We start from the raw sequence: 57671 nt of genomic DNA on the forward strand, positions 1-57671 counted from the left end.
GTTTACTTTGGTCGTCCAGAATCAGGTACTTTAGAATCTGAATTCTCGGGTAACTTGACTGAAGTATGTCCAACAGGTGTATTCACTGATAAGACTCATTCAGAGCGTTATAACCGTAAATGGGATATGCAGTATGCACCAAGCGTGTGTCAAGGCTGTTCTTCTGGTTGTAACATTTCTCCGGGTGAGCGTTATGGTGAAATCCGTCGCGTAGAAAACCGTTTTAATGGTTCGGTTAACCAGTACTTCCTTTGTGATAAAGGTCGTTTTGGCACAGGTTATGTAAACCGTGCAGACCGTCCACGTCAGCCTCAGTTCCGTAACGGTGAAACTGTTGCAACTGTTTCTGTTGATCAAGCTTTAGATCAAACGATTGCAAAGCTTCAAGGCAAAAAAGTCTTGGGTATTGGTTCTCCACGCGCAAGTTTGGAATCGAACTACGCATTACGTGAGCTTGTAGGTCAGGCAAATTACTCAACTGGTGTTGCTCAAAAAGAACAAAAACTTGTTGAACTTGCTGCGTCTATCATGCAAACCGAGGGTATTTATAACCCGAACATGCGTGAAATCGAAAGCTACGATGCTGTTCTGATTTTAGGTGAAGACCTGACTCAAACTGCTCCACGTATGGCATTGTCTGTTCGCCAAGCTGCGAAAAACAAAGCTCGCGAAATGGCTGCGAAAACACGTACTCCAGATTGGTTGGCTGAACCTGTACAACGTATTGGTCAAGAAGCAAAATCTCCGATCTATATCTTGGCTGCAACTCAAACTCGTCTTGCCGACGTTGCAACTGGTGAAGTTGTTGCTTCTCCAAATGATATTGCACGTTTAGGCTTTGCCGTAGCAGCAGCAGTGAAAGGTGATGTATTAATTGGTCTAGATGACGATGCAAAAGCATTCGCTCAAACCATTGCTGACACTTTAAAAACAGCAAACAAACCATTAATCATTGCGGGCACAAGTTTGCAAGATGCTTCTATTATGGAAGCTGCGGCTGAGTTGACTCAGAACTTAGGTTCTAAAGCTGGTTTAAGCCTTGTGGTTCCTGAAGTGAACTCTATGGGCTTGGCATTGTTTGGTGGCTTAAGCCTTGAACAAGCATTTGCTCAAGACTACGACACACTTGTTATTGTTGAAAATGACTTGTTCCGTCGTTTACCTGCTGCTCAAGTAAAAGCTGCACTAGATAAAGCTGAAACAGTAATCGTGCTTGATCACAGTGAAACAGAAACTGTGAAACAGGCTGATATCGTTCTTTCAGCAGCAAGCTTTGCAGAAGGTGACGGTACTGTTGTAAGCCAAGAAGGTCGTGCACAGCGCTTCTATCAAGTTTACGATCCAAGTTACTACAAGCCTGAATATGCAATTAAAGAATCATGGCGTTGGTTACATGCCATTGAAACTGGCATTAAAGGTAAGGCTGTAGATTGGACATTGCTTGATGATGTGATTGAAAGCATCGTGAAAAATGTACCAGTACTTGAAGCAATTCAAGATGTGGCACCTGATGCAGGTTACCGTGTACATGGTTTGAAAATTGCACGTGAACCACGTCGTTATTCAGGTCGTACAGCAATGCGTGCGCCGTTATCAGTTCATGAACCGAAACAGCCTACCGATCCAGATTCAGCATTAACATTCTCAATGGAAGGTTATGTTGGTCCACAAAAAGCATCATCATTAGTACCGTTTGCATGGGCTCCGGGCTGGAACTCTCCACAATCTTGGAACAAATACCAAGATGAAGTAGGTGGTCACTTAAAAGGCGGTGATTCAGGTGTTCGTTTATTCGATCGCTTGGTAAAACGCCCTGCGCGTAGCTATGTTGCTCCAGTGGCTGTAGTTGCAAACCCTGAAAGTTTCCGCTTAGTACCAATGCATCATATTTTTGGTTCTGGTGAATTCACTATTAAAACACCTGCAATGGAAACTCGTATTCCAGAAGCTATGTTTGCAGTGGGCGAACAAGATGCAACTCGTTTGAATCTTCAAGAAGGTCAACGCATTACAGTAAAAGCAGGCGAAACCAGTGTGAGCTTGCCTGTACAAGTAATTGAATATTTACCTACAGGTTATATTGGTTACCCAGTTGGTTTAGCACCAATGGTGTCACTAGCTGAGCCTGTTTCAGTGGCTTTAGGAGTGTAATTCATGAATCAAGAAATTATACGTCAAACGCCACTTTGGGCTGAGAACTGGCCAATCGCCTACGCTGTAGTTCAAGCAGTTGTGATTTTGCTTGTTGTTGTTTTAGTTGCAGCGTTGATGTCTTTCATTGAACGTCGTTTACTTGCTTGGTGGCAAGACCGTTATGGTCCGAACCGTGTTGGTCCTGGTGGTATGTTCCAGATCGTTGCCGACATGCTTAAGATCATGTTCAAAGAAGACTGGACACCAAAATTTGCTGACAAACTTACATTCCGTTTAGCACCAGCTGTTGCAATGGCAACAGCGGTTCTTTCATTCATGGTAATCCCGGTGAGTCCTTCACTGGGTGTTGCCGACATGAGTATCGGTTTGTTGTTCTTCATGGCAATGGCTGGTATTGCAGTCTATGCAGTATTGTTTGGTGGCTGGGCTTCAAATAACAAATACTCATTGCTTGGTGGTTTACGTTCAGCTGCTCAAACCATTTCTTATGAAGTGTTCTTAGGTATCTCATTGATGGGTGTGGTTGCAATTGCAGGCTCATTTAACCTTCGTGAAATTGTTGAAGCACAACGCGATGTTTGGTTCGTTATTCCACAATTCTTAGGTTTCTTGATTTTTGTGGTTGCTGGTGTTGCGGTAACTCACCGTCATCCATTTGACCAACCAGAAGCAGAACAAGAATTGGCTGAAGGTTACCATGTTGAATATGGTGGTATGAAATGGGGTATGTTCTTCGTTGCTGAATATGTCAACGTGGTACTTATTTCTGCATTGATCGTAACTTTATTCTTCGGTGGTTGGTTAGCACCATTCAATTTAGAAATTCCATTTGTTCCGCCAGTATTCTGGTTTGTGATTAAAACAGCATTCTTTGTAATGATGTTTGTTTTGGCTCGTGGTTCTTTAATGCGTCCACGTTATGACCAAGTCATGAACTTTGGTTGGAAAATTTGTTTGCCATTGGCGTTGGTCAACTTGTTAGTGACTGGTGCTGTGATTCTGATGAATCAGGCCTAGGACAGCAGGGAGTACAAAATGTATAAATTTCTAGCTGGATTCGGATCGATTGTACGTTCGTTGTTTATGGTATTTAGCCATGTAACGCGTAAACGTGACACGATTTTATATCCAGAAGTACCGGCTGAACAGATTGTGCCGCCACGCTTTCGTGGTCGTATTGTGTTAACGCGTGACCCAGATGGGGAAGAGCGTTGTGTGGCATGTAACCTATGTGCGGTTGCGTGTCCAGTTGGCTGTATCTCACTACAAAAAGCAGAAACAGAAGATGGACGTTGGTATCCGGAATTTTTCCGTATCAACTTTTCACGTTGTATTTTCTGCGGTATGTGTGAAGAAGCTTGTCCAACAACTGCAATTCAGCTCACACCAGACTTCGAGTTAGGCGAATACGTACGTCAAGACCTTGTTTATGAGAAAGAAAACTTACTCATTTCAGGTCCGGGAAAATACCCAGACTACAACTTCTACCGTGTAACGGGTATGGCGATTAACGGTAAAGAGAAAGGTCAAGCACAAAAAGAAAGTGCACCAATCGATGTACGGAGTCTATTACCATGATGTGGCCGTTTTATTTGATGGCACTCGTGGCCATCGTTTCTACGGTTCGTGTAGTGACTAACACGAACCCTGTACACGCTTTACTTAGTCTAATTGTTTCATTGCTTGCTGTTGCTGGTATTTTCATGATCGTGGGGGCGCCTTTTGCAGGTGCTCTTGAAATCATCGTCTATGCCGGAGCAATTATGGTTCTGTTCGTATTCGTTGTGATGATGCTTAACTTAGGTCAACACACCGTTGAACAAGAACGTAAATGGCTTTCTTCAGATGCTTGGGCATATCCAGCACTCATGAGTTTCTTGCTCGGCTTGCTTTTAGTTTGGATGCTTGGTGGTGAATACACTACTATTTCAGCACCGCTTGGGGCACAAGTGATTGGACCAAAAGTCGTTGGTCAAGCACTCTTTACTCACTATTTATTATTGGTTGAAGTTGCCGCGATGTTATTGCTAGCAGCCCTTGTTGCAGCATACCACTTAGGTAAACGTGAACCAGGTGCAGAAGAGGAAAAAGAATAATGGGCCAGATTCCTTTAGAACATGGTTTGATTGTTGCAACCATCCTTTTTGCACTCGGTTTTTACGGTGTAATGGTGCGACGCAACCTATTATTTATGTTAATGAGCCTTGAGGTCATGATGAATGCTGCTGCATTGGCATTTGTTCTTGCGGGTAGCGTATGGGCACAACCAGATGGACAAGTGATGTTCATTCTGATTTTGACCCTTGCAGCAGCAGAGGCATGTATCGGTCTTGCGATTGTCCTTCAGTTCTATCATCGCTTCCATCATTTGGATGTGGATGCTGCTAGTGAGATGCGCGGATGAGTTATTTATATCTAACAGTATTATTTCCGCTAATCGGTTTCATTTTGTTGGCGGCGGGACGAGACAAACTCTCTGAAAATGTTGCAGCAATTATTGGTGTAGGTTCTGTAGGTTTATCTGCATTATTTGCATTGATTGCTGGAATGGCATTTACCACAAGTGGTCAGCAAGTTTTTGTTCAAAATCTGTGGACATGGTTCAATGTTGGTGGTTTTGCACCGGGCATTAGCTTACATTTAGATGGCTTATCTTTACTCATGATGGGCATGGTGACAGGTGTTGGTTTCTTAATCCATATCTTTGCATCATGGTACATGCGCGGTGAAGAAGGTTATGCGCGTTTCTTCTCTTATTTCAACCTGTTTGTTGCCAGCATGCTTGTGCTTGTATTGGGCGACAACTTAGCGTTGTTATTCTTAGGTTGGGAAGGCGTAGGTCTTTGCTCTTATTTGCTTATCGGTTTCTATTATGCAAACCCTGCAAATGGTTGGGCTGCGATCAAAGCATTTACAGTTACCCGCGTAGGTGACGTATTCTTACTTATCGCTTTATTCTTGCTTTACCAACAATTTGGTACGCTGAATACTCAGTACATTGTTGAACACGCAGCAGAAGTAATGACGAAGAGTTCGTCTCTTACGATCTGGACTGCATTAATGTTGTTCTTGGGTGCTGCTGGTAAATCTGCACAAATTCCATTGCAAACATGGTTGGCAGATGCAATGGCAGGTCCAACACCTGTTTCTGCATTAATCCACGCTGCAACAATGGTAACGGCTGGTGTGTACTTATGTTGCCGTCTATTCAGCGTATTTGAACTTGCTCCTGAAGTGATGCAATTCATTTCGGTAACTGGCGCGGTAACTTTGTTAGTTGCAGGTTTTGCTGCGCTCGTACAAACAGACATCAAACGTATCTTGGCTTACTCAACAATGAGTCAGTTGGGTTATATGTTTATGGCTGTAGGTGCGGAAGCTTATCAAGCTGGCTTGTTCCACATGTTGGCTCACGCATTCTTTAAGGCATTATTATTCTTGTCTTCTGGTGCGGTGATTCTGGCTTACCACCACGAGCAAAACATCTTCAAAATGGGTGGCTTGTTCAAACGTAACAAATTCCTGTTTGCTTGTTTCGCGATTGGTGGCGGTGCATTAGCAGCGATTCCATTCTTGACCATTGGCTTCTTCTCTAAAGATGCGATTCTTGGTGAAGTTTGGGTACAAGGTCAATCAGTTGCTCTATATCACACTTTATATTGGGTGGGTGTAGCAGGTGCATTCCTGACTTCAATCTATACATTCCGTTTAATCTGGGTTGTATTCTTTGGTCAAGAAAACACGCCTTACCATGAAATTAAAGGTGCAACTTACTGGGCTCCATTGGGCATTTTAGCTGTACTGTCTACTTTTGTGGGTGCCGTATTAAAAGCGCCTGTAGCTGGTATTCTTAATACTGCAAAAATTCCTGAATTCCATGTGGCTGAACAATTTGTTGAAGGCATGCATGGGGCAGAGCATTTAGCTGTAGGAATTGCGCTAGTTGGTCTAGTTGTTGGTATAGCATTATTTACATTTGCTTATGGTGCAGTGAAATCATTTGCTCAAACAAGTTTGGGTTCAGGTTTGGCACATATTTGCCGTACCGCTTTTGGTTTTGATGCATTGTATGACATCGTTTTTGTTAAACCTTATTTATTCTTCGCCAAAATCTTTGGCCGTGACCCGATTGACAGTTTGTGGTTAGTTCTTCCTGCACTTGTTAAAGGCGGAAACAGTTTTACAAGCTCACGTCAAACCGGTTCATTGCGTGAATACGCATCAAGTATGTCACTCGGTGTAGTGGTGTTATTGATGATCTTGATCGTTATTCAGGTAGTGGGGAAATAAAATGGAAAACAATTTAATTTTACCCGCGCTGATCCTTGTTCCGTTCATTGCTGGTTTTATTTGTTGGTTAGTCGATAAGCTCGACAAAACCTTGCCACGCTGGATTGCCTTAATTGGTATGCTCATTACTTTGGGCTTAGGTCTTGCACTTTGGCAAAATGGAACTTATAGCTATGAGATGGGTTCAAAAATCCCAACTTGGTCTGCTGAGTTCTATTTACCGTGGATTCAATCACTCGGTATCGGCATTCACTTAGCTGTGGATGGCTTATCGTTACTCATGGTGTTATTAACAGCGTTACTTGGTGTACTTGCTGTTGGTTGTTCATGGGGCGAAATTCAAAAGAACGTTGGTTTCTTCCACTTAAACCTTTTATGGAGTTTAGGTGGCGTTATCGGTGTATTCTTAGCGATTGACCTGTTCCTGTTCTTCTTCTTCTGGGAGATGATGCTTGTACCAATCTACTTCCTGATTGCGTTATGGGGTCATAAAGGTTCAAACGGTCGTTCACGTGTTTACGCAGCTACTAAGTTCTTCCTTTACACGCAAATCGCTGGTTTAGTGATGTTAATCGGTATTCTTGGTCTTGTAGTTTATGGCTACATGATGACCGGAATGATCGGTTTCGATTACAACTATTTATTAGCTGTAGCTAACCACTTACCGCCTGGCTTAGCGTACGGTTTCATGATCTGTTTCTTCATCGGTTTTGCGGTGAAGTTACCAGTCTTCCCATTACACGGTTGGTTACCAGATGCGCATGCTCAAGCACCTACAGCAGGTTCTGTAGACTTAGCGGGTATCTTGATTAAAACAGCTGCGTATGGCTTGCTTCGTTTTGTTATTCCATTCTTCCCGACAGCTTCTGCTCAGTTTGCAGACATTGCGATTATTTTCGGTTTGATTGGTATTTTCTACGGCGCATGGTGTGCTTACCAGCAAACTGACATGAAACGTTTACTTGCGTATACGTCGATTTCACACATGGGCTTTATTTTACTTGCGATCTACGCAGGTAACATTTTGACCTTCCAAGGTCTAATGATCATGATGTTGGCACATGGTTTGTCATCAGCTGCATTGTTCATTATGTCTGGTCAAATCTATGAACGTTTACATACACGTGATTTGCGTTTAATGGGTGGTCTTCGTGGCCAGCTTCAGTACTTGCCATTTTTCTTGATGTTCTTCGTTGCTGCTCTTGTTGGTGTGCCAGGTTTAGGTAACTTTATTGGTGAATTCCTGATTTTGATGGGTTCATTTAATAAATATCCTGTATTCACGATTCTTGCTTCTATCAGCCTTGTATTCGCAGGCTTATACGGCTTGATTTTGATTCACCGCGCTTTGTTTGGTGAACCAAATCCTGAACAAAAGCAACACTACACTAGTCCACTAAAAGACTTATCTGCTCGTGAAGTTGGTATTTTGATGATTTGTGCGATTGGTCTCGTTTGGCTTGGTATCTATCCACAAACATTCTTGGATGTATCTCATTCAAGCATGCAGTGGTTCGTCAATAGTTATGTGCCAGTTCAAGAAGTCGTTGACACTGTTCAGCAAACAGCTACTCAACTTGACCATGTGGAGATCCAATAATCATGAACTTCACAGTATCATTCGCTACGCTTATGCCTTTAGCTCCGGTGATGATTGTTGCTTTAACAACAATCGTCGTCATGCTGTTAATTTCAATTAAGCGTAATCATAATTTAATCGCAACAGCTTCTGTTGTTGGTTTAAACCTCGCTGCACTTTATATTTTATTTGCAGTATTTGGCGGTAAGTTTGTACCGGCAAATGTGATGGGCATGTTTATGGTTGATCCATTTACTATGTTCTATCAATTTATGATTTTGATTGCAGCGTTGGCTTGTTGTACTTTGTCTCACGCTTACATCGAAACCTATAAAGATAACCGCGAAGAACTCTATCTTTTGTTACTTGCTTCGGTAGCAGGTGCAATGTTGATGGTTGCAAGTTCTCACTATGCATCGTTCTTCATTAGCCTTGAGTTAATGTCGATCCCTGTATACGGCTTACTTGCTTATACTTATCAACGCAGTAGTTCACTTGAAGCTGGTATTAAATATCTTGTACTTTCAGCGACAGCTTCTGCAATGTTGTTGATGGGTATGGCATATATCTATGCATATACTGGTTCACTTTCATTCTATGATTCTGTACAGGCTTTATTTGGCGCAATTAAACAGCCAATGGTGTTATTAGGTTTAGCACTCATTATCTTTGCTGTTGCGTTTAAATTATCGCTTGCGCCGTTCCATAAATGGACACCAGATGTATATGCAGGTGCACCAGCGCCAATGGCAACTTTCTTAGCGACTGCTGCTAAAGTTGCAACCATTGGTTTGTTCGTGCGCTATATGCTTGCTTCAGGCGCAATTATGGTGGATTCGTTAGTCACTATTTTGACAATCATTGCAGTATTGTCGATTTTAGTTGGTAACTTACTCGCTGTTCGTCAAGTTAACTTAAAACGTATTCTCGGTTATTCATCTATTGCTCATTTTGGTTATTTGTTAATTGCTTTAATTAGCATGACTTATGCGAGCTTGGGTAGTGTAACTGTATATGTGGTGTCTTACGTATTAACAACTATCGGTGCTTTTGGTGCTGTAGCGTTAATGTCTAGCCCATATAACAACGTAGATGAAGCACAAAGTCTTGCAGACTACCGTGGTTTGTTCTGGCGTCGTCCAGTACTTACAGCAACTTTAACAGTCATGATGTTATCTTTGGCTGGTATTCCATTAACAGCAGGCTTCATTGGTAAGTTCTTGGTTGTAATGGCTGCTGTAACAACTCAGCACTGGTTCTTGGCTGCAATGATTATTGTGGGTAGTGGTATTGGTTTGTACTATTACTTACGTGTGATGGTTGTAATGTATATGACACCACCAGAAACTCCTCGTATTGATGCAGATGCTCATTGGGGACAAAAAGTAGGTGGTTTAATGGTATTAGCTGCTGCTGCATTAGTTATTATTTTGGGTGTATATCCAGATCCAATGATTAATTTAGCATTAAAAGCAGAAATTTTATCTCCATTACATTTCATGCTTTCACAACAACACTAATTCTAGTGTACAAAAAAGCCTCCAAATCTGGAGGCTTTTTTTTATTGAGCATTAAAAAAAGATTATAATAAATACGTTTTTATATTTTTAGGTAACATCTGTGGCCATTCAAGAAATTCGTCACCCACTTATTCGTCATAAATTAGGTTTGTTGCGTCGTTCTGACATCAGTACTAAGAATTTCCGTGAGCTTGCTCAGGAAGTGACTATGTTGTTGACGTATGAAGCAACAAAAGATTTACCAGTGGTGGATTGTGAAATTGCTGGATGGGCTGGAACTGTTACTACACAGCGTATTGCTGGTAAAAAAATAACGATTGTACCGATTTTACGTGCAGGAATTGGTATGCTGGATGGTGTACTTAATCTGATTCCAAGTGCAAAAGTAAGTGTTTTAGGTCTTGAACGTAATGAAGAAACACTAGAAGTTCGCACTTATTATAAAAAACTAGTTCCAGATGTCGCTAATCGTCTTGCAATGATTATCGACCCAATGTTGGCAACAGGTAATTCATTAGTTGCTGCGATTGATGTATTAAAGGCGAGTGGCTGTAAAGATATACGTGTTATGGTATTAGTTGCTGCTCCAGAAGGTGTTGCTAAAGTTGAAGCAGCTCATCCAGATGTACAGATTTATACAGCATCTATTGATAATGGCTTAAATGAACAAGGCTATATTGTTCCTGGTCTAGGTGATGCGGGCGATAAAATTTTTGGTAGTGTCCAAAAAGACTAATTTTTGAAATAACGATAAAAGAGACTTAATCAAACCGTAAAGTTTTGAGTGCGGATTGAAAGTCTCTTTTTAATTTTCTGCTGTAACGACAGTATTGAAAAAGTAAGGTAAAGATCATGAAGCAAGAATTTTATACCGGAAAAGTTAAACAATATGATCCTGATAAAGGATTTGGTTTTATTTCGACTACTGAAGGAGATATTTTCTTTCATATTTCTGATTTCCCTGCATCCGAAGGTGAGCCAAAAAGAAATGAAAAAGTGAGATTTCTTGCGGCAGATAATCAGGGGAAATTTAAGGCTATCAAGATCGAGCGTATCGATCCTAATCCAGCTAAAACAAAAAAGAATAAAATCGCTGATCATAATAAAGCGATTACGTCAGAGTTGTTATCACATTTTCGACGTTAATAGAGACTCTCAATCTTCAAACCTAGCTTAGTGTTGAGTTTAGCTATGACGGATAGAGATGATTATTGATAACGTTTCGAACAAGTAAGTAATACAAAATTAAGGGAGGCATTGGCTTCCCTTAATTGTCTTAACCCATAAATAATAAAATGAAAAATGGTGAGCCATGTGAGAATGACTCAAGATGGCACTAGAAGATCAGGTCTTAAACTTGATCTTCACAGAATTGTAAGAATGCCTTGAGGCCAGGACCTTGGTATTTTTGACGATGTACCAACATGTAAAGTGGGCGAGTGAGTTGCCAGAAAGGTGTTTCTAAAATCACTAATTGCTCTTTTTCAATTAAAGGTTCAATAGCGAGTTTAGAGATACAAGACATTCCTAAGCCACCAGCAACAATTTTCAAGATTGCTTCATTGTGACCTAGGGTTAGGCGAATATTGGCATCTGGCAGATCTTGCAAAATAGCATTATCAAATACTTCACGAGTTCCCGAACCTTCCTCACGTAAAATCCATTCAACTTGATAAAAATCATTTGCTGTTAAAGGTCGATTTAAACGTGCTAGAGGGTGATTAGGGGAGCAACATACTGCAAGCTCATCATCTCGCCAGTGAATACATTGAAGTTGAGGCAGATGACATGAGCCCTCAATTAATGCCAAATCAAGCTGAAACTGATTGACTGCTTCAATCATTTGGCGTGTGTTGCCCACTTGTAATTGCAGGTGTGCTTTGGGGTGATACTGTAAAAAGTTCGCCATTAAATCTGGCATAAGGTAATCACTGATCGTTAGAGTTGCCCCAATACGTAAATCAATGCTTTGTAACTCACCTTTTGCAGCTTGCTCAAAAGCTTCACAGCGACCTAATATTTCTAGCGCTTGAGGCAATAAAAACCGACCAAGATCATTGAGTTGTAGTCGTTTACCTAAACGATCAAATAGAGGGGCACCAAGACCATCCTCTAAATCGGCTAAAGCCATACTTGCTGCACTTTGCGTCAGTCTGACCGCATCACTGGCTTTGGTGACAGTTCCTTCTTGAGCGACTGCTACAAAAACAGCCAACTGGCGTAATGTCATGCGCATGTTTAAAAAGCCTTAACGTTTAAAAGTATTCATTATTTCGGCTGTCATGCTAACATGAGCGCACTATTTCATGCCACGTTGAAATCATGTCAATTGAAAAATTTAGCGTAGAAAAAGTTTTATCTGTACACCGCTGGACGCCAACTCTTTTTAGTTTCACCATGACTCGCCCTGCACATTTTAAATTTACGGCTGGGCAATTTGCGCGTATTGGACTGAAAGTTGGAGAAGAACTTGTTGTTCGTGCCTATTCGGTGGTGTCTTCTCCATTTGATGAAACGCTAGAATTTTTCTCGATTGTAGTGCCTGATGGTGCATTTACTTCAAATCTTCAACATTTGAAGGTAGGTGATGAGCTTTACTTAGAAAAAATACCTTATGGTTATCTTACTTTAGCTCGCTATCAACAGCCTTTACCACATGATTTATGGTTATTGGCAACGGGTACGGGTTTAGCACCATTTTTGTCGATGCTACAAGACTTCGATACATGGTCTAAATATCAAAAGATTAATTTGGTCTACAGTGTCCGTACCGCAGCTGAATTGGCTTATGTCGATCGTATTCAAGAAATTGCTGAAACTTTTGGGGAAGGGCACATCGGTTTTAAATTTATTTCAATTATCACTCGTGACCCATCAGCACAGTTACATGATCGTTTGCCAGTTTTGATTGAGAATGGTGAATTAGAAAAAGTTGCTGGTATAGAACTGAGCCCTGCAACAAGCCATGTCATGCTTTGTGGAAACCCAGAAATGGTAGATGACACGAAAGATGCTTTAAAGCGGCGTGGTTTGACGATGAATCGTCGAGGTGAGGGAAATATTGCAGTAGAAAATTACTGGTAACAAACGACAATTAAAAGAACTTTAAAATTATTTTTATGGATATGTTTATTAATGGACAAACATATCCATAAATTCACGAATTTCGGAAATTGCACTGTCTACATCGCTTGAAAGCCAAGTTGGTTCAAAAAGGCCTGCATAATGTTCCAAACGATCTTGAGGAACAACTAAGCGAACAGGGCAGTCTTCTTCAAGTAAACGCCAAGGTAAAATTGGAACTTCATTGTCCAGAAAAATATTGATATTACGAATATCAACAATCATGGCGTTAATGCAGTCAGGAAATGGCATCACTGAAAACTCTTCAGTACGACGACGAAAATACTCCAGATCACCCCACTTGAGTTCATAACTTGGTTTATTAAATTCAATAATACCAATGAGATGTTCATCTCTAGTCTGGTGTATATAACATTGATGTGTGACGTCAGTGTCGAGATCAAGAGTTACGTTTTGCTGACGATACATCATAAAATAGAGCAGCTTTAAAACACGGGGGCTTATTATAGCCTATTTTATAAAAAGTAAGCGCTAAAACATATTGTATTACAAATGGGACATAGACGAAGTTTGTGAATAAAGAGAAATTATTTTTAATTGTCTAAATTAATGTGTGCAAATTTTATACTGTTTTTATTATTTTAAAAGTAGAGTTTTGCAACTACAGACACCTTCCAATAATGCTTTTTCACACAATGCAACAAAGCAAATTGCTATGATGAATATAAAGTTAATGATAATAGAAGAGGGGAAAGAAGATGCATGACTTTTCAAAACCACCTCATGTGACGAGTCCTGAAGAAACTGCGAAAAAAAGAAGACTGCCAGTTTATATTTTAATTATTGTTGGGCTTTTTCTTCTTGCACTTATTGTCTATATGGTTGCTGACCACAACCAGACTCCTAAACAAGAAGGAGCATTTCAAAATGAGACCACACCACATGTAATTAAGGGTAGTTCTGATTTGAATTTAAAGACCTACACAGGGTAATAAGAGAATCAGTTTAACTTTATATCAAGCCTTTAGGTGTAAACCTGAAGGCTTTTTTGCAACCTTTTGCATCAATTTGTTGTATTTGTGCAGAAGTGTGTTGATTAGAAAATATTCAAAACATAATGTGAGATAGACCGCATTCATCGTCATTTTTTACAACGAATGGTGTTTCCTAGAGATAACACTGAAAAGAACATAACAATTGAGGACATAACAATATGAATGAATTTTTTGATGGGCCTCGCGGCGCTCAATTTGATGCGATGTATTACTGGGATCAGTTTCATCCTATCCTAGCTGCAGTAGTGATCTTATTGGTTGGTTGGATAATTGCTTTATTAGTAGCAGCAGGTGTGAAAAAGCTTCTACAAAAAGTAAATACCAATGCCAAACTATCTTCAGCTACTGGCAGAGCGCCAAATATTGAAGGTCTGATCTCCAAGGTTGTATTCTGGTTTATTCTGATTTTAGCTGTTGTTGCGGCTCTAAATGTGCTCAACATTAGTGGCGTGAGTGGCCCATTCAGCAACATGGTAAATCAGGTACTGGTCTACATTCCAAATATTATTGCTGCTGTGGTGGTGGGTTTTATTGGTTGGATCGTTGCTCGACTGGTGCGGGCAGGGATTACCAATGTTTTATCCAGAACCCAACTCGATGATAAGTTAAGCAGTGAAGTGGGTGTAGGTGGAATTAGCCAGAACATTGGTGAAATTCTTTACTGGCTTGTATTGTTACTTTTCCTTCCGATTGTTTTGTCAATATTAGGACTTACAGGCTTACTCATTCCAGTTCAAAATATGGTAAATGACGCCGTAGCTTTCTTACCGAATATCTTTATTGCTGGCGTTATCGTTTTTGTTGGTTATATCTTGGCAAAAATTGTACGCGGTATTGTTGAAGGTCTAGTAAATAGTTTAGGTGTTCAGGCTCAAGCGGAAAAAATTGGTCTTTTTAAAAGCTCTAATGTAGGCAAATTCTTAGGTTCATTTGTTTTTGCCATCATCATTATTACTACATTAATTGTAGCTTTCGAAGCGTTAGGTATTGAGACAATTTCTCAACCTGCGACAGCAATGCTAAATGAAATCTTGCAAGCAATTCCAAACATTATTGCGGCTGGTTTAATTTTACTGGTTGCTTATATTGTTTCTCGTTTTGTTGGCCGCTTAGTAGCTGAACTCATTGCAGGTACAGGTGTTGATGAAATTCCTGCAAAATTAGATGTACAACGCTTCTTTGGTCAAACTAAAGTTTCTAATGCAGTTGGCTGGCTAATTGTATTCTTTACGATGCTGTTTGCAGTATCTGAAGCAGCGGACCGTCTTGGTTTCGATCAAATCAGTGGTCTCATTGCAATGTTTATCCATTTCGGTGCAAACATTCTATTGGGTGCTGTAATTTTAGTAATTGGTTTCTGGCTAGCGAATGTTGTAGCGAATGTGGTGCAACGTGGTGAATATAATAGTTCGCGTTGGTTAGCTAGTTTAGTTCGTGTTTTAATTATTGGTCTGGTACTTGCGCTTGGTTTAAGAGCGATGGGTATTGCAGATTCAATTGTTAACCTTGCATTTGGTTTGACTCTAGGCGCGGTTGCCGTGGCTTTCGCTCTTGCATTCGGTTTAGGTGGTCGCCAACCAGCAGAACGACTTTTAACTGATTTGCTTGATAAAGCGAAAAAAGAAGCGAATCAACCAAATCCTCTTTATCAACCGCCTTCTAGTCCGAGTAGTTCAGCTCCAGCTACAACTACGTCAACAACTCCATCTACACCAACAACGCCACCATCAACAGCTCCATCTGATGCAAAACCAGCAGATTCTGTACAGGTGAATCCAGCACAACCACCAGTGAATAAACCGTTTGGTTCTACAGGCGAAAATGATGAAATTTAAGGGAATTAAATTAAATTTCAGATGAACAGTACAAAAAATCTTTGATTTTTGTGATAAGTTCGACCACTCTATATTGAGTGGTCGTTCTTTTTTGGCCGTTATAAAAACAAATAAGTGAGGAAAATACGATGAAGAAACCAGGTCGTTTTTTAGCACCGATTGTCATTGCCGGAATTACGGTAGGGTTTTTAGCAAGTGCTTATAAATTTGTATTTAGTAAGTCGGAAAGCTCAAAACAGACTACTTCTCAGTCACAAGATTCATCGAACGCATCAAGTAGTTCGAAAAACTCAAATTAGCTTATACATATTGGGCAGCAGCATAGGCAGAAGACCATGCCCACTGGAAGTTGTAGCCCCCTAAATGTCCAGTGACATCGAGTACCTCGCCAACAAAAAACAGTCCTTTCTGCTTTTTACTCTCCATGGTCTTAGAAGATACTTCTGTTGTATCTATTCCGCCTAAAGTAACTTCAGCGGTACGATACCCTTCTGTGCCAGATGGTTTAACTGCAAAGCCATGTAGCTGCTCGGCAATATGATCTAGCTGTGCATCACTGATATTGCCAATCGCTGTTTCGCTCTGTTCTGACCATATGAGTTGTTGTAACTCTTGGATAATACTTTTTGCAGTAAACTCATTAAGAAGGGTACGTAATAAAACCTTCGGCTGTGCTTTCTTTTTATCTTTTAAATAGGTCGCTAAATCTTGGCTAGGGAAGAAGTCAATTTTAAAACTTTCTCCTGAGTTCCAATAGTTTGAAAGTTGCAAAGAACTTGGCCCACTCAAGCCACGGTGGGTAAATAATAACGCTTCAGTAAAGCTATTTTTTGAGTTGCTTAACGTCACATCCAAAGCATTACCACTTAAGCGTGTGGTCACTTCTTTAATGTGATCTGAAAAAGTAAATGGAACTAAACCTGCACGAGTTGAAAAAACTTGATGGCCAAATTTTTGTGCTAGTTCATAGCCAAAACCAGAACCACCTAATGTGGGAATCGATAAGCCACCAGTGGCAATCACTAAAGAATCACAGCTAAAACGACCTTGGTTCGTGTGTATAGAAAAACCGCCTTGTTCTAATGGATCGATCTGCCCAACTTCACAATGGGTTTGAATATCCACATTTTTGGTTTTATTACACTCACTCACAAGCATTTCTAAAATTTCTTTAGCGCCGTTTAGCGTAAATAATTGTCCGTGTTTACGTTCTTCATAGGCAATTTTGTAGTCACATACCAAACCGATAAAGTCCCAGTTGCTATAGCGTGACAGGGCAGAAATAACGAAGTGCGGATTATGAGAAATATAATTATCAGGTTCGACATACAGATTGGTAAAGTTACATTTACCGCCACCTGACATTAAAATCTTTTTACCAATTTTATTGGCTTTTTCTAAAATTAAAACCGAGCGCCCACGTTTAGCAGCATGTGCAGCCAACATGAGTCCAGAAGCACCTGCACCTAAGACAATGACATCAACATGGCTGTTAGACATAAGAGGTTCTCGATTAATCTTGAAAATTAAAAAGGGGCATATACTATCATGCTGAGCCTTAGTCATGCTAAAGACATTTATCACGGTAGTGAACAATGCGACCTAAAAGCTAGTAAGTTATTGATGTGATTTATTTCTTATATCTGCCTGTAAACCACCAGAATGAATTGCCAGAATGCGAGTTCCTTCAGGGAAGTAATTGTTTTTGATAAGGTCAAACAGACCGAACATCATTTTTCCCGTATAGATCGGTTCAAGGGGTACAGCGTATTGTTCTTCGAAATTTTCTATAAATGCTAGTAAATCAGATGAAGTTTTCGCATAACCACCGCAGCAATAAGCATCTGTCAGCGACCAATTCTGTTTTTTAGTCCACTGCTGAATCTCTTGTTGTAGAAAGTCGCCTTTTAATGCTGAAAACCCTAGAACCTTTTGATGTGGTGCGCTTCGTTCAATGAGTCCTGAAATCGTGCCTCCAGTTCCAACTGCACAACAAATGACATCATAGTTTTGTAAATCGCTTTGACTGAGAATTTCCTGACATCCTTGTACTGCTAGCTCATTAGAACCACCTTCAGGAATAATGAAAGTTTCAGGAAATTGATTGTGTAATTGTTGAAGGTAGTTTGCGTCATCCCTCAAGCGATATTCAGTGCGTGAGACAAAATGTAAATGCATTCCTAAACTTTGAGCTTTTGCCAAGGTTGGGTTAAGAGGCTGGATGGCTAATTCTTCACCACGAATAATGCCTACACTTTTAAAGCCAAAAAGATGAGCTGCATACGCAGTTGCAGCAATATGATTTGAATAAGCCCCACCAAAAGTCAAAACGCCTGATAACGCTTGTTGTTTTGCGGCAAGCAGATTGTATTTTAATTTGAAAAATTTATTACCCGAAATTTGGGGATGAATTAAATCTAGCCGCTTAATGTCGAGATGCAGGGGATTAGGTAGTCGAATATGTTGATAAGGAACTGATTGAGCAATGTGATCAAACATTAGAAATTGAGAAAATAATGATTGACCACATTGTAACTTTTTAAATAGAACTTTAAAAAGCTGTTTACGAATTTGTATCGACAGAAGTAACCACGGACATGCCAGGGCGTAAATGCTCCATTCCTTCTTGATTTGGATCAATAGTAATGCGTACGGCAATTCGTTGAACAACTTTGGTAAAGTTACCTGTTGCATTGTCAGGTTTTAACACACTGAACTCAGAACCCGCAGCAGGTGAGATCTGCTCAACATGTCCCGTAAATTTTTTGTGTTTCATCGCATCGACTGTAAACCATGCTTTCTGACCTATTCGCATATTGGCAATTTGGGTTTCTTTGAAATTGGCAATTACCCAAGTTTGCTGTGGAATTAAGTAAAGTAACTGAGAACCTGCTGCTACATATTGCCCAACACGAGGGTTAACTTCACCAAGTTGGCCGTCCATCGGAGCAACAATAACGCTATAGTCTTTGGTGGTTTGTGCTTGGTCTAACTGTGCTTTAGCACTTGAAACTTGTGCTTCTAAACCAGTTTTTGCAACTTGTGCTGTTTTAAGTGCTTCATTTGCAACTAATACATTAGCTTCTGCTTGCTTAAGTGCTGCAAGATTATTTTCAGCATCTGCTGCGGCTTTATCTTGCTCAGATTTAGAAGCTGCGCCACTATTTCCTAGCTGTTGATAGCGTCTAAGCTGGGCTAAAGAAAGTTCATATTGAGCTTTGGCTTGATCCACTTTGGCTTGTGCCGCCACAATATCAGCTTGTTTTTGGGCAATGGATTGCGTTTGATTGGCTAAGGTATTTTTAGCTTGCTCAACACCTGATGCTGCTTGTGTTACTTTTTGGTCATAAGTAGTCGCATCAATATGCATGAGCACTTGACCTTTTTTGACATGATCAAAGTCTTTAACGACTACATCTTTAACGTAACCATTAATTTGGGACGATAAAATCGTGGTTTTACCTTTGACATAACTATTGTCAGTTTGCTGAACACTCGTTGCAAACGGGCCGATTCTCCAAGCCCATAAAATCACTAAAATACCGACAATAAGAACACCTAACATCCATAACAGTGTTGAGCGTTTTGTCGGAATCAGTTTACTTGCAGGTGCAGGTGCAGGTGCAGGTGTTGGCTCGTTGGCAGGTGCCTGAGCAGGTGTTGGTTCCGGTTTGTTTTGATCATCTGGCATATATCAATCTCAATTTCTATTTCATCAAATACGAAAGCCATTAAGGACGGCTAATTCCTCTGCGTTGTAGATATTTACTACGTGCAATATTAAATCCACCCCATAAGAGTAGGGCGACGGCAAAAATACCGTTTAAAGCAATAACATCATTGTAGGCACGCACTTGGGCTTCACGAGTGACCACTTGATTAAGTGAGCGCATGGATTGAGCTGTTTGTAATGCTGGGTCAGTAGTGGTGATGGATGCACTGCGTTGATAGGTCGAGAGCCTTTGAGCGACTAGAGGATCTGCTTGTTCTAAATCTTTAATAATCTCGACTTGATAGTTTTGCGTGCGGTGTTGTTGATAGGTCGAGAAGAAAGAAGACCCAACAAGACCACCGAAAGTTTGGGTCGCAGAAAATAATACGATAAAGGTCACTACGTAAGATGGGCCTTTAGCAAGCGTTTGCGCAAAGCCAATCAGAAGCAGTGGGCCAATAAATAGACCACCAGCAAAACCGACTAAAAACTGACTTGCAAAGAAATTCACAGGTCGGACATCACTGGTTAGGTGATAATCTAGTCCACAGGCAACCAGAATGAGGAACTCTGCAAAAAGTAAGTGGAAGATAATTCGTTCGCGTGAAAAGGTAAGTGCACTAAAAAGTGTTCCGCTTAAAATCCCTACCAATATGACAACATAGAGGGGTACAAATTGGTCGGGACCCATTCCCATTGTTTTTAAGAAGTTAACAGCAGCGTAGCTTTGTTCAGACATTAAAAGTCGAATAGCAAAAGCACCAAAAATGAAACGCAAGGTTGAAGAGGCGCCTAGCCAACGTGTCATAATTAATGGATTGGCGCGATAGTGTTCATAGAGCAAACCTAAAACAACTAAGCTAAAACCTGCAATCAAGACGTAAGCGAGCCATTCGCTATTAAACCACCATAAAATTGGACCTTGGGTGAGCACAATACATAAGCATGCAAAACCGGGAGCCAATAAAGCAAAGGTAAAGAAATCTTGTTTCTCAAAAACATATATTCGTAAGCTACGTGGTAATTTCAATGAAACAACCATGGCTAAACAACAAAGTGCTAAACCAAGCTCAAAGGTGTAAAGAACAGACCAACTGTCTGTACTGACAAGAAATGGAGAAATAATCCAAGCTAACGGTACGCCAAGTTGCTGAAAGCCGAAGGCGATATATATTCCTTTTGCCATGTCTGCTTTTTTAAAAGCTTGCATGGTGTAATACATACCTAATGAGCTTAGTGGTGCACCAGCCAAACCTGCGACAACCCGAGCGAATAGTGCCATTTCATAGGTGTGTACAAAAATATGCAAAACAAGCACGGCAATAAAAATGACAAGCCCTATTTCTGAAAATACTCTCAGACCATATTGTTGTCTGGCTTTAAATAAAATCAGGTTTGAACTGACATTTGCCATGACATATGCCGCAGGCAACCAAGCAGCTTCTGAAGGCGTCAGGCCATATTCACCTTGGATTAAGGGTAAGTTTGCTGTAATAAAACCATTACTTAAGCTTGCCGAAAGGGCGATAAATAAACCAATAAAAAAGTAAATAAATCGCTTAGGTACAGAGTGAGCAATAGCTGCTGGTGAACCAGGTAGAGTCGGTTGCTCTTCTGGTGTCCAGTCGGGTGGTGTTTCTAAATAACGAGGCGTTTTACTCATTCTATCCCTCGAATTTTTTGTATTTGAATACCATGAAATAGTAATTCAATTGCTCGTTTTGCTAAGCGAGTCTGTTCTTCTGGCTCATGTCCTTGAAATGAAGAACCCAACATTGCCGTGACCATTGCATAGTCATCAGCAGTTAGATCAGCTCGGCACAGTTTTTGTTCTATCGCATTTTCAATCAGTGGGTTAAGTGCATTATTTCGCCGTTCATAAATTTTTAACATAATTGGGTCTTGTCGATCAATTACTCTCCAAAAATCTTGCAAAATTGCGAGCTTGGGAAGTTGCCCAATATGTCCTTCAATTAAACGAAATAAACCGTCCTCGAATTGTTGAAAATGAGCTGCTTTTTGCTCTAGCTGTGTAATCGCACGCTCTAGAAGCGCGCTAATTAAAGCCTTGCGATCACAAAAGTTGCGGTAAAAAGTTGCTCTGCCAACACCAGCGTGGTCAATTACAACTTGTAAGGGAACATTAATGCCATGAATACGAAAACATTCTTCGGCTGCATTGAGTAATTCATCCCGATTGTGGGCAGCAATTTTTTGACGTTTACTCATGTCATCGATTGGGGAGTTTCAAAGGTGATATATTTAACGGACATTTTTGTCCGTTGTGAAGATATAAATTGTAAAAACATGAAAATTCAATTTTCATCATTTATATCTTCTGCATTTTTATATGCGTCATAAAAAGCTGTTAGAATACCGCGCAATTGCGTGATGCTAGGTCAATACAATGTTTGAGTCCCTTATTCCTCTTTTTTCAATTGCTATGGCATTGATGCTTGGAGCAATAAGCCCTGGGCCAAGCTTTATTTATGTAGCGCAAAATTCAATTTCTAAATCACGTAAACATGGGTTATTTACAGCATTAGGGACGGGGACAGGCGCAGCTCTGTTTGGCCTATTAGCTGTTATGGGGTTACAAGCAGTTTTATTAGCTGTGCCTTCTGCATATTTGATTTTAAAAATTGGTGGTGGGCTGTATTTGCTTTGGCTGGCTTTTAAAATTATTAAACATGCCAAAGAACCAATTGCCATTGAAAATGATGCCAAATCAAAAATGACCTATAAGCAGGCATATCGTTATGGTTTGATTACACAATTAAGCAACCCGAAAATTGCAGTTGTTCTAGCGAGTGTATTTACTGCTTTGTTGCCAAAAGAAATTCCAAATTATTACTACGTCGCATTACCAGTGATTTGTTTTATGATTGATGCGGGTTGGTATTCATGTGTGGCAATGCTGCTCTCTTCAGAGAAGCCTAGAACAATGTACTTAAAAGCAAAAACTGGCGTTGACCGAGTCGCTGGAAGTATTGTGAGTGTATTAGGCTTAAAGTTAATTTTCTTCAAATGATAAGTCTTTAATTAAAATATCTAAAAAATCCAAAGCCAGCTATTTATAGTCTGGCTTTATTTTTGCGTAAAATATATACAAATTGAAATATCTTTTTTAGCACTTAAACACTTTAAAAGTGGTAACTTAATAAATAAAACAAAAAGAAATGAGGATCACGTTATGAAAAAACTAATGGTGAGCATTTCTGTAGTTTTTCTCATCTTAACTACAGGATGTGAGATGAGAACAATGAGCAAGCAACAGCCAGCAAATGAGCGGACCATGAGTATTGTGGGTACTCCGGTTCATGAAAAGGATTATAAAATTTCCGATATACAAGTGAATAATCATGAGCAAGCTAACTATTAAGTTACTTGCTGGATGTGCAACTTACTGTATTTTGAATATGGTAAATGCATGTGAGCCTGCTTCTTTAGATTGGAAACTTTTTCAGGAAAAATATGATTTAAATCATGATGGCATGTATAGCCTAAAAGAATTTCAACGTGTTGAAGATTTCTATCCTTACAACTGGCCGAGCGATAAACGTTTTCAAGGTGAAAACAAGCAAACAGAGCTATTTCATTATCTAGATGAAAATAAGAACGGTTATTTAACAAATGAGGAGTTAGGAAACATACATGTTTTATTTAATAACCCTTGTGAAGGCTGGCCGTGGTCATAATTTGAAAGCACTGGCTTCCTAAGTTTATTTAATATTTTAATTCACTCAGTTTTGATATTTCAAAAATAAAAAAGCTTCCAATTTAGGAAGCTTTTTTATTAAGACAGATTAAGAAACTTTATCGCCTGGTTTCGCGCCTGTATCTGGAGAAATAATGAAAATACCTTCACCATTTCCAGCAGCAAGTACCATTCCGTTTGAAATACCAAAACGCATTTTACGTGGTGCAAGGTTAGCCACCATGACGACCAATTTACCTTTTAAATCTTCTGGTGCATATTGGCTGCGAATGCCACTGAATACATTGCGTGGTTCAGCCTCACCAACATCTAACGTCAATTGAAGTAATTTATCTGAACCTTCAACTGTACCAGCTTCAACTACTTGAGCAACACGCAAGTCAACTTTTAAGAAGTCTTCGATACCGATAATTTCAGCTTCACCCAATGCTGGAGCAGGGGCAGCTTTTTTCTCGGCAGCTTTGTCCTTTTTCGCCGTTGCTTTAGTTGCTTCTGGAGCAGGAGTACCTAAAGACTCTTTAGATGCATCCACCATTGCGGTAACAGCTTTTGGATCAACACGCTGCATGAGCGGTTGGAACTGTGCAATCTCATGGCTTACAAGAATTTGTTTACGTGATTCGAAATTAAAGCTTTCAAGTTCTAAGAAACTTTGAACTTGCTCAGCCAAAGTTGGAAGAACAGGCGCTAAGTACACTGCTAATTGACGGAATAAGTTGATACCAACCGAGCATACATCAAGAACTTGTTGCTCTTGACCTTCTTGTTTAGCAAGTGCCCAAGGTTTTTTCTCGTCAATATATTGGTTTGCACGGTCAGCAAGCGCCATGATTTCACGAATAGCTAGTGAGAATTCACGTGCTTCATATGCACTTGCGATTGAATCACCTGCATCAATAAAGCTTTGTACCAATTCAGGTTCTGCGCATTCAGCAGATAAAGTATTGTTAAAGCTACTATTGATAAATTTAGCGCAACGACTAGCAATGTTGACTACTTTACCGACTAAGTCAGAATTTACTTTTTGAATAAAATCATCAAGATTTAAATCAGAGTCTTCAACTTTATCTGAAAGTTTAGAGGCAAAGTAGTAACGTAAATATTCTGGGTTTAAATGCTGTAAGTAAGTCTCTGCTTTAATAAAAGTTCCGCGAGACTTAGACATCTTTTGTCCGTTCACAGTCAAGAAACCATTTACAAAAAGACCAGTTGGAGTGCGATAGTTTGCACCATCCAACATTGCAGGCCAGAACAATGCGTGGAAATAAACAATATCTTTACCAATGAAATGGTAAACATCGTTTTGGCTGTCTTTTTTCCAGAAATCATCAAAGTTTAAATCTGGACGTTCCGCTTTGATGTAATTTTCAAAACTAGACATATAACCAATTGGGGCATCTACCCAAACATAGAAATATTTATTTGGCGCATCTGGAATTTCAAAACCAAAATATGGTGCGTCACGAGAAATATCCCAATCTGCTAAACCTGCTTCAAACCATTCATCAAGTTTGTTTGCAATCGAAACAGGTAAGCGACCTTCATCACGGGTCCATTTCTGTAAATACTCAGCAAAGTTCGGTAGTTTAAAGAAATAGTGATCTGAAGATTTTTCAACTGGTGTTGCCCCACTTAAAGTCGAGCGCGGGTTAAGTAACTCCGTTGCATTATAAGTCGTACCGCAAACTTCACATGAGTCGCCGTATTGATCTTCTGATTTACATTTTGGGCATGTACCTTTAATGAAGCGGTCAGATAAGAACATGCCTTTTTCTGGATCAAATAATTGAGTTACAGGACGAACTGCAATATTTCCAGCTTCACGGTTTTTAATGTAGATATCTGTTGAACGTGCTTTATTGGCATCGCTATGAGTTGAATCATAGTGATCGAAATGTACGCCAAAACCGTCAAAATCACGAATGTGTTCTTTCTGAACGTTCGCAATTTGCTCCTCAGGGCTAATACCGTTTGCCTCAGCACGTAGCATGATGGCAGTACCATGAGCATCATCCGCACATACATAAGTCACATCATGACCCATTGCCCGCATGGCACGAACCCAGATATCTGCCTGGATGTAACCGAGTAAATGACCCATATGAATTGGACCATTAGCGTAAGGAAGGGCATTAGTGACTAAAATTTTACGCACGGATTTCATTCTCTCATTCGTATTTATAAGGTGGAAGATTTTAACTGATGAAGGAGGAAAAACAAAGCAACGCTTTGTCCGAGTGCAAGATGAGAGCTAAGCTGGAGTGGTGGGATAAGCAAAGATTAATAATCTTTGCCCAAGCGCAAGGCGAGAGTTGTGCTTGAGTGGGGGGATAATAATCTTTATTGGGTAACAATGAGTATTCGTAAAAATCGGGTTTTAATTGCAAAGTTATTTCTCTTTAGAACAGATAAACAAATCGAAAAATATTTGAATCTTCCTGTATTGTCTTTGTTTCAAATTGCAGTTACGGTCAGAAAACAAGCCATAACGATGTATAACTAATAACTTATTCAGGTAATTTTTTAATTAACTAAGAGGATAACAACGATGACTACTGAAAATAAATTAGATGATTTAAAGGCAAAAGCGGCAGATGCAAAAGTTCAAGGTGAAAAAGCTTTAGATGATTTAAAGGAAAATGTAAAAGAGAAACAGGCTGCTGGTAAAGAAGCAGTTGAAAATACAGTAGACGAATTAAAGGCAAAAGCGGCAGATGCAAAAGCTCAAGGCGAAAAAGCTTTGGATGATTTAAAGGAAAATGTAAAAGAGAAGCAAGCGGCTGGTAAAGAGGCGGTTGAAGATAAAGCAAGTAATTTGAAAGGCAAACTTGAAGATGCTCAGCACACTCTGCAAGACAAGTTCGATCATTTACGTACTGAGGCAAGCCATAAACTTGATGATGCCAAAGCTAAGGCAGCAGAGCTAAAAGATGAGGCTGCAACAAAGTTTGATGAGTTAAAAACTCAAGCAACAGCAAAATTTGACGAGTTAAAGAAAACAGCAACTGATAAGTTAAATAAATTGAAAAACCATGATTCTGCTGAATAAGCTGATCTAAACTAAAATCTGCACTCCTCACCTAAAAGATGAGATTGTAAGTGAGTAATTATTCATCCCAAGGTGAGCGAGTGCGGACCAATACTGTTACACTATCTCCATTAAGCTGTAATGATCTGTTTTTGGAGTAAACAATATGTCTTGGCTTTCTTCACTAAAGTCTGTTTTTTCACCCGCCCAAGAAGTGAAAGAAGATGAAATCCAAACCGTACTCCAAAATTATTTACTACCTCATTCAAAAGATGCTTTAAAAGATCGCATTAGTCAGCTCCAAGTTCAGGGTCGTGTATTACAACTTACAATTAATACCTTTCCTGATGAAAAAGAGCACTTGCAGCAAATTCATGATGATTTGGCTGGGGCTTTAGAAAAGTGTGGTATTGAAGAACTAAACCTACATGTGGTGCAACAGAAGCGTCCTACACAGGAAAGTTCAAACTTACCTCCTGTACTAGATGCTTCACCTAAATCAGAACCAGATCCGAATAATCCCCCTATTCAAAAAGCCGCTCCACAACAAAGAGATGTTCCACTTCATCCACGCATTAAGCATGTTATTTTAGTTTCATCTGGTAAGGGCGGCGTTGGTAAATCGACAACTACGGTCAATTTAGCACTTGCTTTGCAAAAAATGGGACTTAAGGTTGGGGTTTTGGATGCAGATATCTATGGTCCAAGTATTCCGACAATGCTAGGCAATGCTGGCAAAACTCCTCTTATTGAAAGTGAAAATTTCGTGCCTTTAGATGCCTATGGAATGGCAGTGTTATCGATTGGACATTTAACTGGTGATAACAACACACCTGTCGCGTGGCGTGGACCAAAGGCAACGGGTGCTTTAATGCAATTGTTTAATCAAACGCTTTGGCCTGATCTAGATGTGCTCATGATTGATATGCCACCGGGTACTGGTGATATTCAACTCACGCTTGCACAGCGTATTCCAGTGACTGGTTCAATCATTGTGACTACACCACAAAATGTTGCCTTACTGGATGCTACAAAAGGGATTGAGTTATTTAATAAAGTTGGCATTCCGGTATTAGGTGTCGTTGAGAACATGTCGACCCATATTTGTTCTAACTGTGGTCATGAAGAACAAATTTTTGGTATTGGTGGTGGTGATAAGCTCTCTGAACAGTACCACATTCCATTGTTAGGTCGTTTACCTTTAAACGCTCAGATCCGTGAGCATGCCGATCAGGGTAAACCTAGTGTTGTAGCAATGGATGATGCGGCTGATAGTTATATTGATATTGCTAAAGTTATGTGGGAACAAATTGAAAAAATTCCTCAACGTACACGTGATGACAAGCGGATTTTTTAACTTATTAAAGCCCGACTTTAAGTCGGGTTTTTTATTGCCTGGTTAAAATAGAAAATTAAATTACTGAATTTTAATAACAAAGCTAAACTTGAAATTGGCATATAGATTGCTACTTTACACTTTTTAAAAAGAAAGGGTAAAAAATGCAATTTAAATGTGCTTTTGGCGTAATCAGTTTATGTAGCGCTTTATTTTTAGTCGGATGCAATAATGATGACTCTTCTGTTTCACAAACACCAACAGTTCAGGATCAAAAACAGAAATTACAGCCGATTATTATTCAGGGTGCTTTGCCAGTAGAATCGGAAAAAATGGCTTCAAAATTAGAGAATAAGACTGTTGAAGAAATTGGTGGGTGGAAATTCTGGAAGGGTACCTATAACGGTTATCCAATGATTATTTCTAAAACCCGTATGGGTATGAGCAATTCTGCTGCTGCAACTGCTTTAGCTATTGAGCGTTATAAACCGATTGCGATCATTAATCAGGGAACAGCAGGTGGGCACGACCCAGATCTACACGTTTACGATATTGTTTTAGGAAAATATGCGACCAATATTGGTGCATTTAGAACTCCTAAACAGCCATTGGGTGCTGGGTCAAATTCACTCACTTGGGTTGAAGCTTTTGATGTTTTGCCAACAGAGGAGTCTGATCCAGAACCGATTGCAATACGCAAATTTGAAGGTGATCAAGAGCTATTAATGGCGGCTCATAAAGTCCGTTATGACAAAGGTGAGGTGGTTGAGGGAACGATTGGTTCAGCAGATGTTTGGAATAACGAACTTGATCGTATTCAATTTTTCCATCAGCGTTATGGCACTTCAGTTGAGGAAATGGAAGCAGCATCAGTTGCACAAATTGCAAGTCAGTTGAATGTTCCGTTTTTAGGCATTCGAATTTTATCTAATAATATTACGAATAACGGAGCTTATGACCCTGGTACAGGAGAGGCTTGCCAAGAGTATGTACTTAATGTGGCTGAAGAATATATGAAATCAAAACTACCAAAATAATAATTTAAGACTTAGCAAGAAGCTTGGAGTTTTATAAAACTTCTTCTTCTTCTTGCTTTTTATGACGGTGTCTACTTTTCCAGTTTTTAATAACCATCCAACGCCAGAAAATTTCTGTAGATAGATATAATATGACGGCAAATACGAAAGCTTCGACCACTAGACCTGTCATCAAAATTTTCGCGAGACTAAAATCAATGTGTCCATGCCCGAAATGAGTAATCCAGCGGGAAATTTGGTGCAATACACCTAGCAACATTTCTTTATTAATCATATGCACATGAAAAATATGTGCACCAAACCAAAAACCAATATATAGAATTGGAACTAGAGTAAGAGGATTACTTAGCCAAGCCAGCATTAAGCTAATTGGTAAATTGACTTCGAATAGTAAGACCGCCATCACAATAAATACACTGTGAAAAGGAATAGGCAGTAAACCAAAAAAAGTTCCGACAAAAACAGCTCGGGTAATCGATTTCCGATTGACATACCAAAGCACAGGATTCAAGGTCTTTTTACCAAAAATCCTTAGAAATTTCATATTTGAAACTTTCTCGGGTGAGGGAAGCCAAGATTGAAAAAAGTGCTTTGCCATAATCATTAAGGTAGTAGAGCGCGGTGCTCTATATAAAAAAATCAGAAACAATATATGAATTGAAACTTATTAAAAGCTTAAAATTTAAACTTACCATCACTATATATTTTTTATTATAAAGGCTTTTGATGGAAAAATAGACTTAAAATAAAAATACTTATGTTACTTAAGTACGAAATTATTTGGAAAGCATAACAACTGACCGTAAAGTTTTCTTTACTGCTTTTTCTAGTAATTTTATAAGTAATTGTTTTTAATGTTTTTATATGGACTTAAAAAAGATTTGAAAAATTTTGTCTTACAATTACCTTTTGCCATGTGACCGGATATCTATTAATCTGAGATGACTATATTGTGAGGTCATTCAATGATTTCATGGCTTTTTATTGGCTTAGTAGCCACAATTTTACTTACCCCTGGTCCAACTAACACTTTGCTTGCTTCTTCAGGCGTGCAAGTAGGGCTACGGAAGTCAGTAAAACTTATTCCAGCAGAAGTTTTGGGTTACGTGATCTCTATTTCTGCATGGGGAATGCTAATTGGGAAAGTGTCTAACACATTGCCCTTGCTGCCGCCTATTCTTAAGCTGTTGAGTGCTTGCTATATTATTTTCTTAGCCATTAAGTTATGGCATAGGGCAAATCAAGAAGTTGAATTAAATCAGCCTACAATCCGTGCTCGTGAATTATTCTGTGCAACTTTATTGAACCCAAAAGCTTTACTCTTTGCTTCAGCAATTTTTCCGGTAGCTGCATGGAGTGATTTTCATATTTATTTGGTTCATATGATGGCTTACTTAGCACTCATTACACCAATTGCGTTGTTCTGGATTTTCTTGGGTTCAGTTTTAGCATCTAAGAAAGTGGGTTGGTTAAATCAAACTAATTTACAAAGAACAGCGTCACTTGTTTTAGTCAGCTTTTCAATTCCAATTAGTTATTCTGCTTTACTGAACCTTTAAATGTACAGCTGAGCTATTCTTATCGAGAAGAGTAGCTCAAGCGTTGTTTTCATAATTGCTTTTTTACGTTAAAGTACGTCGCAATCAATGAAATTACCTTTTGGATAGAAAATACATGGCTATTAAGTCTGATCGTTGGATTCGCGAGATGAGCGAAAAACACGGCATGATTGAACCTTATGCAGAGAATCAAGTCCGTTTTGATGAAAATGGTGAAAAGTTGATTTCCTACGGGGTCTCTAGCTATGGTTACGATGTACGCTGTGCCCGTGAATTTAAGGTTTTTACTAACGTACATTCTGCAATTGTCGATCCAAAGAATTTTGATGACAAAAGCTTTATCGATATTGAATCTGATGTTTGTATTATTCCGCCAAACTCATTTGCTTTAGCGCGTACAATCGAATATTTCCGTATTCCTCGTAATGTGTTGACAGTCTGCTTAGGTAAATCGACTTATGCTCGCTGCGGTATCATTGTGAATGTAACTCCATTAGAACCTGAATGGGAAGGTCACGTAACTTTAGAATTTTCAAACACCACTAATTTACCTGCCCGTATTTATGCAGGGGAAGGTGTAGCACAAATGCTATTTTTTGAAAGTGATGAAGTATGTGAAACATCTTATAAAGACCGTGGTGGTAAATACCAAGGCCAAACAGGTGTTACACTGCCTAAGACATAATTTTTCTTAGATAGAGAAGAATTTTAAAATAATGGGTCGCTTAGGTGGCCCAATTTTATAAATAAGACTTACATGAGATGCGTTTATCGGAATTACGATAAACGACAGTTTCCTTTTGTAAAAAATAATATAATATGATCAATAATTGATTTGTTTTTTTGTTCTGCATCACAGAATTTAAAAGTAAATGCATCGGTTGTCTTTTAGTAGTAATTGTTTAGATATCTACTAAATTCAGGCAGACCAAATAAAAAGAAATTAAACAGGATTATGCCCCCACGGATACGGAGGTCGGCCATGCGACAGTTTACGTCTCTTCGAGTAGCACTTTTGACACTCGGAAGCTTATGCTTTTCTTCAGCTTATGCTGCTTCTACATTAGTGCCTATGTCAGATGCTGAACTATCAGCCACTCGTGGCCAAGCCTTAATGGGCATGTCTTATATTGCCCCTACGGATTCCGCAAGCAACTCAAGTTCAAATGGAAATATGGGGTTTTATCGACTTGCGCTAGATGCTCAATTAGAACTTAATGCCAATATTAAAAAATTACAGTTAGGTTGTGGTGGAGTAAATGGAGCAGGTGCCTGTGACATTGATATCGATTATCTTAGTTTAAGTGGTGGTACGGTAGATAGTACTAGTACTGAACGTGCTTCTTCTTCAGCTGTTATTACTAATCCATTTTTAGAGTTCGCAGTTAAAAATCCAGATTCAGCTTCTACCCGTGAGATTCAAGGTTTTAGATTGAGTGCTAAGTCACTTTCGGGGTTACTTACTTTTGGTTTAGAAAATGGTGATGCCTCCAGTGGTATTAATTCATTAAGTGGATATATGGTAACTAAACCAACAGGAGGGACCGTAACTACGAATCCTTATTATGGCATTACTCAAGATGAAACAGGAACAGCAATTACAGGACGGGCAGAATTTATAGGTAGCATAGCAACACTCCCATTTACATCCACTAGTTATAACTTGAATTTAGGGGCGGGTAGCGGAACTTTGTCCATGGGACAGCAGATTATTACCGGTAAACGTATTAATACGGCTAACTTAAATGCAACAGCAAAAGTTGGTGGACTTGCTGTTACTGGAACTTTAGATGCAACTGCCTCAGTACTAGGTATTCCTGTCCCGATTTCAGGTGATGTAACTGGAACCGTAAATAATTTAGATGTAAATGTAACAATTAAACAAAGTCTGGGTTATTTCCACGCAGCGCAGTTAAATGGGTCTGCTGGTTATCTATCAGTTCAAGGTGTGAATATTCTATGGCCAGAGGCTGCATCTACAGCCCAAACAGGATGGTGGCTGGAGCTTACAAATCCAATTGATATTGGACAAATTACTCCTACGGGGAATGTTGATATTGCTTTAGCTACAATTACTGATGCTTTGGGACAAGTTAGTTCTTATTTAGAAAGTCATCCTGTTAAATGTGGGGCATTAGCAATAAACTGTTTAGCTGGTAATCTTCCTATTGGAACTGTTGATTTAACAGGGAAAACACCAGCCTCTATGGCCTTAACTAATGTAGTGCTACAAAAACAAAGCTTCTCGGCTAACTGTTATGGCTCATTAAAATTCTGTTAATTGAGTTTTAAAGCATCTACTATTTTTCATTCATCGGAAAAGTTGTTTTTTACTTATTTAATTTTGCATTTGAGTAAATATTCAGCATAATGGAAATGTGGAAAGGTTGGCAATTTTAATGATTGCCCCTTGTGAGATGAAAAAGGAAATAATTTCATCTCGCACCAAGGACTGTTAAAGAAAAAGAAATATGGTGCACAGCATCGTATAAAACAGGAAGGTCACGATGACTACACTTAATTATACGGTATGTTTTCAAAAAACCGTTTTAGCAAGTTTAATTGGACTTTTTTTAAGTCAGTCTAGCTTTGCTCTTGAAGAACTTTCAGATGCTGGTTTAAGTGAAACTACAGGTGAGGGTATTGCGATATTACCTCAAAATGCTTATATGGTGTTTCGCGGTGCTGGTCCAAATGAATCTGTAAATCAAATTATTACCGATCGTAGTAAAGATACAGGTTATATTAACTATGTGCCTGTTGGTCCTTTAAGTGTCTCTGCTGCTGATACGAGTGGTAATGGTAGTGTCGGGCCAGAAGACCGCGCAGTAGGTAAAGCTGATATCTTTCTTTATGGCTTAGCATTATCTAAGTCGGATGGTGATGCAAATTCGCGTATTGCTAACACCTCAGCCGCAGCAGCGATTTCGAGTTGGGGAACAGGTGCAAATCCATGGATATTCAAAGTAAAGACTGCTACCAATGTTCCTAATTTTAGTACAACAGATAGTTCTCTTTATCCAGTCACGTATTTATCTTTAGAGGCTCCTCTTTATCAACCAACAATTGATGGTATAGAGGGAGCTGATGCATATAATTTAAAACTAGGTCTTTGGGCTGATGCATTTGTACGAAATCCAAACATTGTCGCTACAACAAATGGCTCTCCAGCCCAATTTCAATATGGCAATAACAACGGATTAATTGGAACAAGTACTGATACAACTCGTGCTAACCGTTTACGTTTGCAAGGCATTCTAAATGGCTTTAGTTTAAATGGTAGCCAGATTAGTATGTTTCAGACCTTAGGTGGGGCCACCTCTGCTGGGGGAATGAGTCCTTTTTATAACAATACTTTAGGAATGTCTGGTTTAGTCCGCTTAAATACAGGCGATAGTAAAAACACCAGTATCGTGACCGAAAATGTTACGAGTCAAACGCAGACATATGCCACAAGCAATAATAATGGGTGGCAAACCGTACATGCAGGTGCAAACTCAACTTTAAGCACAAGTAGTACTGGAGATTGTGGTAATAGTGGAACAGGAAGTTTTAGCACATCGCGTGGATGTCGTTACTATGTAGAAAATCGCACCAGAACAGATACAAAAACATCGAATAAAACGCGAATCGCATTTAATGATACAAGTAAGGTATTACGTTTTAGTACTAGAGAAACTTCAGACTCACCCAATGCTTCAAATAATTTATATACACCAGCATTTGATTCAGCAGGTGGTGTAGCGCCAAAGTTTGCTGATAGTGAAGGGTTATACCTTTATAATCCAAATATTAACTTAGTGTTAGGTAATTTATATCAGCCCCTTATTTTAGGTTCGGATGGTAAAAATTTTAGTATTGAAATTGCACGGATTGCGAATAAACCTGAAATATATAAACAGATTTATACAGATTACACTGGTGCAGATGCTAGTTATAAAGGTTCTACTTGTAACGTTTATTCTTGTGTTAATCCTACGCACAGTAGTATCTCGATCGGCACAGTTTATAGTCCTGATAATGGAAAAACCTTGTTAGCAAATACAGGGGAAGGAGCTATTGGAGTTTCCTTTGGACGCTTAATTTCAACTGGAACACAAGTTTCTGGAACTTCAGCTGGTAGTTTAGTGTCATTAACCAACTCAGTGTCTGGTACTACATCTGCGACCATGACAGAAGTACGTTTTAAACAAAGACAACAAAATACTCAAACATGGAATCAAACCTATAGTTGTGGTTTGTTTAATTCGAACTGTGATTATAAAACAGTAGGATATTTATATCAGTGGGAATATAACAAAGGAACTGGGGCTTGGGTTATTACAAATCCAACAACAAAACCAGCTGATGCTCCAAAGTGCTCTGGTGCACTAGGATGTACGAGTACATCAGGTTCAACTCCAATGTACGGAACAACCTCCAATCGTGATTGGAGCAATGCTGCTATTCCATGGTTAACTTCAAGAAATGCTGTAGTCAATGATTTAATTGGTAGTAGTAATGGTACAACAGGTTATGTTATTCCAACTGCCAATCAAGCTCCTGCTTTATCTAATATTAGTCCTTTAAATAACTTAGGATCAGCTGCTATAGATGGTGTTTTAATCCAGCACTTGAAACTTACAACTAAAGGTCTATAAGAAGAGGAGATTGATATGAAAAAATTAAGTACTTTGTTCCTCGCTCTTTGCGCCACGGTTACTCATGCAGAGCTGCAAACTTTAGATAATGACGCTTTGCAGGCGATTAATGGTCAAGCTGGTGCTGATTTATCTTTAATGCTTAATTTAAACCAGACAGCTAACGGTGTTTTTGACAATGGTAGTGGTGGTGTCTGTGAGAACGTTGAATTCTGTCATATAGGTTTAGCGATTAACAAACGTTTTGTACAAGCAGATGCAACTAAGCCAAGTGGTTGGGCTGAAAATAGTGATAGTGGTAATAAACTTTGGCTCGTGTTTAAAGGTGTACAAGGAACTTTAAATATTCAAAAAATGGGTTTGGATGGCGCTGATTTAAAGTATCTTGATAAAAGTAATACTGAAATTATTAAGCCGGCTATTCAGCTTAGTTTTAGTGCAGCACAGCCAATTTTAATTCGTAATTTTGGATTTAATGCTTTATCAATTGAGCAAGATAACTTTACCAGCTCAACAACAGCACAAGGTTCGAGTGCAAATATGTATGATTATGCATATTTCAAAAAACCGACATATGCTGCGACTGCCAATAGCGGGAACCAGCAAATTGCTACAGCAACTCCATCGGCCTATGACTATGGACGTGAAACTGGTTTTATGGGTTTAATGATGAATGGGAATTTGGCTATTCAAGGAAAAGTCATGGTGTTTAGCTGTGATGGTAGCCATCCTCGTTGTTAAGGGTTAATGTAGATTTCAAAGGAACTGAAGTGATGAAAAAAAATAAAGAAAATCACAGCTCAAAGTTTATTTTAAATACATTAGCAACCAGCATGTTGTTAGTGAGTGGTCAAATTTATGCTTTAGAAGCTTTAACAGATGCTGATTTGAGTGCCGTCAATGGACAAGATGGGATCTCGATTCAAACTACGTTTAACGAAATTAATATTGATAATGCTTACTGGGATGACCATGCAGGAACGCCAACAAGTGCTGATCAGGTATTAAGAGCTCAAGCAAGTGGTGTAAAAGTCCAAAAAAGTAATGCATCTAGCCAAACTTTAAGCACTAATTATCGTTTAGATGTAGGAAGTAATCCGACTACGGGTAAAACTGGACTCGATTTTTCTATGCAAAGTAGTCCATCACTTATTACTGTAAATAGCGTTAAAGTTTGTAATAGCTCTGCTACATGCTCGCCAACTTTAGGGCAGTTGGCTATTCAAACAACTTCTCCTCTAAATTTGGCACTTACAACCCAAGATGGCTTATTTAATGCAAATAGCCAGTCAAGCATGACACTTGGTATTAATAATGCCAATATTTATCTAGGGCAATTGGATGCTCGCAGCCAGCTAAATCAGTTAATTTTAAGAAATTTTAACTTTAATTTTGTTGGTAAAGGGGCCATGTTGATTGACCCAACTCGTGGCTTAGTTTTACAGACAAATACTGGAACTAATGTTGCTGGTGTAGGGCAAACTCCGAATACTACCTATGGCTATGTTGATTTTAACCGTGTAGCAGATTCAGCTTCTGGTTTAACTGCGGGTACATATGTTGACAGTAGCGGAAAAGTAACGAATTCAGGCCTGAATATTGAGGTGATGCTTAGCTCGAATGTAGATAAAACTAATCCTTATGCTTTAGATGCAACCAATAGTCCTCAAAATGCGAAAGGTTTGATTCGTTTAGGTGCTAGCGGACGTATGGTAAATAGTTATTTACAAGTCCGTGGTATGGATGGTACGGCGGATACCACTACTTTAGGCACTGCAAATACAGCTGCTGGCACAGGTTCAAGTAATAGTATTTTAGGTAATTCTGGCATTGCCTTTCGTATGAAAGGTGAATTCACTAAAGATAATGATTCAATGCTAGGTGCAGATGGTAAAGCAACCACTTTAGAAATTGGTGGAGCAGGTCTGAATGCTTATGGTTTCGAGTTTGGCAACTTAACAGGTCTTAACTCAGCTACGCGGGGTTATTTTGACAGCGGAAATATTTATCTAAATCTTGCTGATACAAAAACCTTATTAATGCCAAACAACGCAACCTTAAATGCAATTCGTTTAGGTAGCGGTACTTTAACGACAGCTGCTGATTATCAGCATAATATTCACCGTGATACGGTTACTAATCCGTTTAGCTTGATTCTTGCAATGCGTGGAGCAGAGTTTCAAGCATTTTCAAGACGTGGTCGTTTTACGACAAGTGCGAATGTCGCTCCTGCCAATCAGTTTGCAGATAATGGTGCAAACAACCAGTGGGGCTTAGCACTACCTTTTTATAATTTAAATGCTAATGCTGCTGTATATGGTTTAGACGCGCCAGCAAATAGTGCTTATTACTATACAAAAGATGCCAATGGTAAACCTGTCCAGAATGTTGTTGCGACCTCTGGAACGACTTCACGTTTGGGTTTTGGTATTGCAGCTGGAACTACGGGACGTGATGCGACTGGAACCAAAACGACCTCAATTTTATTAATTGATGGTTCTCCAAATGCTAATAATGGCGGTAGTCCTACTGATTATTATATGGGGTTACGTAACATTGATATGTTCGTTAAAGGCAATGGAAGCATTGGCTTAGAAAATGGCAGTCTTAATATTAGTTTAAAAGAGATGCTACTTGCTTTATCAACTGAAATTGCAGCAGGTTATTTACCGGGGGCAAAATATAAAACTTGTCCAGCTACCGGGTCGTGTACTTCACCAATTGATAACTTTGCCAGAAATAATGATGTCTTATTTGGTCTAAAACTGCGTTTAGGCGGAGATCTTAACTTATCGATCGTGCCAAACAGCTCAATTGCAGATGGTAGTGCTTTAACTGTACTGGGCGATTTCACCATGCCTGCCACAGCAACTGGAAATACAGTTCAAATTAGTGATCCGATCGATGGTTCTGCAATTGGTTTTGATAATATTACTGGAAAGCTTGCGTTTAATACCGCTTTAGTTGTTGGTAAAGACAGTGCAAGTGGTTTAGGTAAAGTTGGCGTAAATACGGCGGTTTATTTTAATCCAGATAAGAGTATTGACGGCGCATTACGTGTTAAAGATATTAACTTCTATCCTCCATCAACTGGTGCTGGTGCACGTTTAGGTGAGCTTGCAATTACTGGTGGACGTTTAAATAGTAGCTTTAGTATTGTTCCTAGAAATGGTGCTTTTAACTAATAAAGAAAAGTGGCAGCCATTGCCACTTTTTATATGGTTTTTATTTTAATGTGATTAGATTTGCATTCGTCGGGTTATAGGGATAATTGCTTTGTACTTGAATATTATTCTGATAGTCTGAACAAATAATAAGCGTTTGTCTCTTAAGGATTAGAGCGACATGAAGAATAAAAATATAGGGTGCTGGTTGCTACTTGCCAGTAGTTCAAGTGTTTTTGCAATGCAGCCTTTAGATGATCAAAGTCTTGCGGCAGCAACGGGCCAAAATGGTTTAACCTTAGGTATTCAGGCTGATAAAGTTAAATTTAATCAAGTCGCTCTGATTGATACAAACGGTATTGCTTCAACTTCATATAACAGTAAGGCTGGCTTTGTCATTGCAGGAAATTCTACAAATCCAGTTCCTGGCATAGAGTTTATTAAAGCTGCTGTATCGAGTAATCCTTCTTTTAATATTGCAATGGATGTTGATGCTGGTGGTGGAAATCCTTTTTTAAATTTAGCAGTATCGATGGGGAGTGATGTAAACGGTATTCGACTTTTACCTTTTTCAATTTATTTAGCTCCAAGCGCATCTTTATCTAGTCCATCCGATTATGCTTTAACAAGTTATGCACCAAAATCAATTTTTAGTTCGGGAACGACAGTGAATACGGGTGTAAAAGAACTGATCCGTTCTACTGGTAATCTGGATATTAACTTTGTACAAACCAATAAACCTCGTTTAAATATTCAGCTTGGCCATGCTGCTCAATCAGTTATGGTTAAATTTGGAGGGGCAATTCAATCTATTTGTTCTGCTGCTGCGGGTTGTCCAATTACTTTAGTGTCCGATAATACGGGTGCTACATTCGGGTTTAAATTTGCTGGCACAAATACCTCAACAGGTTTTGTACTTGATGGTTTCTATGCCGGTGTTGATCCAACTGGATTAACTTTTGGAAATACAGGCGTATCAAGTAAATTTGATGCTTCACTTAATAATGTCACTTTAGGAAATATGGGTACTCAAAATACAACAACGTTTAATAATTTACCGAATGGCTCAATGGGGAGTTTTGGTGTCACTGGCGTTTCTGTAACCGACTTTAAAATGAAAGTAAGCGGCTTTTAAAAAAGAATAATAGCTTAACCTGAAATACGAAAGAGGGCGGTTGTAAAAACAATCGCCCTCTTTTTTTTTTGACTATATTGCGTTAAATGTTTTCTGATCTGGTGTGTTCTAACTGTTGGACAATTTCATCCAAAGCTTTAATACGTTTTACTTGATCCCATAAGTCTTTCGCTTGTGGATAGGCTTTCGTCATCATGCCTAACCATTGCTTATAACGACCCACCATACCAATTTCTGTCTTTGCCTGACCATTTAAAAAACGAATTTGTAAATCAACAAGTTGTTCCCAACTGAATAATGCCTCATTCATATTTTCACGAATACATTGGGTTAAATCTGGAGTCGTTACCGCACCACGGCCAATCATTAAGTCTTCACAACCAGACTGTTGCTGGCAAGCTTTAGCATCAGCATTGGTCCAGATTTCACCATTCGCAATGACATTAATTTTTAAAGCTTCTTTAATCGGTAGAATTTTTTCCCAATAAGCTGGTGGCGTATAGCCATCTGCTTTAGTACGAGCATGAACCGTTAACCAGCTTGCACCCGCATCTTCAACAGCGTGGGCATTTTCCATGGTGTGATTTTCATCGAGATAACCTAAACGCATTTTTGCTGAAACAGGAATGTGTGCAGGTACTGCATCTCTCACTGCTTTAATGAGCATATGTACAACATCAGGTTCATCAAGAAGAACAGAGCCGCCTCTGTGTCGGTTTACAGTTTTTGCAGGACAACCAAAATTAAGGTCGATTGCAGGAGCACCTAGTTCAACCACTTTTGCAGCATTTGCTGCCAGCATATCTGGGTTGTTACCTAAGAACTGGACATGAACAGGCGTTCCCGCAGCTGTTTTACCGTCGTTCTTTAACTCAGGGCAAAAACTATAGTAAATATGGTCTGGCAAAATGCTGTCTGTAACTCGAATAAACTCGGTCACACACCAGTCGAAATGACCAACAGATGTGAGTGTATCCCGCATGATCGGGTCAGTTAAACCTTCCATTGGAGCGAGTATGAGTTTCACAGTCTGTGTCACCTGAGCAAAAAGAAAACAGCGTTATACGGGATATGTATAACGCTGTCTAGTATCGAAGAAATTTTAATTTACTTAACGGCCCAAGATCATCTCGAGCACAAATTTACTACCAATAAAACCAATCGCCAAAAGCACAAAACCAATTAAGGTAAAACGAATCGCTTTTTGACCTCGCCAACCAAGTTTGTAATGGCCAATCAAGAGTAAGCCATAGATAATCCATGAAATAATACTAAAGACAGTTTTATGAGCGAGATGCTGTGCAAAGAAGCTATCGATCGTCAAGAAACCAAAAGTGAGTGCAATCGTTAATAAAATAAAACCAGTAATAATTAGGTCAAATAACAAAGACTCCATCGCCTGAATTGGCGGGAGTAAATTGACCCAAAAGCGTTTTTTTTGTTTCTTTTTGAGTTCACGATTTTGGAACCAGAGCAAAATAGCGTGAATGGTTGCCATCAATAAAACTGCATAGGCAGAAAGTGAAAGAATAATATGAGTATCTAAGCCTAACGAATGCTGCTCAATAAATTGATCTGGTCGACTGAATCCAAAACCTAAAATTAGACCAATAGCCGCTACAGGAATGCCTAATAAATTTAGCGGTACGATGGGACGAAAAATACTAAAAATTAAACTTAACAACAGCATAAGCCACGATGTAAAAGATACTAAATTAAAAACATCGTAGTTAATTCCGGCTGGTGTCAGCATGGCGTGACATAAAACTGTACCGTGCAACAGGAGCGCCAAAGTCGCAACAAAAGCAAATAACCATGGGTTTGGTTCACGTTTTGACATTAAACGAATAAACAGATACCAGAAAGAAGTGGTATATGCGATGAGTGCCAAAATTGTGTAAACCAAGGGGAGGCTAATCATGTCAAACCTTTTTCAGGATTAATTCATCTATATAAGATATAAATTCGCTGCGAACTAAAGTATCCTATAGCATTCTATGCATAAATTTTCTATTTCGAGAAAGATTTTTTTGCAACTAGCCATTTTAAGCGGATTTTGCAATGTTTGATACCTTAACAGAACGACTCGCACAGAGTTTAAGAAATGTTACTGGCTCAGGGCAGCTGACCGAAGACAATATTAAAGATACCTTACGTGAAGTACGTATGGCACTTCTTGAAGCCGATGTCGCGTTACCTGTAACTCGTGAATTTATCGCGAAAGTTAAGGAAGAGGCATTGGGCCAAGAAGTGATGACTCAGTTATCACCAGGCCAGGCATTTGTAAAAATTGTCTATGACGAACTCACCAAGATGATGGGTGAGGCGAATGAAACACTTGATTTAAGTGCTAAGCCTCCCGTTGTTGTATTACTTGCTGGTTTACAAGGTGCGGGTAAAACGACAACTGCCGCTAAGTTGGCACGTTTCTTAAAAGAACGTCAAAAGAAAAAAGTAATGACGGTTTCTGCCGACGTTTACCGTCCAGCAGCAATTAAACAGTTAGAAACTGTGTCAGCAGAAGTTGGTGCAGGTTTTATTGCATCAGATGCTTCTGAAAAGCCAATTGATATCGTGAATCGTGCAATTGAACAAGCAAAAATCCAGTTTGCTGATGTGTTAATTGTCGATACCGCAGGTCGTTTACATGTCGATGAAGACATGATGGACGAAATTAAAGAATTACATGCTGCTGTTAAGCCGACTGAAACTTTGTTTGTGGTTGATGCCATGACAGGTCAGGATGCTGCAAATACAGCTAAAGCCTTTAATGATGCATTGGCACTTACAGGCGTGATTCTCACTAAAACTGATGGTGATGCACGTGGTGGTGCAGCGCTTTCTGTGCGTGCAATTACGGGTAAGCCAATCAAGTTCTTGGGTATGGGTGAGAAGCTTGATGCTTTAGAACCATTCCATCCAGATCGTGTTGCTCAACGTATTTTAGGCATGGGTGACGTACTTTCTTTAGTCGAGGAAGTTGAACGTAAAATCGACAAAGAAAAAGCCGAAAAAATGGCTAAAAAATTGCAAAAAGGAGGCAGCTTCAACTTTGAAGATATGCTGATGCAATTTGAGCAAATGAAAAGTATGGGCGGCATGATGGGCTTCTTAGATAAGTTGCCTGGCATGAGCGGTGCAGGAATTCAGCAAGCGATTGAGCAAGCAAATCCTGAAAAACAGGTCAAGAAAATGGAAGCTATTATCCAGTCAATGACCGTTAAAGAACGCCGTAATCCAGATTTGATGAACCCAAGTCGTAAAAAACGTATTGCAGCGGGTTGTGGTATGGATGTTGCTGAAGTGAATAAACTCATTAAGCAGCAAGCACAAATGGCTAAAATGATGAAGAAGTTTGCGAATCCATCTGGTATGAGCAAAATGATGCGTTCATTAGGCAATATGCAAAAACAATTTGGCGGCGGTGGTGGTGGCGGAATGGGACCACTCTTTGGTAACAACGACCAAAAGAAATAAGTTCGTAAAATAAAAGGCGCATATAGCGCCTTTTATTTTGTTCTGTATTTTAGTCTTTAGGATAATGAGCAATATATTGTTGTAACCCTTTGAGTAAAAGATCAGTTTCTACAACTGGATCATATTTTTTCAAGAACTTGGCAAAAACAAGTGCATCTCCACCAGTAAGAAGCAGTTTTTTCGGAGATTGCTGCATAATATTTTCGATAGTACTAATAAGGCCTAACAAAATACCGTGATGGACTGCATCTACGGTGTTGTTGCCTGGGTTTAGATTATCAAAAGCTGAGTCTGGAATTTTAATGCCTTTTGTATTTTGAATGAGTGCATCGCGCTGCAAATAAAGGTTGGGTAAAATATACCCGCCTAAATGTTGTTTGCCTTGTGTTAAATCAATCGTTAAGGCTGTTCCACAACCAATAATACAATAGTTTTCGTCTGCTTGAGCCACAGCGAGTACTTGTAACCAGCGGTCAATTCCGAGCTGGCTTGGTACCTCATAGCCACACTTTAACTCAGCATATTCAGCATGAACCTTTGCAAAAACAACAGGAATTTCAAGCCATTTTAGAATTTGTCTAATGCGCTGATTATTCTCGGCATCTAAGACGGATGACACCCCAATCCGATGTAGACCTTGATGCTTAAAATGTTGAATTAACCCAAGTAATAAATCGGCAGGGGATTGCAAATGCAGTTCTGCGGCATGCTCAATAGTTTGGTGATTTTCAGTAATCCAATATTTTAAACGAGTGTTCCCGATATCGAGCCATAAACTTTTCATGGAGAAACACCTGTTTATTGATTGATCTGTGGTCTTAAACGACCTTGATAAAACTGTTTAGGTTCTGGAGTTTCAAGTATGACAGCTCCATCATTGGAAATTCCAACAAAACGGCCTTCTACTAATCCTTGGCTATGCTCAAACTGCACGAATTGATTAATCCATGCGGCATGATGATTAAAACGGCCAGCTAAGTTGTAGCAGCCATGATCGAACCAGCGAGCTGCGTTTTGAATAGCCATATACAGCTCTGAAACTAACTCAAGACGGTTGTTTTGCTCTAAACCTAAATCTTCTAAAGAGGTAATCGGCTGATCACTGTCGGTTACGGGTGGCGTTTTTAAATTAATGCCCACACCTACTATAGCCTGATGTTGCGAAAGGGGTTCAACTAAAATTCCACCCCATTTACCTTGCGCACTATATAAATCATTTGGCCATTTTACTTGTAAGCTTAGAGGCTGTAATTGCGGGATTTGCAAAATATTTAGAGCAACTTCAAGTGCTAAGCGACCATCTAAGGGTGTTCGAGTTTGCACCAATGTGCTTAAATAAATGTTTCCTTCAGGTGAAATCCATTGCCGTTGATGTTGACCTCGCCCTTGAGTTTGTTGAGCACTGCAAACCAAGCCTGTTGTAATGCCTTTTTGGGCAATTTCACGAATATCATCATTGGTCGAAGTTGTGGTTGCTTTTAATAAAACCACTTCTGGAAGCTGGTTTTTTGCGCTTAAAAGTTGTTGTAGTTGGCGAGTCTCTAAATCCATGTTGAATATGAGCAGAGTGGTAAAACATTTATGGAGTTAATCATATATTTACTCATTGGCGCAATTGCTGGTTTTACTGCCGGATTGTTTGGGGTTGGTGGTGGATTAATTATTGTACCAATCCTCTATGTCGTTTTTACCCAGTTACACTATGACCCTGCGGTAATCATGCATATTGCAGTAGGAACATCACTAGCAACGATTATCGTAACGTCTTTTAGTTCGGTGTCGGCTCACCATAAAAAAGGAGCTGTACTTTGGCCAGTTTTTCGTAATTTAGCACCCGGGCTCATTATTGGTTCATTTTTGGGTGCTGGTATTGCTGACCTGATGTCTGGTCAACATTTGCAACTTCTTATTGGTATTTTTGCTGTTTCCATGGCTTATCGCATGTTTAAAGGCGCCCATGTTGTCGTTGATCCAACACGTCAGCTTCCTTCAGCATCTATGCAAGTGATGGCTGGTGGGGGAATTGGTGTTGCCTCTGCAATTTTTGGAATTGGGGGAGGAAGCCTAACTGTACCGTATTTAAACCGTCACGGCGTAGTTATGCAAAAAGCAGTCGCAACTTCTGCTGCTTGTGGTTTACCCATTGCAATTGCGGGCGCAATTGGTTTTATGTGGTTTGGTGCTAAAGAACACATCTCTGTACCTAACACGATTGGTTATGTACATATCTATGCTTTTATTGGCATTAGTGTTATGAGTTTTATTACAGCCAAGTTTGGAGCAAAAGTCGCTCATGCATTGTCACCGCAAATGTTAAAAAAATGCTTTGCCTGTTTGTTAGTGGTGGTAGGGAGTTATTTTATTTATAAAGGCATTATGCACTAAAGAATAAAATATTAATCTTAAGAAGACTATGATGTAAGAGCTTGAATTCTTAGAAATTCGAGCTTTTTTTATTAAATAATATAAGAACATTTGGGGCTTTTATTCATCCGATTTTGGTGTTGTTTTTAAATGGGTTGGCTTAAAATGCAATGAAATTGTCAGACAATGACATAGTTTTTAATCGATGGGATCAGTTAAAAACAAGGATGCGAAAGAAAAGCATGGATTAATGCATATAAAAAGTAGCGGGTGATTTATGAATCTCGAAGAGACAGAAAGTCTTTCTGAGCAAATTGTCAAATATATTAGCGAACAGATCATTAGTGGTGAGCTGGTTGAAGGCGAGCGTATTCAAGAATTACGTATTGCCAAAGAGCTAGATGTAAGCCGAGGGTCAGTTCGTGAAGCATTGTTATTATTAGAGCGTACTCATTTAATTGAGATATTTCCACGCCGCGGGGCAATTGTTTCAGAAATGTCTGCACAGCAGGTTAAAGCACTGTTTGACACAAACGTGATGTTATTGGGGCATATTGTTCAACGCATCAGTGAAACATGGCGCGCACATGAAGCAGATCAATTGCAGCTCTTATTAGAACAACTTCTTGAGCATGTAAAAGCAGGAGATATCGAAAAATTTTATGATGGTGTTTTTCAATATCTCGCTGAACAGCAAGATATGGTGGGTAACCCTTATCTAATGAAGTTTTATAAAGAGTTACTACCTTCACTACGTCGCAGTTATTTTTTGACCTTAAATACCTCTAAGCGGGAACTACAAGAAGCATTTGCATTATTTAAACTCGTGACTGATGCAATTTTGATCCGAAAATCACAACAAGCCGCTTTATTTATGGAAGATTTTTGTCGACACTTACGTAACCTTGTGTTGGAATCGCTGACACGAATGAAACAGATTGAATTGGCCTGGGCAAGACGCTCACGCCGCTAGTTAGGGCATTATGCGTTTAAGCAGTTTAAAACTTTCCGGCTTTAAATCTTTTGCAGATAGTACAACTTTAAATTTTAAGGCGAACCGCACAGCAGTGGTTGGTCCAAATGGTTGTGGCAAATCAAATGTAATTGATGCCATTCGTTGGGTGATGGGTGAATCAAATGCTCGTCAGCTACGTGGTGGTAGCATGCAAGATGTTATTTTTACAGGAACCTCCAAGCGTAAGCCAGTGGGTGTGGCGAGTGTTGAGCTACGTTTTGATAATACCTATGGCAAATTGGGCGGGTCATATAATGCTTATAATGAGCTCGCCGTTCGTCGTCAGGTTACCCGTGAAGGTAAATCCGAATATTTCTTAAATGGCACACGTTGCCGCCGCCGTGATATTACCGATATTTTCTTAGGAACAGGGCTAGGACCACGTTCTTATGCAGTGATTGAACAAGGCATGATTAACCGTTTGGTTGATGCCAAACCTGAAGAAATGCGTATCTTTATTGAAGAGGCCGCAGGTGTTTCACGCTATCAAGCTCGTCGACGCGAGACTTTGCAACACCTTGAACATACTGAGCAAAACCTTTCACGTTTAGAAGATATTGCCCTCGAATTAAAATCACAGCTGAAGACGCTTAAACGTCAATCCGAAGCAGCGGTTCAATATAAAACTCTGGAAAGTCAGATTCGTACCCTGAAAATTGAAATTTTGTCCTTTCAGGCAGATAAAAGCGTACGCTTACAAGAAGAATATACAGTTCAAATGAATGAGCTGGGTGAAACTTTTAAATTAGTCCGCTCTGAGTTAAGTACGATTGAACATGATTTAGAAGCAACCAGTGCTTTATTTCAGCGCCTCATTCAGCAATCTTCACCACTACAACAAGAGTGGCAACAAGCTGAGAAAAAACTATCTGAACTGAAAATGACTCTGGAACAAAAACAGAGTTTATACCAGCAAAATAGTATGACTCTCGTTCAGTTAGAACAGCAAAAATTCCAAACTAAAGAACGTTTACAACTTTCGGAATTGCAACTTGAAACACTGAATAATCAGTTAGATGAACAAACTGAATCATTAACTGGAATTGAGCATACTGCAACGGAAGCTGAACAAAACTTTGCTGATTTACAATCTCAGCAAAAACAAGCACAACAACAGTTTGAACAAATAAAAGCTCAGGTTGAAAAACAACAGCAGCAAAAAATGCAAATGTCTGCCCAAATTGAGCAGTTAGGTAAAAATGTTCAACGCATTGAACAGCAAAAAGAAACCTTGCAACATCAAGCAAGTCAGATTCAATCGCATGTTCATGAAGATGAGCAGGGCGATTTTGAGCAACTACAGCAGCAATTACGTTGTGAAATCTCGACGTTAGAGGCTGAAATTGAGCAGTATGTGCAACTGATTGAACAGTCTCAACAAGCGCATCAGACAACCAAAAATCAGCAACAAACGCTAAAAACAGAAATACAGGTTTTATTATCTGAGCAGAAAAACTTAAGCCAGCTTGTTGCTAAACAAAGTCCAAAGCAACATCAAGATGCACTACGTTTAATGCAGGCTCTACAGTTAACGGAGCAAGGCAAACCGCATGCGCAGATTGTTGAAAAGTTTTTAGCAAAATGGTTACAAGCTCATATTCTTGAGACTGAACAAACTTTTCAAGAAGGGGTTGCTCGCCAGTTAAAACCGTCAGAGCAAACAAGCAAATTTAAAGGGAATTTGGCCTGTTTAAATGACTGGATTGCGTCGCCACAGTTATCAATCTTTTCGAATGTAGCGATTGCACAAGATTTGACGGTCGCTTTAAATGAGCAAAAGCAACTACAACATGGTCAGTCTATTTTGACTTTAGATGGCTATCATGTCGGGCAGGATTGGGTGATTGCCCTTATGTATGATGATGAAAGTCAAAGTGCACAAGGTATGCTGAGCCATCGCATTCGTCTAGATGAAATTGAACAAGCCCTTGAAAAGCAACAACCCGAATTACAAGCATTAGATCAAATTTTAGTTCAACAGAAAGATGAGCTAGGGCAGTTGCAGGCTGACTTGCAGCAGAAACAGCAAGTTGTTAAACAAAAACAAAAAGACTTACAACAGCTTGATGTACAAATTGCTAAACAGCAAACCGCAGCACAAGCATTTTTACTGCAAAAACAACAATTGAAAGATCAGTTAGCTCAGCTAGACATGCAGCTTGAAGAAGACGCAATGCAAAAAGATGATCTTGAAATTGATTTGCATGCTCTAGCAATCAAACTTGAAACTATTTTACCTGATTATAAAACCTTGCAATTCCGGGTAGAAGAGTTAACGGAACAGTTAGAAGAACAGCAACAAGCTCTACAACATCAGCAACAAGAACGCGAGATTTTACGCCGTAGTAGTACGCAAACCACTCAACAAATCGAATTGCTTGAAAAAGATATCTCGTTCTTGCAGAGCCAATATCAGCAAATTAATGCTCAAATGGAACAAGCGAAAAAATTTGTTGACCCTATTCAATTAGAGTTACCAAATCTTGAGTCAGAATTTCAGCAACAATTTGCTCAAACTGAAAAGTTGCAAAAGAACTGGAATGAATGGCAGCTTGAACTCAATAGTGTGCAGGAAAAACAACAAACCCTGACAGATCAGCGTCATCAATATCAACAAAAAGATGAACAACTCAGAGAGCAACTTGAAGAAAAGCGTTTGGCATGGCAAGCGGCTAAGTCAGATCGTGAACATTACCAAGAACAGCTTAAAGAGTTAAATGCCGAAGTCCAAAAAGGCTTACAAATCGATTTAACTGAGCACCAGCAAAAACTGGAAAAAGTACAGAAACAGTTTGAAAAAATCGGTGCGGTAAACCTTGCGGCTTCACAAGAATTTGAAGAGGTTTCTCAGCGTTTTGATGAGTTGAGTCACCAGATCCAAGATTTGGAAAATACGGTAACTCAACTAAAAGATGCGATGAAAAGCATTGATCAGGAAACCCGTAAGTTGTTTATGACAACGTTTGATCAGATTAATCAAGAGTTGCAAAATCTGTTTCCAAAGGTCTTTAATGGTGGTGAGGCGAGTTTAAGCCTTGAAGATGACTGGCAATCTGGTGTTAAACTGATGGCAAGACCACCGGGTAAGAAAAATAGTTCTCTAGCATTACTTTCCGGTGGAGAAAAGGCGTTAACAGCGTTAGCATTAGTATTTGCGATTTTTAGATTAAATCCGGCACCGTTCTGTGTGTTAGATGAAGTGGACGCACCACTTGATGATGCGAATGTTCAGAGATATTGTAATTTGGTAAAAGAGCTTTCTGAACATGTACAATTCATTTACATTACACATAATAAGCTGGCGATGACCATGGCAACTGATTTGTTGGGTGTGACCATGCCTGAACCGGGTACATCAAAATTAGTCACTGTCGATTTAGAACAGGCAAAAGAATACGGGTTAGTTTCGGAGTCATAGAATGGAAATCAATACGATTATTGGCATCGTTGTCGCCATTATTATTATGCTAATTGGCTTAAAAATGATTTTAAAAAAGTCAAACCATGCCGAACCCTCATTAGACAGTGATTTGCATATTAATCCTGATAGTAATCAACCAGTTATACCTAGACATGTGCGAGATCAGCTTGAACAAGCTGAAGCTGAACGTGTATCGGCAACTAGTACAGAGCGAGTAGAGCCGACGTTAAATGAATCTGCATCGGTAGAAACTAGTACAACAAAACCAACAGAAACTTTGGCTGTAGAACCTGCTCAATCAATTTCAGCCGAATCAACTCAACCCGCTGTTGAAAATTCTTCGGACCAGATTAAATCTGAAGAAACTGTAAAAAGCTCTATCATTAACACAGACAGTTCAGCTGAGTTAGTTGATACGGTTTCTGTTAAATCAGAAATTGAAGCTTTATCAGAAGAAAAATTGAAATCTGAAAGTGAAAAAACTGAACCTGAGTTGAGTTTAAACCCCAATATTGAAACTGCCGAAATTGCTGAATTTGAAGGCGAGAGTAATATTCTGGATGTACATTTGCATGAACAGCAACGCTATGATGATGAAAGTGCATTAGCGATGGCTGAACAGATTATTGCATTAAATGTCTATCCGAACCCGCGTCGCGCGTTGTCTGGCGATAAAGCACTTAAAGTATTGTTAAAATATGGTTTACGTTATGGCGAAATGTCATGTTTCCATCGCTATGAAAATACGGATGAGCCGAGCGTACTAATGTTTTCAGTACTGCGTATGACAGACAATGGACCAGCTGGATTTGATCTTGAAACCTTGTCTAGTGAACAAGTTCAAGGGTTGGCATTTTTCCTTGCGCTTCCAAACAGTAAAGCTGTAACTGGTTTTGACATGATGGCAAGTATTGCAGGTTTAATTGCTCGTGAAATTGATGGCAAAGTTTATGATGAAAATAATCTTGAATTTACACCACAGTTAAAAGAGCACTGGCGTCATCATGTGATTGATTATCGTCCGGCACATGCGACTGCCTAGTTTTAATTTTTTACATTCGTTGCGATAATTGCAACATATCTAGTCGCAGCTCAGGGTGGAGAAATTTCCACCCTTTTTTATGGTGAATAACATAATGGCAACAACTTCCGTGATCGAACAGATGCGTCAGCTTATTCAACTGATTGCAAAGCATAACCACGCCTATTATGTGATGGATCAGCCGACAATCTCGGACAGTGAATATGATCATTTATTTCACCAGTTAAAAGCTTTAGAAGAGCAATATCCTGATCAGGTTCAATCAGATTCTCCAACCACAAAGGTAGGCGGCCAAGCACTCTCTAAATTTCAAAGCGTAACTCATGTCGTTCCGATGCTTTCTTTGGGGAATGTTTTTAATCAGGAAGACTTATTTGCATTTGCTCGCCGTGTTGAAGAGCGTTTGCCTAACCAAAAAGTACAATATGAAGTAGAACTAAAACTTGATGGTCTTGCGATTTCGCTTTGGTATGAAAATGGTGTGTTAATACGTGGTGTTACACGTGGTGACGGCGAAACCGGAGAAGACATTACCCAAAATGTCAAAACGATTCGTAACTTGCCTAAAGTGTTGCATTCAGATCATTTTGAAATTCCACGTTTGCTTGAAGTCCGCGGTGAAGTGCTCATGCCAAAGTCTGGCTTTGAAAAACTTAATGCCGATCAGGAAGCAAAAGGTGAGAAAACGTTTGCGAACCCACGTAATGCCGCAGCAGGTAGTTTAAGACAGCTCGACCCGAATATTGCTGCTAGTAGACCTTTAGCGTTTTATGCGTATGGTATTGCCCAGTGCGAACCAAATCATAACTTAACCACCATGCACGACAGCCTGCAATGGCTCACACAACTTGGATTTGAAATTGCTGAGCGTCAATATCTATGTAATTCAATTCAAGAAGTACAGCAGCGTTATGAGCAAATCCAACAAGAACGTCCAGATCTACAAGTTGAAATTGATGGAATGGTCGTAAAGGTTGATGACTTAAAACAACAACAACAACTTGGTTTCTTAAGTCGTGAGCCACGTTGGGCAACTGCTTATAAATTTCCTGCACAAGCTGCATTAACTACAGTTGATCAGATTGATTGGCAAGTAGGGCGTACAGGTACTTTAACCCCTGTAGCGCGTTTAAACCCTGTATTTGTAGGGGGAGTAACGGTTTCCAACGTAACTTTACATAACATTGGTGAAATCCATCGTCTAGATGTGCGTGTTGGTGATACGGTTAGTGTTTATCGTACGGGCGATGTTATTCCTAAAGTAGAAAAAGTTTGGCCAGAATTCCGTTCACCTGACGCTGAAATTGTACATTTACCTGAAAGCTGTCCTGTTTGTGCTTCTCCTGTAGTTATGCCTGAAGGAGAAGCTTTAGCACGTTGTTCTGGTGGACTTTATTGTGCTGCGCAGCGAATTGAAGCCATTCGTCACTTCGTATCACGTAAAGCTCTCGATATTGAAGGTCTAGGCGACCGCTGGGTAGAGTCTTTATTACATCTCGATTTGCTCAAAGATGTTGCCGACATTTACCATTTGCATGAGCACCGAGAAACTTTACTCGGTATTGAAAAAATGGGTGAGAAATCGGTACAAAACCTGATTGATGCCATTGAAGCCAGTAAGAAGACAACGCTTGCTCGTTTTATTTATGCTCTGGGAATTCGTGGGGTGGGTGAAACAACAGCTAGAATGTTGGCCAATACTTTCCAAACTCTAGAAGCGCTTAAAGCTGCTGATGTTGAAGCTTTAAAGAAAACTCCAGATGTCGGTGATATTACCGCAGAGTGGATTGCTGACTTTTTCTTGGCACCACATAACATTGAAGTGCTTGATCGCTTAATTGCAGCCGGGATTCATTGGGATGCGCCAACAGCTCCAACACGTCAGCCGTTAAATGGTGAGAGCTGGGTTTTAACAGGCACATTAGAGCAAATGACCCGTGATCAGGCGACTCAAATGCTACAAGCATTAGGTGCGCGTGTAAGCGGTAGTGTATCAAGCAAGACCAAATGCGTTGTTGCGGGCGAGAAAGCTGGTTCGAAATTAGAAAAAGCAGCAAAACTTGGTATTGCTGTTATGAATGAGACTGATTTCTTATCACTTATGGCGAGCTACGGGCAGACTTTAAGCGAATAGGTCTACCGAAATAAGAACCATTGATTTTAGTTACAAATTTATAAATTGATGGTTTAAGTTATATTTTAACGCTTGTTTGAGCTTATAAATCAGACAAGCGTTTCTTTTTGCACAGGAAATTTAAATAACTTAAACTGCAAATGCGTATGTTTCTCATTTTAATTTGATAAAAATCATAAACTTAACTATTTTTTATTTTGCAATCATTTTTAAGATTGCCCATAATAGTCTTCATACGATAGGAGATTTATTATGCGTGGCAATCCAGAAGTCATAGACTATTTAAATATGCTCATTGGCGGAGAATTGGCTGCCCGTGATCAATATCTAATCCATTCTCGTATGTATGAGGATTGGGGCCTAAATAAAATTTATGAACGTATTGATCATGAGATGCAAGAAGAAGCTTCTCATGCTGATGCGATTATTCGCCGTGTATTGTTCTTAGGTGCTAAACCAAACATGCATCGTGAAGATATCAATGTTGGTACAGACGTTGTATCTTGTTTAAAAGCTGATTTGGCGCTTGAATATCATGTTCGTGAAAAGTTAGCGACAGGTATCAAACTTTGTGAAGAGAAGGGCGATTACATTAGCCGTGATATGTTGCGTCAACAATTATCAGATACTGAAGAAGACCATACATACTGGTTAGAAAAGCAATTACGTTTAATTGAGTTGATTGGATTACAAAACTATATTCAATCTCAAATTTAATAAAAGACCCAGCTAAGGCTGGGTTTTTTTATTGGCTCATTTTAATAAAATGAAGTCTTGACTTAGATGTTAATTTTGTCAAATTGAACATATTCAAAGCCTTACTATATAAGGCTTTGGCAGTTACAAAAAAGTCAGAAAAATTGTATCGCACCCCCTGTTTTTTTTATGAAATTGTTTATAATTTCGCCAACAAAACCCTTGCCTAGAAATTTAATGAGGCAAGGGTTTTTCTATGGAAAATCGGTTGGTATGGATCGCCAATGATTTTATGGTGAGTTCGCGAAATATGTTATTTACCAAACCTGCTGTTTTAGACACAGCTACTCTCTTAAGCACACAGCGTCTTGCAACACGACTAAGCTTTTTTAGCTTAGGTTTTGCGACTGCAGCTTGGGCACCTCTCATTCCTTTTGCACAGCAGCGCCTAAACCTAAATCATGCTGATTTTGGTTTACTTTTGCTTTGTATGGGTATTGGCTCAATGATCGCTATGCCTGCGACTGGTGCTTTAGTCAAGCGCTGGGGGTGTCGTCCGTTAATTGCTTTAGCATTGATGCTGTTAATTGTCTTATTGCCTAGCCTTACGATGTGGAGCAGCATTGTGACCATGGCTGTAGCATTGTTTGTCTTTGGATCGGCAGCAGGATGTCTTGGAGTGGCTATTAATTTACAAGCAGTAGTTGTTGAAAAACATAGCTTGCGAGCGCTCATGTCTAGTTTCCATGGAATGTGTAGTCTTGGTGGCTTAACGGGCGCTATGCTCGTGACAGCACTATTGGCAGTAGGACTTTCACCCTTAATGAGTACTTTATCAGTCGTTATGATTTTGCTTGTTATTGGTGGTGTTGCTATTCCTTCTTGTTTAACGTCTTTTGAACAGGATGAAAAGCCACATGAAGATACAACTCAAGCACCGAAAAAACGTTATCGTCCCGATGGCATTATTCTGCTTATTGGTATGATGTGTTTTATCGCCTTTTTATCAGAAGGTGCTGCGATGGATTGGGGTGGTATTTATTTAACAAGTAAATATCAACTTAATCCTGCTTTTGCTGGTCTCGCATATACTTTTTTTGCGCTTAGCATGACCACTGGTCGTTTTGCAGGTCATGTCTTACTTAAGCAATGGGGCGAAAAAAATATTGTGACTTATAGTGCAATTGGGGCCGCGATTGGTATGGCTGTTATTGTGACAGCACCCGTGTGGCAAGTGGTTGTACTAGGTTATGCGCTATTAGGATTAGGCTGTTCTAATATTGTGCCAGTGATGTTTTCTCGCGTAGGTCGACAAAACAAGATGCCGAAAGCAGCAGCACTTTCTTTAGTATCTACGATTGCCTATACAGGTTCATTAAGTGGACCAGCTTTAATCGGTTTAATTGGTGAATGGACTGGTTTAAGTACGGTTTTAACAGGCGTAGCTGTATTGCTTTTTGTTATTGCTTTACTTAACCGTTTTACATTAATCAAGACAAATTAATTTATAAATAATATCTACCCTCTAGCGAACATCGAGAAATTAAATTTCTCGATGTTCTTTTTTTAGATTTATAAAACTTGATAGATAGATTGATAATTATCTTGTAATAATCGCTGAGGCTTCATCAGTAGAGTCGGTGTCTTTTCTAAATCATCCAAGAAGTTATTTCGCCAATTGGTAAGATCAGAAGATGTTAATCCCTCTATTAATTGCTCATAACGATTAATACGCTCAGTTTTAGACATTTCTAAAGCCATTTTCAAAGTATCCATCATTGCTGCTCTATCTTGCGGATCAACAATCAAGGCTTGAGACATCTGCTCAGCAGCTCCCGCATATTTAGATAAAATGAGTACCCCAGGATTTTCTGGGTCTTGGGCTGCAATATACTCTTTAGCGACTAGGTTCATACCATCGCGTAGTGAGCTGATCCAGCAAATATCTGAATGGCGGTAAATGTGCATAAGATTATGGTGTTGAACCGTGTCATAGCAGCAATCTACCGGTCTCCAGTCTTCATGTGCAAACTCTTCGTTAATTAACTCAAGCTTAGTTTTAAAACGTTGGTATAAACGTTGATAAGCTGGAATATCGGTACGAGAAGGTATTGCCACTTGAAGATGTCGAACTAAACCATGATATTCGGGGCTGGTTTCCAAAAAGGTTGCAAACGCATTAAATCTTTCGAGTAAACCTTTTGAGTAATCAATACGATCAACCCCAATAATCGTTTTTTGACGTGGGATTTCTTCAAAATTAAACACGGAAGAGGTGGCTAAATCTTGTTGTGCTTGCTTTTGTATAATCTCTGGCTGAACACCAATTGGGTACGATTTAATTAATATTTGACGTTTTTTATAGCTAATACTGTTGCTTTGAATTTTCTGAGCCTCGAGTAAATTTAGACAAGTCTGCATACATGCATTTTGATCGATCTGAGTTTGTAAGCCAATAACATCATATTGACTCAAGTCTTGAATTAATTCTCGAGCTGCTGGAATTTTGTGCCAGATATTTAGGCTAGCAAAAGGAATATGTAAGAAGAAACCAATTTTATTTTGCATGCCTAATTCACGGCAGTAACGCGCCACACTAAAAAAGTGATAATCATGTATCCAAATAAGATCGTCAGGCTGTGCAAGCTGTTTTAATTTTTCAGCGAATAACCGATTGACCTTTTGATAGGTGCTATATTCTTGCGCATTATATTCAATCAGATCTTCTCGAGCATGCATTGCTGGCCAGAGAACCTTATTTGCAAATCCACAGTAATATTGCGCGTATTGTTGATGAGTAAGAGGACAGGTAATGTAATCAATTCCTTCAGAATAGGCCTGTTCAAATTCTGGTGCTTCGCCATCGGTGATTTGCTGACCATTCCAGCCTAACCAAATGCCATTACTATCATTCAAAGCATCTTGTACAGCCACGGCAAGGCCACCTGCTGAAGCTTTACCTGATGGCATACTTATTCTGTTCGATAACACAATTAATTTAGACATATTTGTTCTCCATTCTCATTTTGGCTATTTTTGACATATAAGCTTTTTATTCTGTTTTTAAATAAAAGAAGAAAATTCGCGACATTATCAATATCTTTTAATCTGTAGTTGGCTTGTGTTTCGCCGGAGCCTACTTTAATCGTGAGACCAGCGTACTGATTAATAAAAATAAAACCAGATTCATCTGTTAAATCATCTCCTATAAAAATTGGTACTACAGAAGGTAATTTAAGATGATTTAATATGGTTTGAATTGCTTTACCTTTATCAGCTTGGTTTGGTATTAACTCAACAACAAATTTCCCATTATTTATTTTTAATTGGGGATAATCAGGATTAATCTGATGCATGATGTTAATGGCATCATTTTCTAAGTTAGGATTTTTTCGATAATGTAAAGCAATAGAATATCCTTTATCCTCAATTAATAATTCAGGATATTTCTCACAAGATTTTATAATATCTTGTTTTAATTTTTTAAAATTAATCGAACTTAAATCTGGTCTAATATAATGATCTGAGCCAAAATAAATATCTAAACCATGCAAGCCAGCAACAGGAATCTCAATAGGCTGTAATAGCTTGCAAGCTGTGTCTACATCTCGACCTGTTACAGCAATAACGGGAATATTTAATTTAATAATTTTTTTTATAATTTCTAATGTGGTGTTTGGAATAAAACTTTGCTCAGGATTAATTTGGAATGGCGCTAACGTCCCATCAATATCCAAAAATAAGCAGTAATTTTTATCTAAAGATAAATTTTTTATAATATCATCTGGTGTAACAAAATATGTATTTTTTTCTCTCCCATCAGATATTGTACTTTGACTGTTCATATTAGCCTTCCCAATATATTTTGTTCAATAATTAATCTTCTAACATTAAAATGAATTGATGAGTCATTTCTTTTAATAAAAAAACATAAGTATTAACATTAATTACATTGCATAATGGATTTATAGGCGAAGTGTGGATTATGTTGTTTTTTGAGTGGCTTCAATGTTTAGATAATTAAAGTTTTGTATATTTACTATGAATAATGCAGGTCTTGTTTATCAATATATTTCAGAATATTAAATACTCATAAATCATTGATTTTAATTTTTGAAATTCAATTTTTATGTTGATTTTAAAAGATATTTTAAAACGATAATATTATATAATCTTTATAAAGTTGGCTTTGGACAGGCATATGAAGTTACAAAATAAAATTTTATTAATTACAGGTTGGGGAGTAGGCGTGGAACCTTTGCAATCTCTAAAATTACATTTAGAAAAAGCTGGTTTTGAAACTCAACTTATTAATATTTTTAATGTTTTAGAGAGTGACTTTCAAGCTCAGCTTGATTTAGTGGCTGAAGTTGATGTGGTAATCGGTTGGTCTTTAGGTGGGCAGTTAGCATCTCAACTGGTTGATATTTTTTACAAGCAAACAGGGCAAACTAAAACTTTAATTACGCTCGCTTCAAATCCTTGTTTTGTTGCCAATGACAATTGGCAAACAGCAATGCCTACTGATGTATTTAGTCAATTTAAAGCGTCTTTTTTAGAGAACTCGCAAGCTACTTTAAAGCGCTTTTATTATTTAATTACACTTGGCTCATCTCAAGCTAAAAAAGATTGGATAAGCGTACAAAATATAGCAAGCCCGCCTTCAAATGAACTTT

Annotated in this window: 51 protein-coding genes (2 of these 51 running past the window's edge); 36 read left to right on the forward strand and 15 right to left on the reverse strand. The window is 39.1% G+C overall.

Going from position 1 to position 57671, the window contains the following annotated elements; translation table 11 throughout:
- From nuoG to F886_RS06130, 10 genes are all read left to right on the forward strand, one after another.
- Positions 1 to 2151: the 3' portion of an NADH-quinone oxidoreductase subunit NuoG gene (nuoG, locus tag F886_RS06085; protein ID WP_005302976.1), read on the forward strand. Its footprint begins 534 nt before the window's first position; the window shows 2151 of its 2685 coding nt (coding positions 535-2685); its start codon lies beyond the left edge, outside the window; its stop codon occupies positions 2149 to 2151.
- Between the two features lie 3 nt (positions 2152 to 2154).
- On the forward strand, positions 2155 to 3171 hold the full coding sequence (gene nuoH, locus F886_RS06090) for an NADH-quinone oxidoreductase subunit NuoH (protein ID WP_004703499.1): 1017 nt from the start codon (positions 2155 to 2157) through the stop codon (positions 3169 to 3171).
- An 18-nt stretch (positions 3172 to 3189) separates the two neighbouring features.
- The gene (gene nuoI / locus F886_RS06095; protein WP_004794319.1) at positions 3190 to 3732 is read left to right on the forward strand and encodes an NADH-quinone oxidoreductase subunit NuoI; all 543 of its coding nucleotides are present in this window, start codon (positions 3190 to 3192) and stop codon (positions 3730 to 3732) included.
- Positions 3732 to 4250 (forward strand): NADH-quinone oxidoreductase subunit J, encoded by a 519-nt coding sequence (nuoJ, locus tag F886_RS06100; RefSeq protein ID WP_014205902.1) that lies wholly within the window; start codon positions 3732 to 3734, stop codon positions 4248 to 4250. The genes nuoI and nuoJ overlap by 1 nt, the downstream gene beginning before the upstream one ends.
- A complete protein-coding gene (nuoK, locus tag F886_RS06105; RefSeq protein ID WP_003653467.1) occupies positions 4250 to 4558 on the forward strand; it encodes an NADH-quinone oxidoreductase subunit NuoK in 309 nt (102 codons plus the stop codon). The genes nuoJ and nuoK overlap by 1 nt, the downstream gene beginning before the upstream one ends.
- A complete protein-coding gene (nuoL, locus tag F886_RS06110) occupies positions 4555 to 6444 on the forward strand; it encodes an NADH-quinone oxidoreductase subunit L (RefSeq protein ID WP_004794316.1) in 1890 nt (629 codons plus the stop codon). Before nuoK ends, nuoL begins: the two co-directional genes overlap by 4 nt.
- 1 nt (position 6445) lies before the next feature.
- Positions 6446 to 8044, forward strand: coding sequence for an NADH-quinone oxidoreductase subunit M (nuoM, locus tag F886_RS06115; protein WP_004794314.1), 1599 nt, complete (start codon positions 6446 to 6448; stop codon positions 8042 to 8044).
- A gap of 2 nt (positions 8045 to 8046) precedes the next feature.
- Positions 8047 to 9543, forward strand: a complete 1497-nt coding sequence (gene nuoN / locus F886_RS06120) for an NADH-quinone oxidoreductase subunit NuoN (RefSeq protein WP_004794312.1) — start codon at positions 8047 to 8049, stop codon at positions 9541 to 9543.
- 100 nt (positions 9544 to 9643) lie between these two features.
- Positions 9644 to 10279: a uracil phosphoribosyltransferase gene (upp, locus tag F886_RS06125; RefSeq protein ID WP_004794310.1), complete on the forward strand. Its 636-nt coding sequence runs from the start codon at positions 9644 to 9646 to the stop codon at positions 10277 to 10279.
- A gap of 116 nt (positions 10280 to 10395) precedes the next feature.
- On the forward strand, positions 10396 to 10689 hold the full coding sequence (locus F886_RS06130; protein WP_004794308.1) for a cold shock domain-containing protein: 294 nt from the start codon (positions 10396 to 10398) through the stop codon (positions 10687 to 10689).
- Between the two features lie 205 nt (positions 10690 to 10894).
- Here the strand turns inward: F886_RS06130 and gigC are convergent, their stop codons facing one another.
- On the reverse strand, positions 10895 to 11779 hold the full coding sequence (gene gigC, locus F886_RS06135; RefSeq protein ID WP_005302979.1) for a LysR family transcriptional regulator GigC: 885 nt from the start codon (positions 11777 to 11779) through the stop codon (positions 10895 to 10897).
- Between the two features lie 86 nt (positions 11780 to 11865).
- Between gigC and F886_RS06140 the strand changes: the two genes are divergently transcribed.
- Positions 11866 to 12627, forward strand: a complete 762-nt coding sequence (locus F886_RS06140; RefSeq protein ID WP_005302981.1) for a ferredoxin--NADP reductase — start codon at positions 11866 to 11868, stop codon at positions 12625 to 12627.
- Positions 12628 to 12675: 48 nt separating this feature from the next.
- Here F886_RS06140 and F886_RS06145 read toward each other — a convergent pair whose 3' ends face one another.
- Positions 12676 to 13095 carry a hypothetical protein gene (locus F886_RS06145; RefSeq protein ID WP_171056780.1) on the reverse strand — a complete coding sequence of 140 codons (420 nt, stop codon included), beginning with the start codon at positions 13093 to 13095 and terminating at the stop codon, positions 12676 to 12678.
- Between the two features lie 290 nt (positions 13096 to 13385).
- On the opposite strand from F886_RS06145, the gene F886_RS06150 reads away from it, so the two are divergent.
- The 3 genes from F886_RS06150 (at position 13386) to F886_RS19660 (ending at position 15816) form a co-directional block, all read left to right on the forward strand.
- A complete protein-coding gene (locus F886_RS06150; protein ID WP_005302983.1) occupies positions 13386 to 13619 on the forward strand; it encodes a hypothetical protein in 234 nt (77 codons plus the stop codon).
- Between the two features lie 221 nt (positions 13620 to 13840).
- The gene (locus F886_RS06155) at positions 13841 to 15517 is read left to right on the forward strand and encodes a mechanosensitive ion channel (RefSeq protein ID WP_005302985.1); all 1677 of its coding nucleotides are present in this window, start codon (positions 13841 to 13843) and stop codon (positions 15515 to 15517) included.
- A gap of 128 nt (positions 15518 to 15645) precedes the next feature.
- Positions 15646 to 15816, forward strand: a complete 171-nt coding sequence (locus F886_RS19660; RefSeq protein WP_005302987.1) for a hypothetical protein — start codon at positions 15646 to 15648, stop codon at positions 15814 to 15816.
- A gap of 1 nt (position 15817) precedes the next feature.
- Here F886_RS19660 and F886_RS06160 read toward each other — a convergent pair whose 3' ends face one another.
- From F886_RS06160 to F886_RS06180, 5 genes are all read right to left on the reverse strand, one after another.
- On the reverse strand, positions 15818 to 17017 hold the full coding sequence (locus F886_RS06160) for a BaiN/RdsA family NAD(P)/FAD-dependent oxidoreductase (protein ID WP_005302988.1): 1200 nt from the start codon (positions 17015 to 17017) through the stop codon (positions 15818 to 15820).
- A 117-nt stretch (positions 17018 to 17134) separates the two neighbouring features.
- Entirely contained in the window at positions 17135 to 18016 is an 882-nt protein-coding gene (locus tag F886_RS06165) for a 1-aminocyclopropane-1-carboxylate deaminase/D-cysteine desulfhydrase (RefSeq protein ID WP_005302990.1), read from the reverse strand.
- A gap of 64 nt (positions 18017 to 18080) precedes the next feature.
- Positions 18081 to 19208: an HlyD family secretion protein gene (locus F886_RS06170; protein WP_005302993.1), complete on the reverse strand. Its 1128-nt coding sequence runs from the start codon at positions 19206 to 19208 to the stop codon at positions 18081 to 18083.
- Positions 19209 to 19248: 40 nt separating this feature from the next.
- Positions 19249 to 20892, reverse strand: a complete 1644-nt coding sequence (locus F886_RS06175; protein WP_005302995.1) for an MFS transporter — start codon at positions 20890 to 20892, stop codon at positions 19249 to 19251.
- Entirely contained in the window at positions 20889 to 21458 is a 570-nt protein-coding gene (locus F886_RS06180; protein ID WP_002120318.1) for a TetR/AcrR family transcriptional regulator, read from the reverse strand. Before F886_RS06180 ends, F886_RS06175 begins: the two co-directional genes overlap by 4 nt.
- Before the next feature lie 178 nt (positions 21459 to 21636).
- On the opposite strand from F886_RS06180, the gene F886_RS06185 reads away from it, so the two are divergent.
- The 3 genes from F886_RS06185 (at position 21637) to F886_RS06195 (ending at position 22927) form a co-directional block, all read left to right on the forward strand.
- Positions 21637 to 22260 carry a LysE family translocator gene (locus F886_RS06185; protein ID WP_005302997.1) on the forward strand — a complete coding sequence of 208 codons (624 nt, stop codon included), beginning with the start codon at positions 21637 to 21639 and terminating at the stop codon, positions 22258 to 22260.
- A 162-nt stretch (positions 22261 to 22422) separates the two neighbouring features.
- On the forward strand, positions 22423 to 22611 hold the full coding sequence (locus tag F886_RS20425) for an NF038215 family lipoprotein (RefSeq protein ID WP_005302999.1): 189 nt from the start codon (positions 22423 to 22425) through the stop codon (positions 22609 to 22611).
- A complete protein-coding gene (locus F886_RS06195; protein WP_004794282.1) occupies positions 22592 to 22927 on the forward strand; it encodes an EF-hand domain-containing protein in 336 nt (111 codons plus the stop codon). The genes F886_RS20425 and F886_RS06195 overlap by 20 nt, the downstream gene beginning before the upstream one ends.
- A gap of 108 nt (positions 22928 to 23035) precedes the next feature.
- Here the strand turns inward: F886_RS06195 and metG are convergent, their stop codons facing one another.
- The gene (gene metG, locus F886_RS06200) at positions 23036 to 25102 is read right to left on the reverse strand and encodes a methionine--tRNA ligase (RefSeq protein WP_005303001.1); all 2067 of its coding nucleotides are present in this window, start codon (positions 25100 to 25102) and stop codon (positions 23036 to 23038) included.
- A gap of 393 nt (positions 25103 to 25495) precedes the next feature.
- On the opposite strand from metG, the gene F886_RS06210 reads away from it, so the two are divergent.
- From F886_RS06210 to F886_RS06220, 3 genes are all read left to right on the forward strand, one after another.
- Positions 25496 to 25996, forward strand: a complete 501-nt coding sequence (locus tag F886_RS06210) for a hypothetical protein (protein WP_005303003.1) — start codon at positions 25496 to 25498, stop codon at positions 25994 to 25996.
- A gap of 145 nt (positions 25997 to 26141) precedes the next feature.
- Positions 26142 to 27332: an iron-sulfur cluster carrier protein ApbC gene (apbC, locus tag F886_RS06215; RefSeq protein ID WP_005303005.1), complete on the forward strand. Its 1191-nt coding sequence runs from the start codon at positions 26142 to 26144 to the stop codon at positions 27330 to 27332.
- Positions 27333 to 27475: 143 nt separating this feature from the next.
- Complete coding sequence (locus tag F886_RS06220; protein ID WP_005303008.1) at positions 27476 to 28348, forward strand: 5'-methylthioadenosine/S-adenosylhomocysteine nucleosidase; 873 nt, start codon at positions 27476 to 27478, stop codon at positions 28346 to 28348.
- Positions 28349 to 28379: 31 nt separating this feature from the next.
- On the opposite strand, the gene F886_RS06225 is transcribed toward F886_RS06220, so the two are convergent.
- Complete coding sequence (locus F886_RS06225) at positions 28380 to 28952, reverse strand: DUF2062 domain-containing protein (protein ID WP_034590948.1); 573 nt, start codon at positions 28950 to 28952, stop codon at positions 28380 to 28382.
- A 361-nt stretch (positions 28953 to 29313) separates the two neighbouring features.
- Here F886_RS06225 and F886_RS06230 point away from each other — a divergent pair, with 361 nt between their 5' ends.
- The 7 genes from F886_RS06230 (at position 29314) to F886_RS06260 (ending at position 38846) form a co-directional block, all read left to right on the forward strand.
- Positions 29314 to 29907, forward strand: coding sequence for a LysE family translocator (locus F886_RS06230; protein WP_005303012.1), 594 nt, complete (start codon positions 29314 to 29316; stop codon positions 29905 to 29907).
- Positions 29908 to 30022: 115 nt separating this feature from the next.
- Positions 30023 to 30592: a dCTP deaminase gene (gene dcd, locus F886_RS06235; RefSeq protein ID WP_003653416.1), complete on the forward strand. Its 570-nt coding sequence runs from the start codon at positions 30023 to 30025 to the stop codon at positions 30590 to 30592.
- A gap of 297 nt (positions 30593 to 30889) precedes the next feature.
- Positions 30890 to 32188: a type 2 periplasmic-binding domain-containing protein gene (locus tag F886_RS06240; protein ID WP_005303014.1), complete on the forward strand. Its 1299-nt coding sequence runs from the start codon at positions 30890 to 30892 to the stop codon at positions 32186 to 32188.
- Positions 32189 to 32414: 226 nt separating this feature from the next.
- Positions 32415 to 34547, forward strand: a complete 2133-nt coding sequence (locus F886_RS06245) for a hypothetical protein (RefSeq protein WP_005303016.1) — start codon at positions 32415 to 32417, stop codon at positions 34545 to 34547.
- 15 nt (positions 34548 to 34562) lie between these two features.
- On the forward strand, positions 34563 to 35288 hold the full coding sequence (locus tag F886_RS06250) for a DUF6160 family protein (protein WP_005303018.1): 726 nt from the start codon (positions 34563 to 34565) through the stop codon (positions 35286 to 35288).
- 32 nt (positions 35289 to 35320) lie between these two features.
- Entirely contained in the window at positions 35321 to 37732 is a 2412-nt protein-coding gene (locus F886_RS06255; protein ID WP_005303020.1) for a DUF6160 family protein, read from the forward strand.
- 160 nt (positions 37733 to 37892) lie between these two features.
- A complete protein-coding gene (locus F886_RS06260; protein WP_005303022.1) occupies positions 37893 to 38846 on the forward strand; it encodes a DUF6160 family protein in 954 nt (317 codons plus the stop codon).
- A gap of 82 nt (positions 38847 to 38928) precedes the next feature.
- On the opposite strand, the gene F886_RS06265 is transcribed toward F886_RS06260, so the two are convergent.
- Both F886_RS06265 and F886_RS06270 read right to left on the reverse strand, forming a co-directional pair.
- Entirely contained in the window at positions 38929 to 39873 is a 945-nt protein-coding gene (locus F886_RS06265; RefSeq protein ID WP_005303024.1) for a tRNA dihydrouridine synthase, read from the reverse strand.
- A gap of 84 nt (positions 39874 to 39957) precedes the next feature.
- Entirely contained in the window at positions 39958 to 40767 is an 810-nt protein-coding gene (locus tag F886_RS06270) for a cytochrome C assembly family protein (RefSeq protein ID WP_005303026.1), read from the reverse strand.
- Positions 40768 to 40907: 140 nt separating this feature from the next.
- On the opposite strand from F886_RS06270, the gene ffh reads away from it, so the two are divergent.
- Positions 40908 to 42323 (forward strand): signal recognition particle protein, encoded by a 1416-nt coding sequence (gene ffh / locus F886_RS06275; protein ID WP_005303028.1) that lies wholly within the window; start codon positions 40908 to 40910, stop codon positions 42321 to 42323.
- Positions 42324 to 42372: 49 nt separating this feature from the next.
- Here ffh and F886_RS06280 read toward each other — a convergent pair whose 3' ends face one another.
- On the reverse strand, positions 42373 to 43107 hold the full coding sequence (locus F886_RS06280) for a pantothenate kinase (protein WP_005303030.1): 735 nt from the start codon (positions 43105 to 43107) through the stop codon (positions 42373 to 42375).
- A 14-nt stretch (positions 43108 to 43121) separates the two neighbouring features.
- A complete protein-coding gene (locus F886_RS06285) occupies positions 43122 to 43874 on the reverse strand; it encodes a biotin--[acetyl-CoA-carboxylase] ligase (protein ID WP_004641534.1) in 753 nt (250 codons plus the stop codon).
- Between the two features lie 30 nt (positions 43875 to 43904).
- Here F886_RS06285 and F886_RS06290 point away from each other — a divergent pair, with 30 nt between their 5' ends.
- From F886_RS06290 to F886_RS06320, 7 genes are all read left to right on the forward strand, one after another.
- Complete coding sequence (locus F886_RS06290) at positions 43905 to 44708, forward strand: sulfite exporter TauE/SafE family protein (protein ID WP_005042782.1); 804 nt, start codon at positions 43905 to 43907, stop codon at positions 44706 to 44708.
- A 256-nt stretch (positions 44709 to 44964) separates the two neighbouring features.
- Positions 44965 to 45660, forward strand: coding sequence for a GntR family transcriptional regulator (locus F886_RS06295; protein ID WP_004794249.1), 696 nt, complete (start codon positions 44965 to 44967; stop codon positions 45658 to 45660).
- A 10-nt stretch (positions 45661 to 45670) separates the two neighbouring features.
- The gene (smc, locus tag F886_RS06300) at positions 45671 to 49120 is read left to right on the forward strand and encodes a chromosome segregation protein SMC (protein WP_005303033.1); all 3450 of its coding nucleotides are present in this window, start codon (positions 45671 to 45673) and stop codon (positions 49118 to 49120) included.
- Position 49121: 1 nt separating this feature from the next.
- Positions 49122 to 50165, forward strand: coding sequence for a cell division protein ZipA C-terminal FtsZ-binding domain-containing protein (locus F886_RS06305; RefSeq protein WP_005303035.1), 1044 nt, complete (start codon positions 49122 to 49124; stop codon positions 50163 to 50165).
- Between the two features lie 94 nt (positions 50166 to 50259).
- The gene (ligA, locus tag F886_RS06310) at positions 50260 to 52299 is read left to right on the forward strand and encodes an NAD-dependent DNA ligase LigA (protein ID WP_005303037.1); all 2040 of its coding nucleotides are present in this window, start codon (positions 50260 to 50262) and stop codon (positions 52297 to 52299) included.
- Between the two features lie 252 nt (positions 52300 to 52551).
- The gene (gene ftn, locus F886_RS06315; protein ID WP_001214863.1) at positions 52552 to 53016 is read left to right on the forward strand and encodes a heteropolymeric bacterioferritin subunit Ftn; all 465 of its coding nucleotides are present in this window, start codon (positions 52552 to 52554) and stop codon (positions 53014 to 53016) included.
- Between the two features lie 289 nt (positions 53017 to 53305).
- Complete coding sequence (locus F886_RS06320; RefSeq protein ID WP_081402212.1) at positions 53306 to 54499, forward strand: MFS transporter; 1194 nt, start codon at positions 53306 to 53308, stop codon at positions 54497 to 54499.
- Between the two features lie 68 nt (positions 54500 to 54567).
- Here the strand turns inward: F886_RS06320 and F886_RS06325 are convergent, their stop codons facing one another.
- Both F886_RS06325 and otsB read right to left on the reverse strand, forming a co-directional pair.
- Positions 54568 to 56001: an alpha,alpha-trehalose-phosphate synthase (UDP-forming) gene (locus F886_RS06325; RefSeq protein ID WP_005303041.1), complete on the reverse strand. Its 1434-nt coding sequence runs from the start codon at positions 55999 to 56001 to the stop codon at positions 54568 to 54570.
- Complete coding sequence (gene otsB, locus F886_RS06330; protein ID WP_005303042.1) at positions 55989 to 56840, reverse strand: trehalose-phosphatase; 852 nt, start codon at positions 56838 to 56840, stop codon at positions 55989 to 55991. Before otsB ends, F886_RS06325 begins: the two co-directional genes overlap by 13 nt.
- Positions 56841 to 57196: 356 nt before the next feature.
- Here otsB and F886_RS06335 point away from each other — a divergent pair, with 356 nt between their 5' ends.
- Positions 57197 to 57671 carry the 5' portion of an alpha/beta hydrolase family protein gene (locus F886_RS06335; RefSeq protein ID WP_005303044.1) on the forward strand. The gene runs 257 nt beyond the window's last position, so only the first 475 of its 732 coding nucleotides appear in the window; the start codon lies at positions 57197 to 57199; its stop codon lies beyond the right edge, outside the window.

Origin of the sequence: Acinetobacter sp. NIPH 542 (assembly GCF_000369825.1) — a bacterium.
GTDB lineage: Bacteria > Pseudomonadota > Gammaproteobacteria > Pseudomonadales > Moraxellaceae > Acinetobacter > Acinetobacter oleivorans.

Bases quoted from the DNA above. Each gene is read 5' to 3' on its own strand.
- nuoH (WP_004703499.1), top strand. From the start codon at position 2,155: ATGAATCAAGAAATTATACGTCAAACGCCACTTTGGGCTGAGAACTGG.
- nuoI (WP_004794319.1), top strand. From the start codon at position 3,190: ATGTATAAATTTCTAGCTGGATTCGGATCGATTGTACGTTCGTTGTTT.
- nuoJ (WP_014205902.1), top strand. From the start codon at position 3,732: ATGTGGCCGTTTTATTTGATGGCACTCGTGGCCATCGTTTCTACGGTT.
- nuoK (WP_003653467.1), top strand. From the start codon at position 4,250: ATGGGCCAGATTCCTTTAGAACATGGTTTGATTGTTGCAACCATCCTT.
- nuoL (WP_004794316.1), top strand. From the start codon at position 4,555: ATGAGTTATTTATATCTAACAGTATTATTTCCGCTAATCGGTTTCATT.
- nuoM (WP_004794314.1), top strand. From the start codon at position 6,446: ATGGAAAACAATTTAATTTTACCCGCGCTGATCCTTGTTCCGTTCATT.
- nuoN (WP_004794312.1), top strand. From the start codon at position 8,047: ATGAACTTCACAGTATCATTCGCTACGCTTATGCCTTTAGCTCCGGTG.
- F886_RS06130 (WP_004794308.1), top strand. From the start codon at position 10,396: ATGAAGCAAGAATTTTATACCGGAAAAGTTAAACAATATGATCCTGAT.
- gigC (WP_005302979.1), bottom strand. From the start codon at position 11,779: ATGCGCATGACATTACGCCAGTTGGCTGTTTTTGTAGCAGTCGCTCAA.
- F886_RS06140 (WP_005302981.1), top strand. From the start codon at position 11,866: ATGTCAATTGAAAAATTTAGCGTAGAAAAAGTTTTATCTGTACACCGC.
- F886_RS06145 (WP_171056780.1), bottom strand. From the start codon at position 13,095: ATGTATCGTCAGCAAAACGTAACTCTTGATCTCGACACTGACGTCACA.
- F886_RS06150 (WP_005302983.1), top strand. From the start codon at position 13,386: ATGCATGACTTTTCAAAACCACCTCATGTGACGAGTCCTGAAGAAACT.
- F886_RS06155 (WP_005302985.1), top strand. From the start codon at position 13,841: ATGAATGAATTTTTTGATGGGCCTCGCGGCGCTCAATTTGATGCGATG.
- F886_RS19660 (WP_005302987.1), top strand. From the start codon at position 15,646: ATGAAGAAACCAGGTCGTTTTTTAGCACCGATTGTCATTGCCGGAATT.
- F886_RS06160 (WP_005302988.1), bottom strand. From the start codon at position 17,017: ATGTCTAACAGCCATGTTGATGTCATTGTCTTAGGTGCAGGTGCTTCT.
- F886_RS06165 (WP_005302990.1), bottom strand. From the start codon at position 18,016: ATGTTTGATCACATTGCTCAATCAGTTCCTTATCAACATATTCGACTA.
- F886_RS06170 (WP_005302993.1), bottom strand. From the start codon at position 19,208: ATGCCAGATGATCAAAACAAACCGGAACCAACACCTGCTCAGGCACCT.
- F886_RS06175 (WP_005302995.1), bottom strand. From the start codon at position 20,892: ATGAGTAAAACGCCTCGTTATTTAGAAACACCACCCGACTGGACACCA.
- F886_RS06180 (WP_002120318.1), bottom strand. From the start codon at position 21,458: ATGAGTAAACGTCAAAAAATTGCTGCCCACAATCGGGATGAATTACTC.
- F886_RS06185 (WP_005302997.1), top strand. From the start codon at position 21,637: ATGTTTGAGTCCCTTATTCCTCTTTTTTCAATTGCTATGGCATTGATG.
- F886_RS20425 (WP_005302999.1), top strand. From the start codon at position 22,423: ATGAAAAAACTAATGGTGAGCATTTCTGTAGTTTTTCTCATCTTAACT.
- F886_RS06195 (WP_004794282.1), top strand. From the start codon at position 22,592: ATGAGCAAGCTAACTATTAAGTTACTTGCTGGATGTGCAACTTACTGT.
- F886_RS06210 (WP_005303003.1), top strand. From the start codon at position 25,496: ATGACTACTGAAAATAAATTAGATGATTTAAAGGCAAAAGCGGCAGAT.
- apbC (WP_005303005.1), top strand. From the start codon at position 26,142: ATGTCTTGGCTTTCTTCACTAAAGTCTGTTTTTTCACCCGCCCAAGAA.
- F886_RS06220 (WP_005303008.1), top strand. From the start codon at position 27,476: ATGCAATTTAAATGTGCTTTTGGCGTAATCAGTTTATGTAGCGCTTTA.
- F886_RS06225 (WP_034590948.1), bottom strand. From the start codon at position 28,952: ATGATTATGGCAAAGCACTTTTTTCAATCTTGGCTTCCCTCACCCGAG.
- F886_RS06230 (WP_005303012.1), top strand. From the start codon at position 29,314: ATGATTTCATGGCTTTTTATTGGCTTAGTAGCCACAATTTTACTTACC.
- dcd (WP_003653416.1), top strand. From the start codon at position 30,023: ATGGCTATTAAGTCTGATCGTTGGATTCGCGAGATGAGCGAAAAACAC.
- F886_RS06240 (WP_005303014.1), top strand. From the start codon at position 30,890: ATGCGACAGTTTACGTCTCTTCGAGTAGCACTTTTGACACTCGGAAGC.
- F886_RS06245 (WP_005303016.1), top strand. From the start codon at position 32,415: ATGACTACACTTAATTATACGGTATGTTTTCAAAAAACCGTTTTAGCA.
- F886_RS06250 (WP_005303018.1), top strand. From the start codon at position 34,563: ATGAAAAAATTAAGTACTTTGTTCCTCGCTCTTTGCGCCACGGTTACT.
- F886_RS06255 (WP_005303020.1), top strand. From the start codon at position 35,321: ATGAAAAAAAATAAAGAAAATCACAGCTCAAAGTTTATTTTAAATACA.
- F886_RS06260 (WP_005303022.1), top strand. From the start codon at position 37,893: ATGAAGAATAAAAATATAGGGTGCTGGTTGCTACTTGCCAGTAGTTCA.
- F886_RS06270 (WP_005303026.1), bottom strand. From the start codon at position 40,767: ATGATTAGCCTCCCCTTGGTTTACACAATTTTGGCACTCATCGCATAT.
- ffh (WP_005303028.1), top strand. From the start codon at position 40,908: ATGTTTGATACCTTAACAGAACGACTCGCACAGAGTTTAAGAAATGTT.
- F886_RS06280 (WP_005303030.1), bottom strand. From the start codon at position 43,107: ATGAAAAGTTTATGGCTCGATATCGGGAACACTCGTTTAAAATATTGG.
- F886_RS06285 (WP_004641534.1), bottom strand. From the start codon at position 43,874: ATGGATTTAGAGACTCGCCAACTACAACAACTTTTAAGCGCAAAAAAC.
- F886_RS06290 (WP_005042782.1), top strand. From the start codon at position 43,905: ATGGAGTTAATCATATATTTACTCATTGGCGCAATTGCTGGTTTTACT.
- F886_RS06295 (WP_004794249.1), top strand. From the start codon at position 44,965: ATGAATCTCGAAGAGACAGAAAGTCTTTCTGAGCAAATTGTCAAATAT.
- smc (WP_005303033.1), top strand. From the start codon at position 45,671: ATGCGTTTAAGCAGTTTAAAACTTTCCGGCTTTAAATCTTTTGCAGAT.
- F886_RS06305 (WP_005303035.1), top strand. From the start codon at position 49,122: ATGGAAATCAATACGATTATTGGCATCGTTGTCGCCATTATTATTATG.
- ligA (WP_005303037.1), top strand. From the start codon at position 50,260: ATGGCAACAACTTCCGTGATCGAACAGATGCGTCAGCTTATTCAACTG.
- ftn (WP_001214863.1), top strand. From the start codon at position 52,552: ATGCGTGGCAATCCAGAAGTCATAGACTATTTAAATATGCTCATTGGC.
- F886_RS06320 (WP_081402212.1), top strand. From the start codon at position 53,306: ATGTTATTTACCAAACCTGCTGTTTTAGACACAGCTACTCTCTTAAGC.
- F886_RS06325 (WP_005303041.1), bottom strand. From the start codon at position 56,001: ATGTCTAAATTAATTGTGTTATCGAACAGAATAAGTATGCCATCAGGT.
- otsB (WP_005303042.1), bottom strand. From the start codon at position 56,840: ATGAACAGTCAAAGTACAATATCTGATGGGAGAGAAAAAAATACATAT.